Source organism: Nonomuraea ceibae, assembly GCF_019396325.1.
GTDB classification, from domain to species: Bacteria; Actinomycetota; Actinomycetes; order Streptosporangiales; family Streptosporangiaceae; genus Nonomuraea; species Nonomuraea ceibae.
In genome coordinates this window covers 1-43,277 of the sequence record NZ_JAHKRO010000083.1, presented here as the reverse complement: position 1 = coordinate 43,277, position 43,277 = coordinate 1, and the positions used below count along the sequence as shown (strand labels likewise).

The following is a 43,277-nucleotide window of genomic DNA, read 5'->3' as shown; positions in this document are numbered from 1 at the left end:
CGGCCGGCCGGTGCGCGGCCGGCCGGCGTACGCCTGCCGGGAGGGGCGGGCCGCCTCAACGGAGAGGCGGCCCGGCGGAACGAAGAGGCGGCCCGGCGGAACGGAGAGGCCGCGCGATGCTCAGCTGAGGCTGTCGAGCCAGGCGCGGTGCAGGCTCGCGAACCGGCCGGAGGCGGCCACGAGCTGGCCGGGCGCGCCGTCCTCGACGATCTCGCCCCGCTCCATGACCAGGACCCGGTCGGCGATCTCCACCGTCGACAGCCGGTGCGCGATGATCAGCGCCGTGCGGTCGGCCAGGATCGTGCGCAGCGCCCGCTGGACGAGCCGCTCGCTCGGCACGTCCAGGCTGGACGTCGCCTCGTCCAGGATCAGCACGGCCGGATCGGCCAGGAACGCCCGCGCGAACGCGACGAGCTGCCGCTGCCCGGCCGACATGCGCCCGCCGCGCTTGCCGACCTCGGTCTCGTACCCGTCGGGCAGCGCCGAGATGAACTCGTGCGCCCCGATCGCCATGGCGGCCTCGCGCGCCTCGCGGTCGGACGCGTCCGGCCTGCCGAACCTGATGTTCTCCATCACCGTGCCGCTGAACAGAAAGTTCTCCTGCGTCACCATGACCACGGCCCTGCGCAGCGTGGCCTCGTCCAGCGTGCGCAGGTCGACGCCGTCGAGCAGCACCCGCCCGGCCGTCGGGTCGTAGAAGCGGGAGATCAGCTTGGCCAGCGTGGTCTTGCCGGCCCCGGTCGAGCCGACCAGCGCCACGCTCTGCCCGGCGGGGATCGTCAGGTCGAGCCCCGGCAGGATCGGCATCTCCTCCACGTACGCGAACCGGACCCCCTCGAACCGCACCGCGCCCCGCGCCTCGGCCAGCGCGTGCGGCTCGCGCGGCTCGGGCACCGCGGGCTCCTCCTCCAGCACGCCGGACAGCTTCTCCAGCGCCGCGCTGGCCGACTGCAGCGTGTTGTAGAACTGGCTGATCTCCTGCATCGGCTCGTAGAAGCCGCGCAGGTAGAGCAGGAACGCGGTGAGCACGCCGACCGTCACCTCGCCGTGGAAGGCCAGGTAGCCGCCGTAGAACAGCACCACCGCCACGGTCACGTTGCCGATCAGCTTGATCCCCGGCATGAAGATCGCGATGAGCTTCATGGCCCGGACGTTGGCCTGCCGGTAGTCGTCGTTGAGCTGCTGGAAGATCTCCTGGTTGCGCGGCTCGCGGCGGAACGCCTGCACGGCGCGGATGCCGGTCATCGACTCCACGAAGTGCACGATGACCAGCGCTACCGTCTCGCGGGTGCGCCGGTAGACGAGCGCCGACTGCCGCCGGAACCAGCGCGTGAACAGCAGCAGCAGCGGCAGCGGCACCAGCGCCACCAGCCCGAGGTGCACGTCCAGGACCAGCAGCAGCGCCGCCGTGCCGAACATCGTCAGCACCGCCGTCACCAGCCCGTCGAAGCCCGACTGCAGCAGCTCGGCGATGGCCTCGATGTCGGAGGTGAGCCGGGAGATGACCCGCCCCGAGGTGTACTTCTCGTGGAAGCTCAGCGACAGCCGCTGGAAGTGGTCGAACACCCGGCGGCGCAGCTCCAGCAGGATGTCCTGGCCGATGCGGCCCGACAGCTTGAGGAACCACTGCCGGGTCACCGCCTGCGTGGCCGCCGCCGCCAGGATCACGCCGACGACGGTCAGCAGCGTGCCCGGCCCGGTGCCGCGCAGCATCGGCGGGATGCCAGCGTCGATGCCGACCTTCACCAGGTACGGGATCGCCAGCCCCGCCGCGTTCGAGACGACGATCACCGCGGTGAGCAGCGCGATCGCCTTGTGGTGGGGTTTCAGCAGGTCACCGAGGAGCTTGCGGGAGCGTGCCCGCAGCAGCCCGCTGACCTTGTCCGTCAGCTCGTCCTGGTCCTCCGAGGCGACCCCGCGCCAGGTCGTCGTCGCGGTCATCGCAGCGCTCCTTCGGACGGGTCGAGGTCGGCGTCCTGGGCCAGCAGCTCGCGGTAGGCCGGGACCTCGTTGAGCAGGTCCTGGTGACGGCCCACGTGCGTGATCGTGCCGCCGGACAGCAGCGCGACCTTGTCGGCCAGCAGCACCGTGGAGGCCCGGTGCGCGACCACGATGCCGGTCGCCTCGCGCAGCACCTCCCGCAGCGCCTCCTCCACCAGCGCCTCGGTCTCCACGTCGAGCGCGGACAGCGTGTCGTCCAGCACCAGGATGCGCGGCCTGCTCAGCACGGCCCGCGCCAGGGCCAGCCGCTGCCGCTGCCCGCCGGACAGCGACAGGCCCTGCTCGCCGATCCGCGTGTCGAGGCCCCACGGCAGGTCGTACACGAACATCGCCTGCGCGGTGCGGATCGCGGCGGCGAGCTCCTCCTCGGTGGCGTCGTGGCGGCCGAGCGTCAGGTTCTCGCGCACGCTCATCGAGAACAGCGTCGGCTCCTCGAACGCCGTGGCGACGATCGAGCGCAGCTCGGGCAGCGCCAGCTCGCGCACGTCGCGGCCGTCGATGGTGACCCGCCCGGCCGTGACGTCGAGCAGCCGCGGCACGAGCGCCGTCAGCGTCGTCTTGCCCGACCCGGTCGCGCCCACGATCGCGACGGTCTCGCCGGGCCGCACGTCCAGCCAGACGTCCCGCAGCACCGGCCGGTCCGCGCCGGGGAAGCGGAACTCCACGCCCTCCAGCCGCAGGTGGCCGCGCGGCCGTTCGATCGCCGCCTGCCCGCCCACGATGTCCGGGACGGTGTCCATGACCTCCAGCACGCGGTCGGCGGCGGTCATCGACTCCTGCGCCATCGCCAGGATGAAGCCGAGGCTCGCGATCGGCCACACGAGCTGCAGCACCAGCGTGGTGAACGCGAGCAGCGCGCCCAGCGTCAGCGCGCCCTGGCCGACCGCCAGCGCGCCCAGCAGCAGGACCAGCGCCAGCGTGAAGTTCGGGATCATCTCCAGGAACGTGAAGAACCGCGCCGACAGCCGCACCTTGCCCATCGAGGTGGCGTGCAGCTTGCGCGCGGACTCGTCGAACGTCTCGTACACGTGGTGGCGGCGGCCGAACGCCTTGATCGTCCGGACGCCGATCGCCGCCTCCTCGACGAACGTGGCCAGATCGCCCTGCTCGTCCTGCACCTGCCGGGAGATCTTGATGTAGCGCTTCTCGAACCGCAGCGACAGCAGCACGATCGGCACCGCCGAGCCGGCCACGAGCAGCCCCAGCGGCCAGTAGAGGTTGAGCAGCAGCACGGTCACGGTCACGAGCTGCAGGATGTTCATGACCAGGAACAGCATGCCGAAGCCGAGGAAGCGGCGGATCGTCGACAGGTCCGTGGTCACCCGTGACAGCAGCTGACCCGACTGCCACTCGCCGTGGAAGCTCATCGGCAGCCGCTGCAGGTGCGCGTACACGTCGTCGCGGATGCTCGTCTCCAGGCCGAGCACCGGCCCGGTCTGCGTCCACCGGCGCAGGAACGTGAGAAGCGCTTCGACGACGCCGAGCCCGAGCGCGATCAGCCCGAGCGTGAGCAGCGCGCCGGAGTCACCGGTGCGCACGGGTCCGTCGACGACCCGCTCGCCGACGAGGGGGAGCGTGATGCTGACGCCGATGCCGGCGATCGCGGTCAGCCAGATGAAGATCAGCTTGCCGACGTAGGGGCGGAGATAGTGCCTCATCCGCCAGAGGGAGATGGATTCGAGCAGGGGACGGCCAGGGGAGCTCGTATCTGGAGGCATTCCTCCAAGGCTAGTACGGCCGATCAACCCATTTTCGGGCGGTGAGGAGGTCGTGGCGGGCATGGCAGGGTGGCGTGGCAGGGTGGTTCCATGAACGAGACAGACCTTCGTCACCTGCGCCGATGCGCCGAGCTCGCCGCCGAGGCGCTGGCCGCCGGCGACGAGCCGTTCGGCTCCCTGCTCGTCTCGGCCGACGGCGTCGTCCTGCTGGAGGACCACAACCACGTGGTGGCCACCGGCGACCACACCCGCCACCCCGAGTTCGAGATCGCCCGCTGGGCGGCCGCCCACCTCACCCCCGCCGAACGCGCCGCCGCCACCGTCTACACCTCCGGCGAGCACTGCCCGATGTGCGCGGCCGCGCACGGCTGGGTGGGCCTGGGCCGGATCGTGTACGCGTCCTCGTCGGAGCAGCTCGGGCAGTGGCTCGCCGAGATGGGCGTCGCCGGGCCGCCGGTCCGGCCGCTCGGCATCCGGGAGGTCGTCCCGGACGCGGTGGTGGACGGCCCGGCCCCGGACCTGGCCGCCCAGATCCGCACCCTCCACCGCCGCTTCCACGGCCTGACTTGACCGGACAGTTTGCAGTAATCGGAGCGGGAAGTTCGAAATGTCCGGACGGGGAATGGGGGAGTGTCAATTATCCGCGAGCGCGCCGGATGATATCCGCGCGGTGAGGATACGGTTACGCGCCTGCCATCCTCGGTGAATTTCCTCTTTATGGTTAATGTCCTCATAGCGTAGAGACATGGAGTTGGTGGCGACGATCGCCGGTGTGATCGCTGCTCTGCTCGCGGTGCCCGCGGCGCTGATCGCGGTGCCGCCGATGGCGGGCCTGTGGCGGGACCGGCGCCGCAGGCGCGCCACCCTGGCCAGGGGAGTTTCCGGTCACCGCCCCACCGTGCGGGCCGACGCCCCCGACGTCCCGGGCGTGATCGGCTCGGTCGAGGCGCCCATCGGCCGCCTGCCGGGCTCCGTCCGCGGCCGCGAGGACCTGATGCGGCGGCTACGGCAGGCGGCCGCGGCGCCGGGCGCGCCGGTGCAGGTCCTCGGCGGCATGGGCGGCCTGGGCAAGACGACGATCGCGCTCAAGCTCGCCGAGGAGTTCCGCCAGCAGCAGCGGGTGGTCTGGTGGGTCGAGGCCACCAGCCGCGGCCAGGTGGAGACGCTGCTCCTGCAGGTGGCGCAGGACGACCTCGGGGTCCCGCCGGAGAACGTCCAGGACGCGCTGGCCGGCCGGCGCAACGCCGCCGACGTCTTCTGGGGCGCGGTCCGGCGCACCGGCAAGGTCGGCGGGTTCGCGCTGATCCTCGACAACGCCGACGACCCGCACGCCGTGCTGGCCCCGCCCGGAGGCGCCGCCGGCGAGGGCAACGGGTGGATCCGCACCAGCCGGATGTGCGTGACCGTGGTGACCTCCCGCGACCGTGACCCCCGGACGTGGGGGCCGCTGTGCGAGGTGCACGCGATCGAGCCGATCGACGAGGGGGCCGCGGCGCAGATGCTGCGCGACCTGGCCCCCGAAGCGCCCGACACGGACCGCGCCGCCGAGCTCGCCCGCAGGCTGCAGTGCCTGCCCCTGGCGCTGCACCTGGCCGGAACCCTCATCGCGTGGCCGCACAGCGCCTTCCGCACCTTCGCCGCCTACCAGCAGGCTCTCGAAGGGGACATGGTGGGCATCCTGGACCTGCGCCCCGACACCTCCCAGCCGCCGCCGGACCGGCAGGTGGTGGCCAGGACCTGGCAGCTGTCGTTGCGCACGCTCCGGGACCAGCAGGTGAAGGAGGCCTCCACCATCGCCCTGGTGATGGCCCAGCTCGCCGACGCGCACACCATCCCCTCCGGCCTGCTGCACCCGGGCCGGCTCGGCGCGCTCATCGGAGCCACCTCCAACCAGGTCGCCGTCGCGATCGAGGCCCTGGCCAGGGTCGGTCTCACCGACCCGACCTCCGACGGCGACATCCCCGGCTTCCGGCTGCACCCGCTGGTGGCCGAGACGCTGCGGGTGGCCAGGCCGCCGCGGCTGCGCATCCCGCCCCAGCGCAGCGATGTCCAGCAGCGGGCCTGGGCGATCGCCCTGCACCTGCTGCACGCCGAACTGGGCGAGCTCGACCCCGCGCAGCCGTACGACTGGCCGATGGGGGTCCTGCTGGAAGCCCATCTGCGCGCCCTCATCGGCCGCTGCCCCGGCAACCCTCCGCGCGACCTCCTGCGCGGGCTGGCCTCAAGCACGTCGACCGTCATCGACGTGCTGCGCGAGTACGGCTCCTATCCCGACGCCTCGCAGCTCGCCGACGAGGCCGTCCGCGTCACCGGGACGCTGTCGGCCCGTGACCCGGCCCTGCTCCAGCTCCGGCACAGCCTGGCCATCCTGCTGCACAAACGGGGCAGCTTCCGGCAGGCGGAGGACGAGCTGCGCAAGGTGCTGGCCGACCGGGAGCGGGTGCTCGGCCCCGACCATCCCGACACGCTGCTCACGCGGCACAACCTGGCCGCCAACCTGCACCGGCAGGGCAATCTCCGCGAGGCGGAGAAGTACTACCGCGAGGTCCTGGACGACCGCAGGCGCGTCCTCGGCGCCGACCATCCGGACACGCTGCTCACCGGGCACCACCTCGGCCGGGCGCTGCAGTCGCGCGAGGAGTTCCGCAAGGCGGCGGAGTCGTATCGGGACACGCTGGACAACCAGCGGCGCGTCCTCGGCCCGGACCACCCGCAGACCCTGAACACGCGGCACAACCTGGCCACCGTCCTGGCCGACCTGGAGCTGTACCAGGAGGCGGAGACGGACCTGCGGCAGGTGCTGGCCGATCGTAAGCGGGTCCTCGGCGAGGAGCACCCCGACACGCTGCTCACCCTGTACGACCTCGCCACCACCCTGCACAAGAGGGGCCGGTTCGAGGACGCGAAGGAGGCGTACGAGCGGGTGCTGGCCCACCGGGAACGGGTGCTGGGCGCCGACCACCCCGACACCTCGCTCGCCCGGCACGGCCTGGCCCTCGTGCTCATCGATTTCATGGAATTCCGCGACGATCCACCGTGATTAATGGCCGCGCTTTTATGGGCGTTAAGGCTGGTCTCCTCAATCGGCCGGGACTCGGCTAGCATTGCGGATTACACAAGTTCCCGGGGCAGGCACGGGGTGTTGCGCGGTGACATTCCAAGAACCAGCACGAGAGTGGCCCGCCACCCTCGATGTGCCCCAAATGCTGCAGGACGGCTGGGAGCCCCGGCCCTTCCGGCAATTTCTCCTGAAAGTGCACAGCCGGTGCAATCTGGCGTGCGACTACTGCTACGTCTACACCCTGGCCGACCAGAGCTGGCGATCACGCCCCAAGATCATGGCGCCCGAGCTCATCACCACCGCCGCCGCCCGCATCACCGAGCACGCCGAACGCCACCAGGTCGACTCCGTCCGGCTCATCCTGCACGGCGGCGAGCCGCTCCTGGTCGGCCACGCCTACCTGCGCGACGCCGTGGAGACCATCAGAGCCCACGCCGGTCCTGGCCTGCGCGTCGACGCGGCGGTGCAGACCAACGGCGTCCTCCTCGACGACGACGCGCTGCGCTGCTTCGCCGACCTCGACGTCAAGGTCGGCGTGAGCCTCGACGGCAGCCCGCGCGGCAACGACCGCAACCGCCGCTTCTCCGACGGCCGCGGCAGCTACGAGCCGGTCGCCAAGGCGCTCCGCCTGCTGACGAGCCCGCCCTTCGAGCACCTCTACAGCGGCCTGCTGTGCACGGTCGACCTGGCCAACCACCCCGTCGAGACCTACGAGGCGCTCCTGGAGTTCAGGCCGCCGATGATCGACTTCCTGCTGCCGCACGGCACCTGGGAGTCACCGCCGCCCGGCCGCTCTCCCGACCCCAAGAAGACGCCCTACGGTGACTGGCTCGTCGCCGTCTTCGACCGCTGGTACGGCTCCAGCGGCGAGACCGTCGTCCGCCTCTTCGAGGAGATCATCCACATGCTCCTGGGCGGCAAGTCCGCCAGCGAATCGGTGGGCCTGACCCCGACGAGCCTCGTGGTGATCGAGACCGACGGCACGATCGAGCAGACCGACGCGCTCAAGGTGGTGCAGCACGGCGCGCCCGCCACCGGCCTCAACATCGTCGACCATCCCTTCGACCTGGCCCTGGAGCATCCCGGCATGGTCGCCAGGCAACTCGGCTGGGAGGCGCTGAGCGACACCTGCAAATCGTGCCGGTTCGGCAGGGTGTGCGGCGCCGGCCTCTACCCGCACCGCTACCGGCCGGGCACCGGGTTCCGCAATCCCTCGGTCTACTGCTACGACCTCTACCGGCTGATCGGGCACATCCACTCGCGTCTCGTCAGAGACCTGCGGCGATCCTCCACGTGAAGGGAACTCCATGGAACCACGCTCCCACCGCTTGCCCGGCGAGGTGCTGTCCCGGCTGGCGGCCGGCGGGGGCGGGGCCGCGGCCATGCGCCACCTCGTCGCGGCCGAGCGCAGCAAGCACCGCCTGCTGGTGCTCGGCGTCGCGCGGCTGGCCGGGGCGAAGGAGGTGGAGCACGCGTACGACGTGCTCGCGGGCATCGAGAAGAAGCGCCCGGACGCGGTCGACGCCGTGCTCGGCCACCCCGCCGTCGGCGGCTGGGCCGCGCACACCGTACAAGCCCTGACCCGTGGGGACGGGGCACCGCCGGACGATCCCGCGTCCGGCCCGTACGGCGGGGCCGCGCAGCTCGGAGCGGTGGCCGCGGCGGCGGCCGTGCGGGCCGGGGTCGCGTGCCGGACGGAGGCGCCCGCGCCGCGGGGCCGGGTCACATTGCCCTCCCTCGGACAGCTCGTCCTCCCCGGCGCCGCCGACCTGGTCGAGCTGCGCGTGCACGCCGACGGCGTGGTCGAGGCCGGCGGGAGGCGCGTCCTGGCCGGAGAACGGGAGCAGCCCGGCTGGGAGCCGCTGGCCCGGATCCGGACCGGCGACGAGGGACTCAGCCTGCTCGTCGACGACCTCGACCCGCACCGGTGGACCAGCGAGACGGTCGTCGACGGCCGCCTGCCCGCAGCCGAGCTCCGTGCCTGGCAGGCGTGCCTGGACGCGTCATGGCGGATGCTCCTGCGGCACCACTGGACCATCGCCCAGGAGCTGGGCGCGATCATCACCGTGCTCACCCCGATCCGGCCCCCGGCCCAGGGCATGAACAGCGCCTCGGCGGCCGGCCGGTTCGGCGCGATCGCGATGTCCACCCCGCCCGACGGCCGCTGGCTGGCCTCCACCTTCGCCCACGAGGTGCAGCATGCCAAGCTCGGCGCCGTCCTGGACGTCATGGACCTGCTGGAACCGGACGACGGCCGCCGCTACTACGCCCCCTGGCGGCCCGACCCGCGCCCGCTGTCCGGCCTGATCCAGGGCGCGTACGCGTATCTGGGCGTGGCGGGGTTCTGGCGGCGGCAGCGGGCACACGAGACCGACCTGCGCCCGCACATCGAGTTCGGCCGGTGGCGCGAGTCGGCGCACGAGGTGACGGGGACCCTGCTCGACAGCGGACGGCTCAACGCGGCCGGCAAGCAGTTCGTCACCGCCATGCGCACCACTCTGTCGGCCTGGCTCACCGAGCCGGTGCCCGCCGAGGCCCTGGCCGCGGCCAGGGCGGAGGCCGGCGGGCACCGCGAGGCCTGGATCGCCAGGAACGGGCGCATCACAGCGTGAGCGGGTCGAAGTCCCAGTTGAAGCGCTCACCGGTCGTGGCGTGGAGCCGTTCGGGATGGTCCTTCGGGAACTCCCTGTAGCGCGCCAGGGTGGTCTCGTACAGGTCTTCGGCCTCGGCGACGCTGCCCGAGGCGCGCAGGTCCATGGCCAGGTTGACGGCCGCCGAGAGCGTCAGCGGATGCCGGTCGCCGAAGAAGTCGTGCACCTGCTGGTAGGTCCGCCTGCCCAGCTCGCGCGCCCCGGCGACGTCGCCGAGGGCGGCCAGGTCACTGGCCAGGTTGACGGAGCCCGCGAACGTGTAGCGGTGGCGCTCGCCGAGCACCTCCCGCAGCCCGTCGCGCGCCTCGCGGTCGAGCTCGCCGGCCCGTCGGACGTCGCCGCGCAGACGGTAGAGCAGGGCCAGGTTGATCTGGCAGCCGTAGGTGAAGGGGTGCTGCGGGCCGAAGACCTCCTGGTAGCGGGGGAGCACCGTCCGGGCCAGCGCCATCGCCTCCTCCTCGCGCCCGCTCTGGCGCAGCGTGTTGCTCAGGGCGACCATCGCGGCCATCGTCTCGGGATGCTGGGAGCCGAAGAGCTTGACCAGCCGCGCGTGCGTCTCCTCGATCAGCTCCAGCGCCCCGGCGACGTCGCCGATCCGCCGGCGGGCGATGGACAGGTCACGGGCCGTCATGAGCGTGAGCTGGTGCTCGACCTGCAGCTCGCGGCAGCCGTGTGCGTAGGCCTCCTCGCCGAAGTCGCACGCCTGCGCGTGGTCGCCGCAGGCCCGCACCACCCGGGCCAGGCCGTTCCAGTACATCTGCACGTCCCACTTGCTCACGTCCGCGCGCGTGCTCGACAGCTCCAGGAAGGCCAGCTGCTGGAGCCTGCGGGCGGTCTCGTACTCGCTGAGCAGGGCGTGGTCGAGCGCGAGATTGTTGATCACGCGCAGGGTGGCCGGATCGGTGGCGCCGAACACCCTCTCGTAGGCGTCCAGCGTGGCGGTGTCCTGCTGGAACGCCTCACGGAACTTGCCCTGCGCGCGCAGGTTGGCGCCGAAGGTGAGGGCGACGCCGAGCGTCTCCGGATGCTCCGGGCCGAACTCCTCCCGCATCAGCTCGAGCGTCTCCTCGTTCAGTCTGCGGGACTCGTCGTAGCGGCCGATCTGCCACAGCACGTTGCCCAGCTGCCTGCGGATGCGCAGCACGTTGTGGTCTCGCGGGCCGCCCCGCCGCGACCAGCTTTCGAGGAACTCCTCGGCGAACGCCTGCGCCGAGTTGTAGCTGGCCACCCGGTAGAGGTAGCGGACGATGTTGATCGCGAAGTCCTGCACGGCCTCGTGCGTGCTCGTGGCGATGCCGACCGGCCTCAGGTGCGGCACCAGGTCGTAGAAGGCCGGCCACTGCGTGGTGTCCTCGGGGTTCGTCGGCGCCCCGCCGGCCAGCAGCTGGTGCACCTCGTGCCGGATGGCCTCGCGCTCGTCCTCGGCGAGCGAGTCGCGCAGGAGCGCCTGGACGAGCCGGTGGACCTGGACGGTGCCGGCCTCCTGCTCGATCTTCACCAGGGCGAAGCGGTTGAGCTCGGCCAGAGCTTGGCTGAGCATGAGCGGGTTGGCCAGGATGGGGCCCATCCGCGGGGTGCCGGTCTTGTTGGCCCGCCGGAAGATGTCGCGCGGGATCGGATCGGGGCCGAAGAAGGCCAGGCAGCGCAGCACCTCGGCCGCCTCGGGCAGCCGGGCCTCGATCTCCTGGACCGACAGCTGCCAGGCCGCGGTCATGGAGAGCGGATACTCGGTGGACTTGCCGAGCCCGAGCACGGCCCGGGTCTGGCGGGCGAGCTGCTCGATGTACTCGTCGGTGGTCATGCCGGTCATGACCTGCAGGGCCGCCGCCTGCTCCAGCGCCAGCGGAAGGTCGCCCAGCTCGGTGGCCAGGTGCTCGGCCTCGTCCTGCTCGATGGCGCGCTGGAGGCGCTTGCGCAGGAAGTCGACGCTCTCGCCCTTGGTGAAGACGTCGACGGGCACCGTCTCGGCGACCCCGCTCCAGCGGCTGTTGCGCGAGGTGATCAGCACGTGGCCGGGCCCGCCCTCGGGGATCAGGTCCCTGATGCCCTCGGGGTCGTCGGCGTTGTCGAAGATCAGGAGCCACTTGTCGACCGGGTCGCCGCGCTGGAGGGCGTCGCGCACGGACGCGGCGGCCTCGTCGATGCCGACGCTGCTGGGGGAGCGCAGCTTGAGATCGTCGGTGAGCGCCGCCAGCGTGCTGGGGACCAGCATCGGCTGGTCGGCCGGCACCCACCACACGAGGTCGTAGTGGCCGCGGTAGCGCCAGGCGTACTCGATGGCGAGCTGGGTCTTGCCCACGCCGCCGAGCCCTTGCAGGGCCTGGGGGAGCGGGACGACGGCGGCCTTGGTGGAGGTGGTGATGCTCTCCCGCAACTGGGCGAGCAGGCTTTCGCGCCCGGTGAAATTCTTGTTGCGACCCGGGATCTTCTTGCCCCAGATTGCGGGCATCCGTGCCGGTTCCGGCGTGCTGACCTGCTCGTCCACGGCGCCTCAGCCCCTCTCGTCTTCCCCTTATTTTCGCTCCTGAGATTGATTCTGGCGAGAAGCGGTCACAGAATCACATAGAGGAAACCAGGGGTGCGCTCAGGGTGCAATTCACCGCATTTGCGGGCGGCCGTAACCAGGCTCAGGGAGGGCCGTATGGAGGATGCGAACGGGTCCGGGCTCATCGATGTCAGCGACATCGACCTGGAAGATCTCAAGAGCTTGGCGATACCCGCCCTGGACCGGGCGTGGCGCAGGTGCGCGGGCCAGGAAGGCGGGACGGTGGCCGGCTTCTCGTCGGCGCTGTGAACATCAGGACCGACCGGCGTGGCGTGAGACGGTCCCGCGGCGACCGCGCACCATGACGAGATGACGGCCACGTACGTTCCGCGGTGAGCGTACGTGGGCGTGCGCCTGTTCCGCCCAGCTGGCGATGCCGGGCGCACGGATGTGCGATGACATCGCATTTGCTCGAAATCGGGCTTTATCGGATTAAATCCGGAGTCGCGTGAATTGCCGTCCTATCCTGTGGGCTGGCGTATACCCTCTATGATGCGACAGGCGCGGCATTGTTGCCTGCCGAAAAGGTCTCTCGTTTGACGTGATTTGACCGAGTATGAGCGCATTGTCGCTGTGTGGCGTGTTGTCTTGCTGATCTCCGGAGAATGTGTCGCGACTGATGTCATACGCCTCAGAGATGCTCTAATCTCCCGTCGTGTCGTTCTCCTCAGTGTGGAGAGCCGGGCATCGATCGCGACATTTCCATTCAAGGAAGCTGGGCGGAAGCGTGCTTAAGTTTGTTCACATCATGCCGTTTTTGGCAGATTCGCCTGGATTTAAGGGTGTTTTATGGGCGTCGGGCAGCTCTCTCCTCAGCACGCGCACGCTGAACGTCACCTATCCGCTGCTGGCCGTCGCGCTGACCGACTCCCCGGCGTGGATCGGGTGGGTCATGTTCGCCTCGACGGTGCCCGGGCTGCTCTGCTACATCCCGGCGGGCGCGCTCGTCGACCGGCTGGGCGCCCGCAGGGTGCTGGCGTGGAGTGAGACGGCCCGCGCCATCCTCATCGGCTGCCTGTGCGTCGCCATGGCCTCCGGCGTGCTCGGACTGTGGCATCTCGTGGTCGTCGCCCTGGTCGAAGGCGTGCTGTGCGTCATCTCCAATGTGGCCGAGACGACGCTGGTCCCCACCACGGTGAGCTTGGACCGGGTGGACACCGCGCTGTCCACGCACGAGGCCATGACGCATGCCACCGTTCTGCTGGGGCGGCCGCTCGGCGGACTGCTGCACGGCATCGGCGTCCTGGTGCCCTTCCTGGCGAACGCCGCCATGTTCGCCGTGGCCGCGATCATGCTCCATCGGCTGCCCGACCGGCACCATGAGCGCACGCGGAAGTCCCCGGCGCAGCTCGGCGCCGGGCTGGCCGAGCTCTGGCGGAACCGGTTCCTGAGGTCGGCGACCCTCGTGACCGCCTGCACGAACCTCATGGTCCAGTGCCTGATCGTGGTGCTCCTGATCACCGCGTCGAGAGAGCGCCTTCCTCCGCTGTACGTCGGCGCGGTCCTCGCCTGCCCGGGGCTCGGCGGCATCGTCGGCGCGTTCATGGCGCCGAGGCGGCACGCCATCTCGCAGTGCATCGGCGCGTGGACGGGCGAGGGCCGCATGTCGCGGCTGTTCGCCCGGGCCGGGCTGCTGGGGGACGGCCGGTCCACGATGCTGCTGCTCGTCTGGGCGTGCGCGGCCGGGGTCCTGCTCACCCTCGTGTTCCGGCAGAGCTTCCTCTCCTTCGCCGGAGCGCTGGTCGTCGTCGGACTGGCGGGCGGGCTCAGCAACGTCACCGTGCGGACCGCGCTCAGCCGGGAGCCCGCCCGCGTGACCGCCGCCTCCCGGCTGGGCAGCTACGGCGCCGTCGTGCTCGGGCCGGTCCTGGGCAGCCTTCTCCTCATGCACGTCGAGCCGGCCGTCGTCCTGGCGATCCTCGCCGGCGGCATGCTCACCCTCGCCGGCCTGTTCACGGTGGTGCCCACGTTCAGGAGAAGCCTTTCCCCCCGGGAGGCCGGGCGCTGAACGACGCCCCGGCCCACGGGCGTATCCCTTCGCTCAGTCGTGAGAGCCGAGGGTGATGGTGTCGGCGACCTCGGCGTGGCGTTCGGCCTCCTCCTCGGCGAAGCGGGCCGCGTCCAGCTTCTCGGCGATCTCCTCGTCCTGCCGCATCAGCGCCTCCAGCGACTGGCCGGCCATCTCCAGCACGCCCATGTCCGCGTACGCCTGCTGCAGCCGGGGGCTCCACAGGCCGATGTCCTTGACGCACGGCACGATGCGGCTGAACAGCAGTGAGCGGAACAGCCGCAGGTACTCCGACTCGTCGACCGCCCGCATGGCCTCGTCCACCTCGGCCTTCGTCAGGCCGAGGTTCTCCCACGTCTCGCGTCCGCGCAGCCGGTCGCGCATGAGGTAGCAGCCCTCGATGACGAAGTCCTCGCGCTCGCGCAGCTCCGGCTCCGAGAGCTGGCGGTAGTAGTCGCGCAGCGCCATCCGGCCGAAGGCGACGTGCCGGGCCTCGTCCTGCATGACGTAGGCGAGGATCTGCTTGGGCAGCGGCTTGGTGGTGATGTCGCGCATGACGCCGAACGCCGCCAGCGCCAGGCCCTCGATGAGCACCTGCATGCCCAGGTACGGCATGTCCCAGCGGGAGTCGGTCAGCGTGCTGTCGAGCAGCTCCTTGAGGTGTTCGTTGATCGGGTAGGCGAGGCCGACCTTCTCCTGGAGGAAGCGGGCGTAGGTCTCGGCGTGGCGGGCCTCGTCCATCGTCTGGGTGGCGGCGTAGAACTTGGAGTCGAGGTCGGGCACCGATTCGACGATCCGCGCCGAGCAGATCATCGCGCCCTGCTCACCGTGCAGGAACTGGGAGAACTGCCAGGCGGCGCCGTGCAGCCTGACCTCCTGCCGCTGGCGTTCGTCCATCCGGTCCCACAGCGGGGTGCCGTGGATGGCGATGGTGTGGTCGGGGATGCCGAGCACGTCGTACGGGTCCACTTCCAGGCCCCAGTCGATGCGCTTGACGGAGTCCCACTGCTTGTCCTTGCCCTTCTGGTAGAGGGCCAGCATCCTGTCCCGGCCGTCGTCGTACTCCCAGGTGAACTTGCTGGTTCCGGCCATGTCCACGTTCCACGTGGAGAGCCCGGCGGGGATGGTGTAGAGATCGTGGGTCGACATGGGGACCTCCGGGGGGCCACGTACACCGTACGTCCGTAATCGGAGCTTGCACGTACGGTGTACGTACGTCAATAGAATGAGCTATGAGCACCGAGCCCCTGTCGAGGGCGCGCATCGTGGCCGCGGCCATCGAGCTGATCGAGCGGGAGGGCGCCGACGCGGTCTCCATGCGGCGCATCGCGGCCGAGCTGGGCGTCGGCGTGATGTCCCTCTACAACCACGTGCCCAACAAGGACGCGCTGCTCAGCGGCGTGGCCGAGGCCGTGCTGAGCGAGATCGAGTTCACCGACGACCCGGGCGCCGACTGGACCGACCGGGTGCGCGTGCAGGCCCGCGCCTTCCGGCAGATCGCCCACCACTATCCCCGCTGCACGATGCTCGTCGTCAGCCGGCAGGTCCACTCGCCGGCCGGGATGCTGCCGGTGGAGCGGGCGCTGGCGACGCTGCGCAGCGCGGGGTTCGACGGGGCCGACGCGGTGCGGGTGCTGCGGGTGTTCATCGCGTTCGTCGTCGGGTCGCTGCTGCGGGAGGTCGGGGTGACGCCCGCGTTCGCGCCGCCGCGTGAGGACGCGGCCGATCCCGGCGTGGTCGACCCGGCGCTGTTCCCCGAGGTGCACGCGCTGTCGGCGCTGCTGGACGGCTGCGACCACGAGGGCGACTTCGAGTTCGGCGTCGAGCTGATGATCCGGGCGATCGCCGTGCACCCGGCACGGCGGGAGGGCACCCGCACAGCCGCGGATGCCCTCGGGAAAGCCGACGTCGACACCTGACGTCAATACCAGTTGTGCGACCGGAAGTGCCCCCAGGCGCCGCACGGCTTGCCGTACCTCCCCTTGATGTAGGCCAGGCCCCACCGGATCTGCGTCTCCGGATTGTGACGCCAGTCCCTGCCCGCTCCCCGCATCTTTCCTCCGGGGAGCGCCTGCGGGATGCCGTAGGCGCCTGACGATCTGTTGTATGCGCGGTGGTTCCAGTTGCTCTCCCTGGTCCACAGGTTGTCCAGGCAGTGGAACTCGCGCAGCGGCCACGACCGCTGCACCACCTGGTTCAGGGCGAAACCCTTGCTCCTGCTCTTCGCGTTCCCGGCGACGACCTTCGGCTCGGCGGAGGTCCGCCAGACCCCGGTCCTGACGACCGGGGCGTCCCCGGTCTCGGCCCAGGCGACCGTCGGCGTACCGCTGAACGCGGTGAGGCCGGCGACGGCGGCGAGAGTGATCTGTAGCGTGCGCTTGCTGTCCAATTCAGTCCTCGCGGTCGGGTCGCGTGCGGACGGGCGCTCTCGCTTCCCCGGCGCCCCTGCAGGTCCGCGTCCGTGGCTCGCACGCGGAGGGTCCGCGCGGCCCTCCGGGATCCTTGGTTCCGTCCGATCACGCTGGACGGCCCGGAGGGCGCCACGACATGTCCTCTTAGCCGGTTGTAGTACGCGGCCCGACCGGGCTCCGGGACCTGGGACACGCCCCGGACAGGTGTTTGCCGGACGGTGGCCGACAATCGGCGCTCCCGTTGGGCCGGGTTGGCGCGGCCCGGGGCGCGGATGGCCCGCCCTTGCCGCGAAACGGGCGCGCACCTGGGGTTTGAACCGCTCTCGAAGGTGGGATGGCGAGTAGGGTCGGGCGCATGAGTGTTCGAGAGATCCCGGTCCGCACCCTGGCGGACGTGCCCACCACCCTTGCGGACCTGGCGGGCGACGCCGCCCTCCTCATCGTGAACGTGGCCTCCCGCTGCGGGCTGACCCCGCAGTACGCCGGCCTCGTCGAGCTGCACAAGCAGTACGGGCCGCGCGGGTTCAGCGTGGTCGGCGTGCCGTGCAACCAGTTCATGGGGCAGGAGCCGGGCAGCGCCGAGGAGATCCAGGAGTTCTGCTCGGCCACCTACGGCGTCGACTTCCCGCTGCTGGAGAAGGCCGAGGTCAACGGCCCCGGCAGGCACCCGCTGTACGAGAGCCTGACGGGCGTCCCGGACGCCGACGGCGAGGCCGGCGACGTGCAGTGGAACTTCGAGAAGTTCCTCGTGGCCCGCGACGGCACGGTGGCGGCGCGTTTCCGTCCCGGCACCGCGCCGGACGACCCGGCGATCGCCGCGGCCATCGAGAAGGTGCTGTAGGGCCGCGGGAAGCCGGCCTCAGCGGTGCGGACCGCAGCTGCCCCGGACGATGAGCTCGGTCGGCAGCACGACCGTGCGCGGGCGCCGGGCGGCGCCGGTGCGCAGGACCAGCTCGGCCGCGCGATAGCCGATGTCGCGGCCGGGCTGGGCGATCACGGTCAGCGGCGGCGCGCACAGCTCGGCCCACGGCACGTCGTCGTACATGACCAGCGACACGTCGCGGGGCACCCGCAGGTCGAGCTCGCGGGCGGCCAGCACGGCCGCCTCGCCCAGCACGTTGCCCGCCGCGACCACCGCCGACAGGTCCGGGCGACTCTGGAACAGCCCGGAGGCGGCGGCGTAGGCGGCGTCGCGGCTGCCCGTGGCGAAGACGACCAGCTCCTCGTCCACCGGGTCGCCGACCGCCTCGCGGAAGGCGGCCACCCGCCGGTCGTGCCCCGGGCCGCCGAGGAAGGCGATGCGCCGGTGGCCCAGCCCGCGCAGGTAGCGGACCGCCGTACGGATGCCGGACCGGTCGTCGGCCAGGACGGCGGGCACGTCGACGGGGCGGGCGGGCGGCGCGGCCGGGGCGGGCACGCCGTCCAGGAGCATGAGGTCGCTGACGGCGGAGGAGCCGGCCTGCTCGGCGGCGTCGGCCGGCAGCCGGTCGGCGAACACGACCGCCATGCCCGCGCGGATCGCCGGCCGCCAGGTGTCGGCGCCGCCCGACGGCACCGCGATCACCCGGTCGACGCCCTGCTCCAGCAGCATGCCGATCATCTCGGCCTCCTGCTCGGGGTCGTCGGCGGTGGAGGCGAGCACGACCGGTTCGCCCGCCGAGCGGCCGCAGGCGAGCACGCCCTCGGCCAGCCGGCCGAAGAACGGGTCGGTGAGGTCGGGCACGAGCAGCCCCATGCCGCCGGTGCGGCGCTGGCGCAGGTTGCGGCCCAGCGCGCTGGGCCGGTAGTCGAGCTGGGCGGCGACGGCGAGCACCCGCTCACGGGTGCGCGGGCTGGCCGAGCCGCCGGACAGCACCCTCGACACGGTGGCCACGCCCACGCCGGCCGCCTCGGCCACGTCCTTGATGGTCGCCCGCTTTTCCATGGAAACGATTCCATCATGCTTTCCGGAATCCGGGAAGTCCCCCAGGAACAGCAGGGCTGGTCACGCCCAAACCCTTGACACCGATGTCCGTTTCGGGTGAGATGCTTGAAAACGTATCCACGAAAGTGGAAACTCCGCACAACATCGGGGTCAAGCCCTGGAGCGCGAAGGACAGTCATGGCATCCATCGTTCTGACCAACGTCGACAAGATCTACGCCGGTGGCGTGAAGGCCGTGAACGGGCTCAACCTTGAGATCAAGGATGGCGAGTTCATGGTGCTGGTCGGCCCCTCCGGTTGCGGCAAGTCGACCGCGCTCCGGATGATCGCCGGCCTCGAGGACATCAGCGGCGGCGAGATCGCCATCGGCGACAAGGTGGTCAACCACCTGCCGCCGAAGGACCGCGACATCGCGATGGTGTTCCAGAACTACGCGCTCTACCCCCACATGACGGTCGAGGAGAACCTCGCCTTCGGCCTCAAGCTCCGCAAGATGCCCAAGGCCGAGATCCAGCAGCGCGTCAACGACGCCGCCAAGATGCTGGGCCTGGAGACCTACCTCAAGCGCAAGCCGGCCGCCCTGTCCGGTGGTCAGCGCCAGCGTGTCGCCATGGGCCGCGCCATCGTCCGCGAGCCGCAGGCCTTCCTCATGGACGAGCCGCTGTCCAACCTGGACGCCAAGCTCCGCGTCTCCATGCGCGCCTCGCTCAACCAGATGCACGAGCGCCTCGGCGTCACCACCGTCTACGTCACGCACGACCAGGTCGAGGCCATGACCCTCGGCGACCGCGTCTGCGTGCTCCGCGACGGCCTTCTCCAGCAGGTCGACACGCCGCAGAACCTGTTCGACAAGCCGGTCAACCTGTTCGTCGCCGGGTTCATGGGCTCGCCGTCGATGAACTTCGTCACCGCCGAGCTGGTCCGTGACGGCGGCGCCGCCGTCACCTTCGCCGGCATCAAGCTGCCGATCCCCGACTCCACCTTCACCGAGAAGCCGGGCCTCGACCAGTACATCGGCAAGAAGATCATCCTCGGCATCCGCCCGTCGGACTTCGAGGACGCCGCCTCCGCCGGCAACCACGCCAACGGCTGGGCCACGCTGCCCGTCAAGGCGGAGGTCACCGAGGAGCTCGGCTCCGAGATCAACGTCCTGTTCCTCATCGACGCCCCGCCCGTCGAGCACAAGGACACCGTCGCCGCCGCCGACAAGGGCGACGAGGAAGAGGCCACGCTGCCGCTGGCCGGCGACAAGTCGCTGTGGACCGCCCGCGTCAACGCCCGCAGCCACGCGCGCCCCGGCCAGAACATCGACCTGGTCCTCGACACGCACAACCTGCACTTCTTCGACACCAACTCCGGCCTGGCGATCGGGCACCCGGCCAACGTCGGCCGCTAGTCACCGACCGCCGATTCCCGGCCGCGAGCCCGCTCGCGGCCGTCCCGGGCCCTCACCGCGACCCCCTCCCGCGGCGAGGGCCCACCTCTTTTCCGGGGTACGGGCTGCCGCGTCGCGGTGTGCCGTGCCTGGAGCGTCGTGCGGTGTCGTGCCGCGCCGTCAGCGGCCGATGCGGGCGGAGATCCGGGCCGCGATGCCGTGGGGGACGAGCCGGCCGGCGTTGAGGATGACCTTGTAGCGCAGCGACGGCACCGAGACCCGCTTGCCCAGCGCCAGGTCGCGCATCGCCGTACGGGCCACGTCGTCGGCCTTCAGCCACAGGATGTCGGGCATTCCCGACATGTCCATCGAGGCCCGCTGGTGGAACTCCGTCCGCACGAACCCCGGGCACAACGCCATCACCCGGACCCGCGCGCTGCCCGCCTCGGCCGCCACCGACTCACTGAAGTTGACCACCCACGCCTTGCTCGCGCTGTAGGTGCCCCGGGTGAAGAACGCCGCCACCGACGCCACGTTGATCACGCCGCCCCGGTCGCGCTCCCGCATCCCCGGCAGCGCCGCCAGCGTCAGCCGCAGCACCGCCTCACAGTGGACCTTGAGCATCACCAGCTCGTCCTCCACCGGCGTCTGCAGGAAAGCGCCCTTGTGGCCGAACCCGGCGTTGTTCACCAGCAGGTCGATGCCCTCCCGGCAGCGGGCCTCGGCACGCGCCAGGCCCTCCTCGGTCGCCAGGTCGGCGGACAGCACCTCCACCGGGACGCCATAGCGCAGGCGCAGCCGCCCCGCCTCCTCGGCCAGGCGGCCCTCGTCGCGCGCCACCAGGACCAGCGAGAAACCGTCGGCGGCCAGCCGCCGTGCGAAAGCGGCGCCGATGCCGGCGGTGGCGCCCGTGATCAGTGCGGTAGGCATGCCAGAACCCTAACGCCCCCACCCCACCCCTCCGCGAACCCCCGGCCCCACCGGAAAGGCCCGCCGCGTGCCGGGGCGGGCGCCCGCTTCGGGAGGGGGCCGCCGCCCGCGTGGTGCGGTGCTCTCCGGAGGGAACGGGTGCGGTGTGCGTGTCCGCCCCAGCCCTCGCCCTCGCACCCGTGTGCGGGGGTTCGTTCCGAAAAGGGGGCCGCCTGCTCCCTGGGGGTGGGGCGGGGTGGGGGTGGGCGTGGCAGGATGGCGGGGTGGGTCTTGTGCGGGCTGTGCCGGTCGCCTTACTGGGCGTCGTTCTGGTCGCTTGTTCGGCGGGTGTGCCGGAGCGTACGCCCGAGAAGGCCGTGACGACGGCGGAGGCCGGGCCGTCCGGCACCGGCGGTGAGGCGGCGGCGGGGAAGGTGCGGCTGACGCGGGTCGCCGAGCTGGAGCGGCCCGTGGCCTTCGCCGTGCGCGAAGGGGACGACCGGCTGTACGTGGCCGAGCAGGGCGGGAAGCTGCGCACCACCGACGGCGCGACGGTCGTGGACCTGTCGGGCGAGGTGAGCGACGGCAACGAGCAGGGCCTGCTGGGCGTGGCGTTCCATCCGTCGGGCCGCTGGCTCTACCTCGACTGGACCGACGCCGACGGCACCACGCACGTGACCGAGTGGGCCTACGACGGCACCAAGGCCACGGCCCGGCGCGACGTGCTGACGCAGAAGCAGCCGTACGCCAATCACAATGGCGGCCAGCTCGCCTTCGGCCCCGACGGCCACCTCTACGTCGCGCTGGGCGACGGCGGCAGCGGCGGCGACCCGGAGGGCAACGGCCAGGATCTCGGCACCCTGCTCGGCAAGATCCTGCGCATCGACCCGCGCGGCAACCCGTACAAGATCCCCGAAGGCAACCCGTTCGCGGACCGGGAGGGGGCGCGGCCGGAGATCTGGGCGTACGGGCTGCGTAATCCGTGGCGGTTCGGGTTCGACCGGGAGAGCGGCGATCTGTGGATCGGCGACGTGGGCCAGAACGCCTGGGAGGAGGTCGACCGCCAGCCGGCCGGCTCGGGCGGCGGCGAGAACTACGGCTGGAACCTGCGCGAGGGCAAGGCCGGGTTCGGCGCGGGCGGGCAGGCGAAGGACCTGGTCGACCCGGTGATCGTCTACCCGCTGGGCGAGGGCGGCGCCTGTTCGGTCATCGCCGGCTTCGTCTACCGCGGCTCGAAGATCGACTGGTTGCGCGGCCGGTTCCTGTACGGCGACTTCTGCGCGGGCTGGATCAGGGCGACCCCGGCGGACAGGCCGGGCGAGGGTGAGGAGATCGGGCGGGTGGATCAGCTGTCGTCGTTCGGCCAGGGCCACGACGGCGAGCTGTACGCGCTCAGCCTCCAGGGCCCGGTCTATCGGATCGATCCCGCCTGACCCGGTCGATCAGGTCCTCGACCTGGCCGTTGAGCCGGGCGCCGCGTGACCAGCCGGCGTAGTGGGTGAGCAGGACGACGACCTCGCGCAGTTCGCTCTCGTTCAGGTCGCCGGTGCGCAGGGCGGCGTCGAGCTGTTCGGCCACCTGGTCGTCGAGGCCCTGCCCGACGAGGAGCCCGAGCAGGACGAGGCGGCGCTCCCGGTCGGAGAGCGCGTCGCGCGACCACACCTCGGCGAAGGCGCGCTCGGCGGCCATGCCGTAGGAGTCGACGGCCGGTTCTGTCATGGCTGGCTCCGGTCGTGCGTGAGGGGAACCTCCATCTTCGGCTACTTCTCGCCGCGCACCAATGCAGGCGCGCCAAAGCCGCGGTTTCCTGTTGATCTGTAACAAGTAAGGCCGGTGTACGGCCAAGATTTGGTCAAGATTTCTCATCGTGCATCGGGCTCACCGGATCCGAAAACGGGCACAACAACGTCGGTGCCTCGTCATTGGAGGTAGGACCCCAGTGAAGATCCGGTGAGGAAGACACGGGCGTGGGTCGCGCTGACGGCCGCGATCCTGTTGCCGGTTGCGTGCGGGCAGCCGGAGTTCACCTACGTGCGCGACAGGGACGGCACCACCTACTTCAAGGTGCCCGCCTCGTTCGCCAGGATCGACGCCTACCCGCTGGAGCTCGTGTTCAGCGGCGACAGGCCGGGCTCGCAGGCGGCGCTGGAGCGCAGGCGGCGGGTCTGGTCGGCGGCCTTCGACCAGGCGCGGGAGCCGGACGTGGACCACCTGTTCGGCTCGCGGGAGCCGTTCGTGTACGCGGCCGTGCACCGGCTGACCGGGCCGCAGCGCGACGTGGTGTCGCTCGACCGGCTGCGCGACTTCGTCCTGCCGGTGACCGAGGAGTCGCGCACCGCCTACCTGGGCCGGGTGCTGGAGTCGGGGCGGCCGCCGCTGTTCAGCGGGTTCGAGCGCCTTAGCGACGAGCCCGTCCGGCTGGACGACGGCGCCCGGGGCGTACGGGTCCGCTACAGCTACCGGATCGGCGCCGGACACCAGACCTTCGACCAGACCGCCATCCTCGACGGCTCCGGCTCCACCGTCTCGGTCATGCTCATCGCCTGCCGGCCGGACTGCCACGTGGCCCGCCGGGCGGAGTTCGACGAGATCGCGCGTTCGTTCAAGCTGCTGCGGCTGCCCGGATGAGGGAGCACCCTGTGAAGAGCACACGCCAGGCAGGGCTGCGCGCGCCCGGCAGCGGGCCCGCCGTGCCCGCCACCGCCACGCGGCCGAGGATGCGCCTGTGGGACCGCAGCAGGCTCCTGCTCGGCCTCGCGGTCGCGTACGCCGTCCTGACATGGAAGGTGATGGCCGACTTCCCCGGCATCGTCCCGTACGGCGAGGCCATGCTGGTGATCGCGCGGCAGCATCAGTGGATCTTCTGGCTGCTCGGCGCTGAGGCGGTCCGGCAGGCGCACTTCCTGGTCAGCGAGGTGTCGCCGGGCTATCACCGGTTCTGGGCCGGGCGGGTGTCCGGCGGGGTCGAGCGGTGGTCGCACCGGCGCTTCGACGACTGGGCCCGGTTCCGGTTCGCCCGGCTGCTGATGGCGGCGTTCTGGGTCGCGCTGGCGGCGCTGGTGCTGGGCGCGGTGCTCGGCACCAGCCCGTTCCTGGCGGTGTTCCAGGCGGCGGCGCTGGTCCTCGCGGCGCTGCCGTCGGTGCTGCGGGCCGTGCTGGTGGCCTGCGCGGTCGTCGTGCCGGTCGCGGGGGCGCTCTGGCTGCTGTCCAGGGGCGGCGTGGAGACGTACTTCCCGGGCGACGTCGAGACGCGCCTGGCCGACGTGTGGGGGCAGGACCACGTCGTCGAGCGGGTCCGCGAGGCCGTCGTCTTCCTGGAGCGGCCCGGCGAGATCGAGGAGCGCGGCGGCTACGTGCCCGGCGGCCTGCTGCTGTGGGGGCCGCCGGGCACCGGCAAGACGCTGCTGGCCGAGGCCGTCGCGGGGGAGACCGGCAAGCCGTACGTGCTCGTCGAGCCGGGCGCGTTCGCGAACCTGCTCCCGGGCGTCGGCGTCCTCAAGATGAAGGCGCTCTTCCGGAGGCTGCGCAGGCTCGCGCTCCGCCACGGCGGGGTGGTCGTCCACTTCGACGAGGCCGACGCGCTCGGCAGGCGCGGCAGGCCCGCCCACCAGGGCGCGGGCGGCCCGGCCCCCTGCCACGGCATGACGTACCTGTCCGAGGAGAGCCGGATGGCCCTGGCCTTCCGCGACCCCGGCAACGGGCTGCTCGCCACGGGCCGCGCGGCCCACGGCGAACCTGGCACCCTCCAGGCCCTGCTCGCCGAGCTGTCCGGGCTGAAGAAGCCGCGCGGCCTGTTCAACCGGCTGGTCCGGCGGGCGCTCGGCATGCGGCCCAAACCGCCGCCCGGCTACCGCGTCCTCGTCATGATGGCCACCAGCCGCCCCGACGCCGTCGACGAGGCGCTGCTGCGGCCCGGCCGCATCGACCGCGTCTACAAGGTCGGCCACCCGACCAGGGCCGGACGGGTGGCCACCTACCAGGGCTACTTCGGCAAGGTCGCGCACCGGCTCACCGCTGAGCAGATCGACAGGCTCGCCACCCTCACCCCGTACGCGACCGGCGCCACCATCAAGGACCTGGTCAACGAGTCGCTCATCGCCGCCGTCCGAGCCGGGCGCGACGTCATCACCTGGGCGGACGTGCTGCACGCCAAGCGGCTCAAGCAGCTCGGCCCGCCCGGCGGCGCCGAGTACGCCGGCCGGGAGCGGCACGCCGTGGCCGTGCACGAGGCCTGCCACGCGGTCGTCGCGTACGTGGCCCGCTTCCACCTGGAGATCGACGTCGCCACCATCGAGAAGGGGGCCGACCACCTCGGGCTGGTGGCCTCCATCGAGCCGGGCGACCAGTTCACCCGGTGGAAGTCGGAGTACGAGGCGGACATCATGGTCGCGCTCGCCTCGCTGGCCGGGGAGCGGATGTTCTTCGGCGAGGACAGCTCTTCCGGCGTCGCCGGCGACCTGCACGCGGCGACCTTCCTGGCGGCGCTCATGGAGTCGCACTGGGGGATGGGCTCCGGCGTCACCTCGCTGCCCGCGCTGCGGGAGCTGGAGATCACGGGCGGCAAGGCGCACCGCCGCGGGTCGCGCCGCTCCGCCCGGGCGCGGCCCGGACCGGCGCCGGACGTGCTGGGGGAGCGGATCGAGGACCACCTCGTGCGGCTGCTGGAGAAGACCGAGCGGCTGCTGGAGGAGCGCCGCAGGGACGTGCTGTCGCTGGCGCACGCCCTGGAGGCGCACCGCACGCTCAACGGGGACGACGTGGTCGCGGTCATCGAACGGGCCGCGGGGCCGCTGGTCGACGGCGCCGTGTACGCCTCGGACGACTTCTACCGGGAGCTGGAGGACTACCACCGGGAGGCGGTCCGCGCCCACCGCGAGCACGGCCGCATCGGGCGCGACCTGCCCGGCGCGAGCGCCCCTCCCGAGGAGGTGATCGAGCCCCGCACGATCGTCCCACCGGCGGCGGCGGTCCCGCCGGACGACGGGCCCGGGGTGGTGGCCGTGGCCGGGGCGCAGGGGTCCCGGCCGGAGTTCGTGCCGTGGGCCGCCGAGCCGGCGCCGGCGTACGAGCCGGTCCCCGCGCGTGGCGCCGCGCCCTTCTCCGCTCCCGTCCCCGCGTCTGGTGTGGGGCGGCGCTGGTGGCTGGCCGGGGGGAGCCTGCTCGCGCTGGTGACGGTGGCCGTCGTCTGCGGGCTGGCCGTGAGCGGCGCGCTCGCCGGCTCGGCCGGGGCGGAGCCCGGCGGCGGGATCGTCTCGCCGGGCCTGCTGGCGGTGTTGTTCCTCGTCGTGGTCGCCGCCGTCGTGGGCGCCGGGCTGGCCGCCGTCGCGGTCAGGGGCCTGCGCGCCGCCCAGGCCAAGGCCGAACGCGAACGCGACCAGGCGCATGCCCGCGCCCAGCTCCTGGCCGCGGCGCTCGACCCGGACACCGCCATGCGCCTGCTCGGCTACGACGGACAGGCCAGGCGGGAGGGCGCCTGATCCGGCACCGGCTTAACACGCCGTTCACATTCGGGCAAAAACGTGGAAACGGCTGTCCTTAAGACTCGGCGTGGCTGAGAGAAACCGTGAAAGGACCGCCGTGAGCTACAAGGCTGAGTACATCTGGATCGACGGCACCGAGCCCACGGCGCTGATGCGCTCCAAGACCAGGATCCTCGCCGACGGGGCAGAGCCGCCGCTGTGGGGCTTCGACGGTTCCAGCACCAACCAGGCCGAAGGCCACTCGTCGGACCGCGTGCTCCGCCCCGTGTTCACCTGCCCGGACCCGATCCGCGGCGGCGACAGCGTGCTGGTCCTGTGCGAGGTGGAGGAGACCGACGGCACCTCGCACAAGAGCAACACCCGTGCGCTGCTGCGCCCGATCGCCGAGCGTTACGCGGCTCAGGAGTCGTGGTTCGGCATCGAGCAGGAGTACACGTTCTTCAAGGGCAGCCGCCCGCTCGGCTTCCCCGAGGGCGGCTTCCCCGCCCCGCAGGGCCACTACTACTGCGGCGTGGGCGCCGAGGCCGTGTTCGGCCGCGAGATCGTCGAGCTGCACCTGGACCGCTGCCTGGCCGCCGGCCTGGCCATCTCCGGCATCAACGCCGAGGTCATGCCCGGCCAGTGGGAGTTCCAGGTAGGCCCAGCGGGCCCCCTCGAGGTCGCCGACCACCTGTGGATCGCCCGCTGGCTGCTCTACCGCACCGCCGAGGAGTTCGGCGTGGAGGCGACGCTCGACGCCAAGCCCGCCCGTGGCGACTGGAACGGCGCCGGCGCGCACACGAACTTCTCCACCAAGGCCATGCGCGAGGGCTACGACGCCATCATCACCGCCTGCGAGGCGCTCGGCGAGGGCGACAAGCCGATGGAGCACGTCTCCCAGTACGGCGCCGACATCGAGAGCCGCCTGACCGGCGCGCACGAGACCGCCCCGTGGAACCGCTACACCTACGGCGTCTCCGACCGCGGCGCCTCCGTGCGCATCCCGTGGCAGGTCGAGGTGGACAAGAAGGGCTACATCGAGGACCGGCGCCCCAACGCCAACGTCGACCCGTACGTGGTCACCCGCCTGCTCGTGAACACCTGCTGCGCCGCGCTGGAGAAGGCCGGCCAGGTCTGACCCGGCGGACGGCGGGACGCGGACGCCGCGTCCCGCCGCCGTGCGCTCAGAGCCGGAAGTCGCGGTCCGGCGTGATGTCGGCGACGTCCATCTGGGCCTTCTGCAGCCGTCCGGAGTGGTCCCAGTTCATCGCCTGCCAGCGGGTGAACTGGTCGAGCACCCACATCCCCGACTGCCGGCTGCCGTTGCCCGACTTGCCGTTGCCGCCGAACGGCAGGTGCGCCTCGGCCCCCGAGGTGGAGTTGTTGACGCTGACCATGCCCGCCGAGACGCCCTCGCGGAAGCGGAAGGCGTGCTTGGCGTCAGTGGTGTAGATGGAGCTGGACAGCCCGTAGCCGGGCCGGTTGGCGAGCTCGACGGCCTCCTCCAGCGTGGCGAACGAGGTGACGCCGACGATCGGCCCGAACGTCTCCTCCAGGAACAGCCGGTCGTCCGGCCGCACGCCGTCGACGACGACCGGATGGTAGTAGAGGCCGCCCTCGCCGGTGAAGCCGCCGTGCGGGCTCTCGGCGGTGATGCGGCCGGTCGCGCCGGTGACGACCCGGTGGTGGGGCTGGATCCAGGTCAGGTATTCCTCGTAGCGGTCGGCGAACTTGCGGTCCAGCAGCGGCCCGGCCAGCACGTCCTGCTCGGGGTCGCCGATCCTGGCCTCCCGTACGGCGCGGGCGAAGCGGTCGGTGAACTCGCGGTGGATCGACTCGTGCACGATGACCGTGCCCAGGCTGGTGCAGCGCTGCCCGGCGGTGCCGAACCCGGAGAACAGCGCGCCCTCCACTGCCAGGTCCAGGTCGGCGTCCGGCATGATGACCATCGGGTTCTTGCCGCCGAGCTCCAGGCAGGCCGACTGCAGATGCCGGCCGGCCAGCTCGCCGATCTTCCGGCCGACCTCGCTGGAGCCGGTGAAGCCGACCTTGTCGACGTTCCCGGCGTCCAGGGCGCGCTCCAGCCCGGCGAACGTCTGCTCGCCGTCGGCGAAGACGATGTTGAGCACGCCGTCGGGCAGCCCCGCCGCCGCGAACAGCCGGTAGAGGGCGTGCGCGGAGGCGGCGGCGTACTCGGCGGGCTTCCACACGACCGCGTTGCCGCACAGCAGCGCCGGCACCAGGTACCAGGACGGGACGGCCACCGGGAAGTTGCCCGCGGTGATCACCGCCGCGACGCCGACCGGGTTGCGGAAGGTGAACAGGTTCTTGTCGGGCATCTCCGACGGCACCGTCTGCCCGTAGAGCCTGCGGCCCTCGCCGAGGAAGAAGTCGCACGTGTCGACGATCTCCCGCACCTCGCCCAGCGCCTCACCGTAGGGCTTGCCGATCTCCTGGGTGACGATCCTGGCCAGCGTCTCGGTGTTGGCCTCGACGAGCCGCCCGATGGAGGCGATCACCCGTCCCCGCACGGGAGCGGGCACCCTGGCCCACTCCCGCTGCGCCTCCTTCGCCGTCGCCGCGGCGACGGCGAAGGTCTCGGCGTCGGCCAGCCCCACCTCGGCGACGACCTCGGCGGTGCGGGCGGGGTTCGTCGATGCGTACGTCTCGATCGCGGCGGCGTCCTTGCCTCCGACGACGGAGGAAATCTTGCGGCTCACAGGTGCCCTCCTCACAGGTTCTCCGGACACACAATCATCCCTCCGGATGCTTGGCCAGCCAGCGGGTGATGCCGAGCGTCTCCAGGAACGGCAGGTCGTGGCTGACCACGAGCAGCGCGCCCCGGTAGGCCGACAGCGCCTCGGACAGCCGGCGGACGCTGGCCATGTCCAGGTTGTTCGTCGGCTCGTCCAGGAGCAGCAGCTGGGGCGGCGGCTCGGCGGAGAGCAGGGCGGCCAGGACGGCGCGGAACCGCTCGCCGCCCGACAGCGTCGCGGCAGGCTGCTCGGCCCGCGCCCCCCGGAACAGGAAGCGGGCCAGCCGCGCCCGCAGCTCGCCCACGGGGACGGCCGGGGCGAACCGCCGGACGTTGTCGAGCACGCTGAGCGAGCCGTCCAGCAGGTCGAGCCGCTGCGGCAGGTAGCGCACGGGCACCCCGGGGCAGGCTCCGGGAGCGCCTGAGACGATCGCGCGCAGCAGCGTCGTCTTGCCCGACCCGTTGGGACCGGTCAGCGCGACCCGCTCGGGGCCGCGCAGCACCAGCTCCGTCACGGGCTCGCCGCCGGCGTCGGGGCCGCCGCGCAGCTCGCTCAGCCCCGGCACGCCCGTCAGCGTCAGGACCGTGCGCCCGGCCGGGACCTCGGTGCGCGGCAGCGACACGCGGATCTCGGCGTCCTCGCGGACGGCCTGCTCGGCCTCGGTGAGGCGGTCGCGGGCCTGCTCCAGCTTCTCGGCGTGCATGGTGCGGTGCTTGCCCGCCGCCACCTGGGCCTGCCGTTTGCGCGCGTTCATGATGATCTTCGGCTCGCGCTTGGTCGCGTACATCTTGTCTCCGTAACGGGTCCGGCGGCTCAGCTTGACCAGGGCGTCGGCCAGCTCCTGCTTCTGCTTCCTGAGGTCGCCCTCGGCGACCCGGACCATGCGCTCGGCCGCCTCCCGCTCGGCCGCGAGCGCCTGCTCGTAGGCCGTCAGGTTGCCGCCGAACACGCGCACCGCCCCGTCGCGCAGGTCGGCGATCTGGTCCACCAGGTCGAGCAGGACGCGGTCGTGGCTGACCACCACCAGCACCCCCGTCCAGGAGCGCACGGCCGCGTACAGGCGGCGGCGGGCGTCCAGGTCGAGGTTGTTGGTGGGCTCGTCGAGCAGCAGCACGCCGGGCCTGCGCATGAGCAGCGCCGCCAGGCCGGTCATCACGACCTCGCCGCCGGACAGGGTGCCGGCGGGCCGGTCCAGGCCGAGGTGGCCGAGGCCGAGCCGGTCCAGCTCGGCGTGCGCCCGCTCCTCGACGTCCCAGTCGTCGCCGATGGCCGTGAAGTGCTCGGGGGAGGCGTCGCCGCCCTCGATGGCGTGCAGCGCGGCCCGCTGCCGTTCGATGCCGAGCAGCCCGGCGACGGTGGCGCCGGTGGCCAGGGGCAGGTCCTGCGGCAGGTAGCCGACGTCGCCGGCGACGCTGACCGAGCCGGCCGTCGGCCGCAGCTCACCGGCGACGAGCTTGAGCAGCGTGGACTTGCCGGAGCCGTTGACGCCCATGAGCCCGGTGCGCCCGGCGCCGAAGGCGACGTCGAGGCCGTCGAGGACGGGGGTGCCGTCGGCGTGCTCGTAGGAGAGGCCGTCACAGACGATGGAGAATGACATAAGGGGTGGCTCCTCACCGTGTCAGGAAATTTCGGGACACGTGGAGACACCGCGGAAAGGCCGCCCGGAAACGCGGAACAGAGGCGTCGAAGGATCACCTGAGGTCGGGCGGGCGCACACCACGGACGTGGGCGCGGCGTCTCGGCCTCAGAGCTTCAACAGATCACCTCGGATGTCGGCGGCAGGACCCGCACACTGTACGCGACCGAAAAGGTGGGGGCAAGGGGATGCAGGCGGTGCATCTTCCTCCACCCCGGCTGTGCAGCTGGCCTCCTGTCCGCCTCCCGCCCCCGCCCGTAGCGTCGGAGCCGCAGAGCAACGCGCAGGCCATCCGACGAGAGGACGATCATGAGCGAGGTCACGCGCAGGGGCTTCATCGGCGGCACGGCGGCGCTCGGCGGCGGGCTCGCCGCGGGCGGCGGATTACCCGGCGAGCCCGCCGGGCCCGGCGCCCCGCCGCTCGGGCCGGTCGTGGTGCGCCCGTCCGACCCCCGCTACGAGGACCTGGCGGTCCGGCGCACCAACCAGCGCTTCCGCGCCGAGCCCGACTACTTCTACCTGGCCGGGACGACCGAGCAGGTGGTCCAGGCCGTCGGCCGGGCGGTGCGCGAGAACCGGCGGCTGACCGTGCGCAGCGGCGGCCACTGCTACGAGAACTTCGTCGGCGAAGGCGCCGAGGTGGTGCTCGACCTGTGCGAGATGTCGGAGGTCTACTTCGACGAGGAGCGCCGCGCGTTCGCGATCGAGGCGGGGGCCACGCTCATGCAGGCCTACCGGCGGCTCTACCTCGGCTGGGGCGTCACGATCCCCGGCGGCCAGTGCGGGGGCGTGGCCGCCGGAGGGCACATCGCGGGCGGCGGCTACGGGCCGCTGTCACGGCGCGACGGCCTGACCGTCGACCACCTGCACGCCGTCGAGGTCGTGGTCGTCGACCGGCACGGCCGCGCCCGCGCCGTCGTGGCCACCCGTGACCCGCGCGATCCCAACCACGACCTGTGGTGGGCCCACACCGGAGGCGGCGGCGGCAACTTCGGCGTCGTCACCCGCTACTGGATGCGCGATCCGCGGGCGCGCGGCGACGACCCCGGCACCCTGCTGCCCAGGCCGCCCGCCTCCGTCGTGTCGGGCATCGCGATCTGGTCGTGGAAGGACATGACGCGCGAGTCGTTCCAGCGGCTGCTGCGCAACCACGGCGAGTGGCACGAGCGCAACAGCGAGCCCGGCACCCCGTACGCCTCGCTGTGGGGGTCGCTGCTGATCCCCGGCCGCCAGGGCGACGACGCGCCGGGCGACATGATCCTGCCGGCGCAGATCGACGCGGGCGTGCCCGGCGCCGAGAAGCTGCTGGCCGGCTTCCTCGCCGCCGTCGGCGAGGGCGTCACGCCGCCGGCGACGGTGCCGCCGTTCCTGCGCCAGCCGTGGTTCCAGGCCGTGCGGTCGCTCTCGCTCGGCGAGGCGACCGAGGCGGGCCACTACAAGGGCAAGTCCGCCTACCTGCGCAGCCGCTTCACCGACGAGCAGGCGGGCATCGCCTACGACAGCCTGACCGCGGGCGGCCCCGCGCGGACCGGCGTGCTGTGGCTGCTGTCGTACGGGGGCCGCGTCAACACGGTCGCGCCGGAGGCGACCGCCACCGTCGAGCGCCGGTCGATCCTCAAGGTGCTCCACCTGGCCACCTGGGACCCGGCCGGCGACGGCGCGGCCGAGCTGGCCTGGGTGCGCGACCTGCACCGCAGGACGTTCGCGGCGACCGGGGGCGTGCCGGTGCCGGGCGGCAACCTCGGCGGCGCCTACATCAACTACCCCGACACCGACCACGCCGACCCGGCCTGGAACACCTCCGGGGTGCCCTGGCCGGCGCTCTACTACGGGGACAACTACGCGCGCCTGCAGCGGGTCAAGGCGCGCTGGGACCCGCGCGGCGTCTTCGGCCACGCCCTGTCGATCAGGCCGTGACCAGGCCGCTCACCTGGGCCAGCAGCTCCAGCGAGCGCAGCCAGGCCGCCCGCTCCGGCGCCGCAGACACCACGATCAGCTCGTCGGCGCGGGCGTGCCCGGCGAACCTGTCGAGCTCGGCGGCGACGTCTCCCGGCGTGCCGACGGCCGAGTAGCGCGTCATCTGCAGGATCTGCTGCCCGGCGGGGGATTCGAGGACCGCGTCGGCCTCCTCCGGCGTGAACGCGCGGCCCCGGCCGAGCAGCAGGCTCACCCGCTTGCGCTTGGCCGACAGGAACTGCGCCTGCGCCTCCTCGGCCGTGTCGGCGGCGATCACGTTCACCCCCGCGATCACGTACGGCTCCGCGAGCTGGGCCGACGGCCGGAAGTCACGCCGGTAGAGCTCGACCGCCTCCTCCAGCGCGGCCGGCGCGAAGTGGGAGGCGAACGCGTACGGCAGCCCGAGCATGGCGGCGAGCTGAGCGCCGAACAGGGACGAGCCGAGGATGTACAGCGGCACGTCGGTGCCCTTGCCCGGCGTCGCCTCCACGCCGGGGATGCGCGACTCGCCGGTCAGATAGCCCTGCAGCTCCAGCACGTCCTGCGGGAACTCGTCGGCGGCGGCCGGGTTGCGGCGCATCGCCCGCATCGTCTGCTGGTCGCTGCCCGGCGCCCGGCCCAGCCCCAGGTCGATGCGGCCCGGGTGGAGCGTGGCCAGCGTGCCGTACTGCTCGGCAATCGTCAGCGGGGCGTGGTTGGGCAGCATGACGCCGCCCGCGCCGAGGCGGATCGTGCGGGTGTGCGCGGCCACGTGGGCGATCAGCACGCTCGTGGCGGACGAGGCGATCGTGGGCATGTTGTGGTGCTCGGCGTACCAGATACGCCGGTAACCCCACTCCTCGGCGCGCTGGGCCATCGTGACGCTGGCGGCCAGGCTGTCGGCGGCCGTCTCCCCTTCGCCGATGTGCGCCAGATCGAGTATGGAGAGCGGGAGAGCCATGGAGAACATGCCTTTCGCTGTGAAAGATCCGGGAGCACGTGGTGTAACCACCGGGACCGCCGGGTTATTTCACAGGGCCGGTTAACCGTGGGTTCACCGGTGGTGTCTACGTTGACGGGCCATGAGCTGGAAGTACACGGTCAACGCGACGCTCGAAGGACTCACCGGCTACACGCTGACCCGGGCCCGCGCGGTCAGGCCGGCGCCCGCGCCGAAGCCCGTCCCCAAGCCGCCGCTCGAACTGCAGCGGCTGCCCGGCGACGAGGTGCGCCCGCCGGCCGACCCGGCGCACGACCGGCTGCTGCGGGCCCCGGTCTTCTTGCTCTCCTCGGTGCGCTCCGGCTCGACGCTCATGCGCGTCATGCTCAACAGCCACTCCCAGGTGCACTCGCCCATCGAGACGCACTTCCGGCGGATCACCGTCGGGCTGACGACCGAGCCGGTCCGGCAGGCGATGGAGCTGCTCGGCCACACCCACAGCGACATCGAGCACATCGTGTGGGACCGGATGCTCCACCGCGAGCTGGCCCGCAGCGGCAAGCCGGTCCTGGTGGAGAAGACGCCCTCCAACGTGTTCGCCTGGCGGCGGATCGCGGCGTGCTGGCCGGACGCGCGGTTCCTGTTCCTGCTACGGCACCCGATGTCGATCGTGCAGTCCTGGCACGAGGCCGACCCGGTCAAGCGGCCCATGGAGGAGGCGGTGCCGCGCACGCTCAGCTACATGACCTACCTCCAGGAGGCCCGCACCCACCTGGAGGGGCTGACCGTCCGCTACGAGGACGTGGTCGCCGATCCGGAGGCCGAGCTGCGGCGGGTGTGCGCCTTCCTCGGGGTGGAGTGGGAGCCGTCGATGCTGAACTACGGCGAGCGCGACCACGGCGGTTTCGTGAAAGGCGTCGGCGACTGGCGCGACAAGATCCGTAGCGGTACGGTCGTCGCTGGCCGCCCGTTGCCGACAGACGACGAGCTGCCGCCCGAGCTCAGGGAGATCTGCGGGCTGTGGGACTACTGCTGAGCTCGGCGCTTGCGAACCAAGGCTCCGGCAGAGTTCGCCTGCCGTTCTCCGGTGGTTCTCCTGCCGATCTTTCGTTGCCTTGAAGGTGTCCTGCATGATCGCCGCGCCGTCGCGCCGCACCCTGCTCACGGGTGCCCTGGCCAGCTTGACCGTCTCCGCCTCGGCGTCCCCGGCGCGGGCCGCGTTCCCCCGGCGGCCCAACTTCGTCGTCATCCTGGCCGACGACCTGGGCTGGGGGGAGATCGGCAGCCAGGGGCAGCGGCTGATCGCGACACCGCACCTGGACCGGATGGCGCGTGAGGGGGTGCGGTTCGAGACCGCCTACTCGGGGGCGCCGCTGTGCGCCCCGTCGAGGTGCTCGCTGCTGACCGGCATGCACGCGGGGCACGGCACCGTACGGGAGAACCCGGAGGGCGGGCCGCAGCGGTCGCTGAGCGAGGCCGACCTGACCTTCGGCGAGTTACTCCAGCTCGCGGGCTATCGCACGGCGTGCATCGGCAAGTGGGGGTTCGGCCCCGAGCAGGCCGGTCAGCCGTCGCACCCGAACGAGCGCGGGTTCGGCGAGTTCTTCGGCTACATCGGCCACCGCCACGCCCACCAGTACTACCCGGAGTATCTGTGGCACAACGGCGGCCGGGTGGCGCTCGGCCGCAAGGCGTACGCGCCCGACCTGCTCCTGCGGCGGGCCGTCGACTTCGTCCGGCAGCCGTCGGACGACCCGTTCCTGCTGTACTTCGCCACGAACCTGCCGCACGCCCCCAGCGTCGTCCCGGGCGACGCCGGCCGCTACGAGGACAAGCCCTGGACCAGGGCGAACCGGCGGCACGCCGCGCAGGTCGGGCGGCTGGACGCGCACGTGGCCACGCTGCTGCGCGCGCTGCGCGAGGCGGGTGTGGCCGACGACACGGTGGTGCTGTTCACCAGCGACAACGGGCCGCACCGGGAGAAGGGCGTGACGCCCTGGCTGTTCGACTCCAACGGCCCCTACCGGGCCGACAAGCGCGACCTGTACGAGGGTGGCATCCGGGTGCCGCTGATCGCCTGGTCGCCGAAGATGCGCGGCCGGGTGGTGCGCGAGCCGGTCACGCTCTACGACGTGCTGCCGACGCTGGCCGACCTGGCCGAGGTGCCCGCGCCGGCCGCGCTCGACGGCAAGTCGTTCAGGAAGCTGCTCAACGGCGGCCGCCGCGAGGGCCACAGCCACCTGGTCTGGAACCGGCCGCGCAAGGCGCAGGCGATCCGCCGGGGCCGCTGGAAGGCCATCAGGTTCGAGCCCGGCATCGCGGGCGCGGGCCCCGAAGGGCGCGTCGAACTGTACGACCTGGCCACGGACCTCGGGGAGACCCGCGACCTGGCGTCACGCAGGCCGGAGCTGGCGGCCGAGCTGATGGAGCTGCTCGACCAGTCGATCGGCCCCGACCCGCGCACCCCGTACGGGCTGCGCGTGCGGAGCGCGGGCGAGCAGGTCACGGTGGCGCTGGTGAACGGCTCGAAGGTGCCGTGGCGGCGGGTCACGCTGGCGCTGACGACGGCCGGGGGCAGGCGGATGGCCGGGCGGCGGGAGGTGACGCTGCTGCCGGGCGAGGAGGTCTCCGAGGTGTTCACGGTCGGGGGCCGGGGTCCGGTCACCGCCTCGGCGGGCTTCGGCGCGGGCGGCAGGCGGCACACCTTCCGGCGCGCGCACCGGCTCCGTACACTGACGTGAGGCTTTCTCGGAAACCGGGTCGTGTATGTCAGAGTGCCACGACGATCTCTCGGCGGCCGTCTCGGCCGTGCTGACCGGGACGCGGCTGCTCGCCGGCATCGCGGCCCGCTCCCTGGGCTCGGTCAAGGACCGGGTGACGCTGCCGCAGTTCCGGATGCTCGTGGCGCTGGCCGGGCACGGCGAGACCAAGCTCGTCACGCTGGCCGTGATGCTCGGCGTCAACTCCTCCACCGCGCTGCGGATGGCCGACCGGCTGGCGGCGGCGGAGCTGATCGTGCGCGAGGTCAACCCGCACAACCGCAGGGAGAGCCTGATCCGCCTGACCGGCGAGGGACGCCGGATCGTCGAGGAGGTCTCCGCGCGCCGCCGCGCGGAGATCGGCGCGATCGTCGAGCGGCTGTCGCCGGCGCAGCGTCACGCGCTGGTCGAGGCGATGACCGCCTTCACCGAGGCGGGCGGCGAGCCGCCGCCGGAGCACGCCGCGCACCCGCTCGGCTGGCCCGGGGCCTGACCGTCAGGAGGCCACCGTGCGGGGCAGCGCCGCCACCGCCTCGGTCACCGTGTCGTAGGTCTGGAAGCGCCGGTGCAGCCCGGTGACGTTGAGCACCCGCTTGAGCCGCTGGTGCAGCTCGCAGAGCACGAGCACACCGCCCGCCGCCTCGGCCTCGCTCAGCCCGGACAGCAGGACGCTCAGCCCCGAGGAGTCGCAGAAGTTCACGCCCTTGAGGTCGACCACCACCCGGGGCGGCTCCGCGCTCGCGATCGCCTCCGCCATGCACTGCCGCAGCTCGGCCGCCACGGCGATGTCGAGCTCGCCGGACAGGCTGAGGACCGCTGCGCCGTTGTGCGGGGTGATGATCCAGGAGAAGCCCGCCTGCACGTTTCCGCCCTCCAGCGGTGAAAGTGTGCCATTTCACCTATGACCATCATTGCATAGTGCAATGAACTGGTGCAGTACCCAGCAATCAGCTGATACATGCGCCGAGTTCCGCGAATCTCTCCACCGCGCGGCACCCGTACTACTGTCGTGAACCTGTTCCCCCGGCCGGTGCTCGACGCCCTGGCCGCCGACCCCGGCCGGACCGCCATCCAGCACGGCACGCGGGCCGTCAGCGCGGACGAGCTGCTCGGCCTCACCGGCCGCGTCGAGCGGCGCCTGCGCGAGGCCGGGCTCGGCCCCGGCAGCGGCGTGGCCGTCGCCGCAGCCACCTCGCCCGAGACGTACGCCGCCCACCTCGCCGCGCACGCGCTCGGCTGCCGGGTGGCGGCGCTGCGGCCCGGCTGGAGCGCCGCCCAGCTCGCGCACGTGCTGCGCGAGCCCGTGGACGCGCTGATCGCCGACGCCGCGACGATGACGCCCGAGCTCGCCGGGGCGGGCGTCCGGCTGCTGTCGCTCGGGCCGCTGCCCGGCGCGGCCGACCTGCTGCGCCCCGGCCCCGCCGCGCCGCCCGAGGTGCTGGCCCGGCCGGACGACGTCGCCAGGCTCACCTTCACCAGCGGCAGCACCGGCCTGCCGAAGGCGTGCGCGCAGACCTACCGCGCCCACAGCCTCGCCTACCAGGACTGGCCGCCGGTCCTAGCCGAGCTGATGACCCGCTTCGAACGCTGCCTCGTGCACGGGACCCTGGCCAGCCCGGTGATGATGACGTACGCGGGCCGCTGCCTGGTGGCGGGCGGCACCGTCGTCGTGCCGGGGCCCGGCGAGGACCTGGCCGCCGCGCTCGGCCGCCACGCCGTCACCGCGGCCATGATGCCGCCGCCCCGGCTGGGCGCCCTGCTCTCCGCCCTGGCCGATGGCGGGCCGCCCGGGCTGCGGGCGCTCGTTCTCGGCGGCGCCCCGGCGGGCCCGAGCCTGCTCGCCGCCGCCGCGGAACGCCTCGGCCCGGTGATCTGGCAGGGGTACGGCCAGGCCGAGGCGGGCGTGATCACCATGCTCACGCCCGCCGACGTGGCCGCCGGGCGGCTGACGTCCGTCGGCAGGCCGCTGCCGGGCGTCCGGCTCAGCCTGCGCGACCGCGACGAGCGCCCCGTGGGCCCGGGCGAGGTCGGCGAGGTGTGGGTACGCAGCCCGCACCGGATGGCCGGCTACTGGCGCGACCCCGAAGGCACCCGCGAGGTGCTGCGCGACGACGGCTGGCTGCGCACCCGCGACCTGGGCCGGCTGGACGGCGACGGGATGCTGCACCTGACCGGCCGCACCCGGGACGTGATCATCGTCAACGCCGAGGTCTGCTACGCCGGGGCCGTGGAGGCCGTGCTCGCCGGGCATCCGGCCGTCGAGCAGGCGTTCGTCGTCGGCGCGCCCGACCTGGTGACCGGCGAGGCCGTGCACGCCTACGTCGTCCCCGCCGGGCGCGCCCGGGTCTCCCGCGACGACCTGGCCGCGCTCGTACGTGACGCGCTGGGCGAGGCGGCCGTCCCCAGGACGGTCACCACGCTGGCCGAGGCGCCGGTCAACGAGGCCGGCAAACCGGACAAGTCCCGGCTCAAGCCCGGTTGAAGTGGTTCTCGCACAGGCGCAGGCGGCGGGCCTGCCACACCATGTAGGTGCCGAGCACGAGCTGCACCAGGCTGCGCCACACGTCCTCCCACAGGTCCCGCACCCGCAGGAACGCCAGCACCGCCCCCGGCAGGCGCGGCTCGCGCCCGCGCGGCGTCATCAGGCAGGGGCCCCGGTTCGGCAGCGCCCGCTCGTGCCCGGCAGAGGTGCGGAACGTGTAGCCCGCGTCCAGCTCCCCGACCACGGCCCGGATGGTGACCGGGGCCAGCCGCCAGGCCGGGCACGGCCGGTTCGCGGCCACCCCGAACGGGATCCGCCCCCCGGACCGGTGGAATTCCGGATAGCTGAAGCAGAGCACCGACCCCGCCGGGATCGTCGCCCCGCTCCGCAGCTCGATCTCGCCGGAGGTGATCCGGTGCGCGATCCCGAACAGCGGATAGCGGCGCAACGTCTCCGCGATCACCTCGTCCAGCGGCCCCCGCGCGCCCTCGGCGAGCGCCATGAGCACGTGCGCGGTCGCCTCCGAGCTCTGCACGATCGCCGTGTTGAAGAACGCCCCCTGAAGATAGAGCGCCCGCTCCCGCGGCCCCAGCGACTCCGGCAGCGGATGCGCCACCCGGTCCTGCACGCTCTCCAGGTACGCGGTCAGCCGCAGCCGCCGGTCCAGGTGCCGCAGCCCGCAGCACTTCAGCGCCGTCACCACGTCGTCGGCGCTGGCCACGATCAGCTCCCGCACCCCCGGCGGGCACGGCGTCCCGAACACCAGCCGGTGGTAGAACTCCGCCCACACCGGCATCACCAGATCGCGCAGCCGCACCAGCCCCCGCCCGGCCGGCAGCGCGTCACGCAGGCTCTCCACCGCCAGCCGCTCCGCCTCCCGCGTGCTCGTCGTCAGCACGCGCCGGGTGCACCGGGCCACCTCCGTGTAGAGCGGCCCCGGCTCCAGATGCTCCTGGTGCAGCTCCGGGCCGGGGGACAGCCAGTACCAGAACAGGTCCGACAGCGCCGCGCCCCGGCTGCGCCCGTCGGCCGCCGGATGCCCGTACACCTCCAGGAACTCGGGGACGCCGACCAGCTCGCCCGGCACCGCGACGCCCTCCGCGCCGTTGATCCGCGCGAACAGCCACATCCGCAGCCCCGTCACCGCCCGGGGCAGCCAGAACGGCAGCGAGAGCACCAGCACCAGCAACAGGACAGTCATGACGGTTGTACGAAATTGAACACACCTCTGGATTCACCGGAATCCATGAGAGAGATTCGGTTCGTACGACCTCGTGATCGTTGCCCGCCCGCCGACAGCCCGGGGAGACGTCGTGAACCTCTTCAACGTGCGTGACTTCGAGGACGTGGCCAGGGAGAAGCTCGACCCGGTCTACTACGACTACTTCGCCGGCGGCGCCCAGGACGAGGTCACCGTCCGCGCCAACGAGGCGGCCTTCCGGCGGCTCTGCCTGGTGCCCCGGGTGCTGCGGGGCGTCGAACGGCCCACGCTCGAGGTGAACCTGCTCGGCCAGCCCGCCTCCATGCCCGTGCTGCTCGCCCCCACCGCCTTCCACCGGCTGGCGCACCCCGCCGGGGAGGCCGAGACCGGGCGGGCCGCCGCCCAGGCCGGCGTGATCATGATGGCGGCCATGCTGTCCACCGTGCCCGTCGAGGAGGTCGCCGCCACCGGGGCCACGCTCTGGTTCCAGCTCTACATCCAGCCCGACCTGGGGTTCACCGCCTCGCTCGTGCGCCGGGCCGAGGCGGCCGGGTGCAAGGCCATCGTCGTCACCGTCGACTCGCCCGCGCTGGGCAGGGGCGAGCGCGGCGACCGCAACAACTTCCACGACCTGCCGCCCGGCCTCCACTGCGCGAACCTGCGCGGCGACGGCAACGTCCGCCAGGTCGTGCTGTCCCCCGAGATCTCCTGGAAGCACGTCGACTGGTTACGGTCGATCACCTCGCTGCCGATCGTCCTCAAGGGCATCCTGCACCCCGCCGACGCCGTGCTCGCCGTCGAGCACGGCGCCGCCGCGATCATCGTGTCCAACCACGGCGGCCGCCAGCTCGACACCAGCCCGGCCAGCATCGACCGCCTCCCGCTGATCGCCGACGCCGTCGACGGCAGGGTGCCGCTGCTGCTCGACGGCGGTGTACGGCGCGGCACCGACGTGATCAAAGCCCTGGCGCTCGGCGCGCGGGCGGTGGCGATCGGCCGGCCCGTCATGTGGGGCCTGTCCGTGGCCGGGGCCGAAGGCGTCGCCAAGGTGCTGACGCTGCTGCGCACCGAGCTGCTCAACGCGCTCACCCTGTGCGGCGTCGCCGGGCCCGGCGAGCTGACCAGGGAACTGGTGGTCGCGTGAAGGTCATCGGAGCGGGCGTCGGCCGCACCGGCACGCTGTCGCTCAAGGCCGCGCTCGAACGGCTCGGCTACGGGCCGTGCTTCCACGGCCGCCACGTGCTCGACCACCCCGACCGGCTGCCGCTGTGGCGCGACGCCGCCGCCGGGCGGCCCGTCCCCTGGGAGACCGTCTTCGACGGCTACGCCGCCAGCGTCGACTGGCCCGGCGCGGCCTTCTGGCGCGACCTGCTCGCCGCCTTCCCGTCCGCCCGGGTGATCCTCACCGTCCGCGACCCCGATTCCTGGTACGAGAGCGTGCGCGCCACCGTCTACCGCATGTTCGGCGACGGGCCCGCCGAGCCCCGGGTGGCCGAGGCGCGGCGGATCGTGCCCGGGCTGGACGTGTTCACCGCCTTCCACCGGCAGATGATCTGGGACGGCTTCTTCGGCGGGCGCTTCGCCGACCGCGACCACGCCATCGCCGTCTACCGGGAGCACAACGACGCCGTCCGCCGCGAGGTCCCGACCGACAGGCTCCTCGTCGTCGAGCCGGGCGCCGGATGGGGGCCGCTCTGCGCCTTCCTGGGGGTGCCGGAGCCGGAGGAGCCGTACCCGCACCTGAACGACCCGGCCAGGTTCTGGGCGCGGGTGGCGGCCCGGGTGGCGGAGTCCTGATCGTGGGCTGACCTCGGCTATGGGACGGCGGCGGCCTGCCGCAGCCGGGCCAGGCCGCGCCGGATCCGCGTCTTGACCGTGCCCAGCGGCAGGCCCTCCCGGCTGGCGATCTCCGCGGCCGTCAGCCCGTAGCAGACCGACAGCAGGATCGGCCGGCTCAGCTCGGCGGGCAGCACCCGCAGCTCGTCGCGGACCCGCTCCACCTCGCCCAGCGCCTCCCGGCCGTCGTCCCCGCCGTCGCCCCGGCCGTCGCGCGGGCTCGGCAGCCAGGCGGGGTCCACCGGCTGGTCACGGCGCAGCCGCAGCGCGTCCACGGCCAGGTTGCGGGTGATCGTCAGCAGCCAGCTCGAGACCCTGCCGCGCCCGGGATCGTAGCGGGCGGCGTGGCGCCAGGCCCGGACGAAGGCGTCCTGCGCCACCTCCTCGGCCAGCCCCGGGTCACCCACCACGCTGAGCGCCAGGCCGTACACCCTCGCCTGGTAGCGCCGTACGAACGCGACCGTCGCCTCGGCCTCGCCGGCGGCGATGGCGGCCATGAGCGACTCGTCCGAGAGAGACCACACCGTCCATCACACGCGCAACCCGGCCCCCACTTCAACAAACCGCGCATTTCGGTCATTTGCGACGGGCATCCGGGCCGGGCCGCTTCCCTCTACGGCGGGCCAGCTCCCGTTTCTACGGTGGGCCCGCTCCCGGCGGGGCGGCTCCGATCAGGCGGTGAAGTCGGCGAAGTCGAACCCCGGCGAGACGACGCAACTCACCAGCACCTCCCGATCCCCGGCAGGACGCGCCGACTGCCACACCCCGCCCGGCACGACCGCCTGGGGCACCTGCCCCTCCTCCACCAGCGGGCCCAGCACCACGGTCGCGTCGCCGATCGTCAGCTCCAGCGGGCCGCCCCGATGCCACAGCCACACCTCGTCCGAGCGCACCCGGTGCGGCACCGACTCCTCGCCCGGCTGCAGCAGGAAGTAGATGCCGGTCGCGCTGGCCCGCGTCCCGCCGTAGCCCTCCGGCCGGAACTCCACCCCCGACCGCCACGTCTCACGGAACCAGCCACCCTCGGGATGCGGCAGCAGGTCGAGCGCCCGGGCGATCGGCGGGCGCGCCACGAACCCCACGGGCGCGCCGGTGACGTCACGCCGCAGGAACCGCTCACCGTCGAGCACCAGCTGCCCGTCCAGGCCGCTTGCCAGCGCCTCGGCCTCGTCGGCGACCTCGACGACCGGGCCATCGGGATAGATCTTCAATTCCACCCGCCCGATCTTACGTACCCCGCTCTGCCGGCCGCCCGGGACCACCCTCACCACCGGAGTGGATCACGTCCCCGACCGGGGCGGAAATGTCGGTGCGAGTGGCTAGTGTGCTTCAGGTGATCGAACGGTGGAGCCGTGATCAGGTGCTCGCCCTCGCCCCCGACGCGCCCTCCCGCAAGGCCGCCCAAGAGGTCGCCGCACCCGGCTCGTGGACGTCCTGCGGCGTGGCGGGCGACGTGCTGTTCGGGGCCTGCGAGGGCAGCGACCCCACACCCTACGAGGCGCGCGTCGACCTTGCCGAGCCCGCCTACCGCTGCACCTGCCCCAGCCGCAAGCTCCCCTGTAAGCACGTGCTCGGGCTCCTCCTCCTCTGGTCCGCCGGCCACGCCCCCGCGACCCCCACCCTCCCCTCCTGGGCAGCCGACCGGCTGGCCCACCACCCCACACCCCCCAC

Annotated in this window: 36 protein-coding genes; 21 read left to right on the top strand and 15 right to left on the bottom strand. The window is 72.4% G+C overall.

Annotated elements, in window-relative coordinates; translation table 11 throughout:
- Positions 1-120: 120 nt before the first annotated feature.
- Together KME80_RS35685 and KME80_RS35680 are read right to left on the bottom strand one after the other, a co-directional pair.
- Complete coding sequence (locus KME80_RS35685) at positions 121-1,941, bottom strand: ABC transporter ATP-binding protein (RefSeq protein WP_219511381.1); 1,821 nt, start codon at positions 1,939-1,941, stop codon at positions 121-123.
- Entirely contained in the window at positions 1,938-3,659 is a 1,722-nt protein-coding gene (locus KME80_RS35680; protein WP_219511378.1) for an ABC transporter ATP-binding protein, read from the bottom strand. Before KME80_RS35680 ends, KME80_RS35685 begins: the two co-directional genes overlap by 4 nt.
- A 150-nt stretch (positions 3,660-3,809) precedes the next feature.
- Here KME80_RS35680 and KME80_RS35675 point away from each other — a divergent pair, with 150 nt between their 5' ends.
- The 4 genes from KME80_RS35675 (at position 3,810) to KME80_RS35660 (ending at position 9,392) form a co-directional block, all read left to right on the top strand.
- The gene (locus KME80_RS35675; RefSeq protein WP_219511375.1) at positions 3,810-4,289 is read left to right on the top strand and encodes a nucleoside deaminase; all 480 of its coding nucleotides are present in this window, start codon (positions 3,810-3,812) and stop codon (positions 4,287-4,289) included.
- A 175-nt stretch (positions 4,290-4,464) separates the two neighbouring features.
- Entirely contained in the window at positions 4,465-6,759 is a 2,295-nt protein-coding gene (locus tag KME80_RS35670) for a tetratricopeptide repeat protein (protein ID WP_219511373.1), read from the top strand.
- 163 nt (positions 6,760-6,922) lie between these two features.
- Entirely contained in the window at positions 6,923-8,077 is a 1,155-nt protein-coding gene (locus KME80_RS35665; RefSeq protein ID WP_219511371.1) for an FxsB family cyclophane-forming radical SAM/SPASM peptide maturase, read from the top strand.
- 10 nt (positions 8,078-8,087) lie between these two features.
- Positions 8,088-9,392: an HEXXH motif domain-containing protein gene (locus KME80_RS35660; RefSeq protein WP_219511370.1), complete on the top strand. Its 1,305-nt coding sequence runs from the start codon at positions 8,088-8,090 to the stop codon at positions 9,390-9,392.
- Here the strand turns inward: KME80_RS35660 and fxsT are convergent.
- Complete coding sequence (fxsT, locus tag KME80_RS35655) at positions 9,382-11,880, bottom strand: FxSxx-COOH system tetratricopeptide repeat protein (protein ID WP_219511368.1); 2,499 nt, start codon at positions 11,878-11,880, stop codon at positions 9,382-9,384. The genes KME80_RS35660 and fxsT overlap by 11 nt on opposite strands.
- A gap of 192 nt (positions 11,881-12,072) precedes the next feature.
- Here fxsT and KME80_RS35650 point away from each other — a divergent pair, with 192 nt between their 5' ends.
- The gene (locus KME80_RS35650) at positions 12,073-12,225 is read left to right on the top strand and encodes an FxSxx-COOH-like cyclophane-containing RiPP peptide (protein ID WP_219511366.1); all 153 of its coding nucleotides are present in this window, start codon (positions 12,073-12,075) and stop codon (positions 12,223-12,225) included.
- A 508-nt stretch (positions 12,226-12,733) separates the two neighbouring features.
- Positions 12,734-13,984, top strand: coding sequence for an MFS transporter (locus KME80_RS35645; protein ID WP_219511364.1), 1,251 nt, complete (start codon positions 12,734-12,736; stop codon positions 13,982-13,984).
- A 33-nt stretch (positions 13,985-14,017) separates the two neighbouring features.
- Here KME80_RS35645 and KME80_RS35640 read toward each other — a convergent pair whose 3' ends face one another.
- Positions 14,018-15,133 carry a ferritin-like domain-containing protein gene (locus tag KME80_RS35640; RefSeq protein WP_219511361.1) on the bottom strand — a complete coding sequence of 372 codons (1,116 nt, stop codon included), beginning with the start codon at positions 15,131-15,133 and terminating at the stop codon, positions 14,018-14,020.
- Positions 15,134-15,216: 83 nt separating this feature from the next.
- On the opposite strand from KME80_RS35640, the gene KME80_RS35635 reads away from it, so the two are divergent.
- Entirely contained in the window at positions 15,217-15,903 is a 687-nt protein-coding gene (locus tag KME80_RS35635; RefSeq protein WP_219511359.1) for a TetR/AcrR family transcriptional regulator, read from the top strand.
- A gap of 2 nt (positions 15,904-15,905) precedes the next feature.
- Here the strand turns inward: KME80_RS35635 and KME80_RS52965 are convergent, their stop codons facing one another.
- Positions 15,906-16,373: an aggregation-promoting factor C-terminal-like domain-containing protein gene (locus tag KME80_RS52965; protein ID WP_219511356.1), complete on the bottom strand. Its 468-nt coding sequence runs from the start codon at positions 16,371-16,373 to the stop codon at positions 15,906-15,908.
- A gap of 377 nt (positions 16,374-16,750) precedes the next feature.
- Here KME80_RS52965 and KME80_RS35625 point away from each other — a divergent pair, with 377 nt between their 5' ends.
- Positions 16,751-17,236, top strand: a complete 486-nt coding sequence (locus tag KME80_RS35625) for a glutathione peroxidase (RefSeq protein ID WP_219511354.1) — start codon at positions 16,751-16,753, stop codon at positions 17,234-17,236.
- An 18-nt stretch (positions 17,237-17,254) separates the two neighbouring features.
- Here KME80_RS35625 and KME80_RS35620 read toward each other — a convergent pair whose 3' ends face one another.
- Positions 17,255-18,319, bottom strand: coding sequence for a LacI family DNA-binding transcriptional regulator (locus tag KME80_RS35620; protein WP_219511352.1), 1,065 nt, complete (start codon positions 18,317-18,319; stop codon positions 17,255-17,257).
- A gap of 177 nt (positions 18,320-18,496) precedes the next feature.
- Here KME80_RS35620 and KME80_RS35615 point away from each other — a divergent pair, with 177 nt between their 5' ends.
- A complete protein-coding gene (locus KME80_RS35615; protein ID WP_219511350.1) occupies positions 18,497-19,714 on the top strand; it encodes an ABC transporter ATP-binding protein in 1,218 nt (405 codons plus the stop codon).
- 159 nt (positions 19,715-19,873) lie between these two features.
- On the opposite strand, the gene KME80_RS35610 is transcribed toward KME80_RS35615, so the two are convergent.
- Entirely contained in the window at positions 19,874-20,623 is a 750-nt protein-coding gene (locus tag KME80_RS35610) for an SDR family NAD(P)-dependent oxidoreductase (protein WP_219511348.1), read from the bottom strand.
- Positions 20,624-20,952: 329 nt separating this feature from the next.
- Between KME80_RS35610 and KME80_RS35605 the strand changes: the two genes are divergently transcribed.
- Positions 20,953-22,035: a PQQ-dependent sugar dehydrogenase gene (locus tag KME80_RS35605; protein WP_308126061.1), complete on the top strand. Its 1,083-nt coding sequence runs from the start codon at positions 20,953-20,955 to the stop codon at positions 22,033-22,035.
- Here the strand turns inward: KME80_RS35605 and KME80_RS35600 are convergent.
- Complete coding sequence (locus KME80_RS35600) at positions 21,995-22,321, bottom strand: carboxymuconolactone decarboxylase family protein (protein ID WP_219511344.1); 327 nt, start codon at positions 22,319-22,321, stop codon at positions 21,995-21,997. The two genes, KME80_RS35605 and KME80_RS35600, sit on opposite strands and share 41 nt — an antisense overlap.
- Before the next feature lie 231 nt (positions 22,322-22,552).
- Here KME80_RS35600 and KME80_RS35595 point away from each other — a divergent pair, with 231 nt between their 5' ends.
- The 3 genes from KME80_RS35595 (at position 22,553) to glnII (ending at position 27,199) form a co-directional block, all read left to right on the top strand.
- Positions 22,553-23,230 (top strand): hypothetical protein, encoded by a 678-nt coding sequence (locus KME80_RS35595; protein ID WP_219511342.1) that lies wholly within the window; start codon positions 22,553-22,555, stop codon positions 23,228-23,230.
- An 11-nt stretch (positions 23,231-23,241) separates the two neighbouring features.
- Positions 23,242-26,079 carry an AAA family ATPase gene (locus KME80_RS35590; RefSeq protein WP_308126060.1) on the top strand — a complete coding sequence of 946 codons (2,838 nt, stop codon included), beginning with the start codon at positions 23,242-23,244 and terminating at the stop codon, positions 26,077-26,079.
- A 100-nt stretch (positions 26,080-26,179) separates the two neighbouring features.
- Positions 26,180-27,199 (top strand): glutamine synthetase, encoded by a 1,020-nt coding sequence (gene glnII, locus KME80_RS35585; protein ID WP_219511337.1) that lies wholly within the window; start codon positions 26,180-26,182, stop codon positions 27,197-27,199.
- A 46-nt stretch (positions 27,200-27,245) separates the two neighbouring features.
- On the opposite strand, the gene KME80_RS35580 is transcribed toward glnII, so the two are convergent.
- Positions 27,246-28,781 carry an aldehyde dehydrogenase family protein gene (locus KME80_RS35580; protein ID WP_219511335.1) on the bottom strand — a complete coding sequence of 512 codons (1,536 nt, stop codon included), beginning with the start codon at positions 28,779-28,781 and terminating at the stop codon, positions 27,246-27,248.
- 34 nt (positions 28,782-28,815) lie between these two features.
- On the bottom strand, positions 28,816-30,414 hold the full coding sequence (locus KME80_RS35575) for an ABC-F family ATP-binding cassette domain-containing protein (RefSeq protein WP_219511333.1): 1,599 nt from the start codon (positions 30,412-30,414) through the stop codon (positions 28,816-28,818).
- Between the two features lie 348 nt (positions 30,415-30,762).
- On the opposite strand from KME80_RS35575, the gene KME80_RS35570 reads away from it, so the two are divergent.
- Positions 30,763-32,370: an FAD-binding oxidoreductase gene (locus KME80_RS35570; RefSeq protein WP_219511331.1), complete on the top strand. Its 1,608-nt coding sequence runs from the start codon at positions 30,763-30,765 to the stop codon at positions 32,368-32,370.
- Here KME80_RS35570 and KME80_RS35565 read toward each other — a convergent pair.
- Positions 32,360-33,349 carry an LLM class flavin-dependent oxidoreductase gene (locus KME80_RS35565; RefSeq protein ID WP_219511328.1) on the bottom strand — a complete coding sequence of 330 codons (990 nt, stop codon included), beginning with the start codon at positions 33,347-33,349 and terminating at the stop codon, positions 32,360-32,362. The genes KME80_RS35570 and KME80_RS35565 overlap by 11 nt on opposite strands.
- A gap of 121 nt (positions 33,350-33,470) precedes the next feature.
- Between KME80_RS35565 and KME80_RS35560 the strand changes: the two genes are divergently transcribed.
- The 3 genes from KME80_RS35560 (at position 33,471) to KME80_RS35550 (ending at position 36,580) form a co-directional block, all read left to right on the top strand.
- Positions 33,471-34,364: a sulfotransferase family protein gene (locus KME80_RS35560; protein WP_219511327.1), complete on the top strand. Its 894-nt coding sequence runs from the start codon at positions 33,471-33,473 to the stop codon at positions 34,362-34,364.
- Between the two features lie 94 nt (positions 34,365-34,458).
- Positions 34,459-36,069, top strand: coding sequence for an arylsulfatase (locus KME80_RS35555; protein ID WP_219511325.1), 1,611 nt, complete (start codon positions 34,459-34,461; stop codon positions 36,067-36,069).
- 25 nt (positions 36,070-36,094) lie between these two features.
- On the top strand, positions 36,095-36,580 hold the full coding sequence (locus KME80_RS35550; RefSeq protein ID WP_219511322.1) for a MarR family winged helix-turn-helix transcriptional regulator: 486 nt from the start codon (positions 36,095-36,097) through the stop codon (positions 36,578-36,580).
- Between the two features lie 3 nt (positions 36,581-36,583).
- On the opposite strand, the gene KME80_RS35545 is transcribed toward KME80_RS35550, so the two are convergent.
- On the bottom strand, positions 36,584-36,949 hold the full coding sequence (locus tag KME80_RS35545) for an STAS domain-containing protein (RefSeq protein ID WP_219511320.1): 366 nt from the start codon (positions 36,947-36,949) through the stop codon (positions 36,584-36,586).
- A 147-nt stretch (positions 36,950-37,096) separates the two neighbouring features.
- Here KME80_RS35545 and KME80_RS35540 point away from each other — a divergent pair, with 147 nt between their 5' ends.
- A complete protein-coding gene (locus KME80_RS35540; protein ID WP_219511317.1) occupies positions 37,097-38,569 on the top strand; it encodes a class I adenylate-forming enzyme family protein in 1,473 nt (490 codons plus the stop codon).
- On the opposite strand, the gene KME80_RS35535 is transcribed toward KME80_RS35540, so the two are convergent.
- Positions 38,556-39,770: a cytochrome P450 family protein gene (locus KME80_RS35535; RefSeq protein ID WP_219511315.1), complete on the bottom strand. Its 1,215-nt coding sequence runs from the start codon at positions 39,768-39,770 to the stop codon at positions 38,556-38,558. The two genes, KME80_RS35540 and KME80_RS35535, sit on opposite strands and share 14 nt — an antisense overlap.
- A gap of 112 nt (positions 39,771-39,882) precedes the next feature.
- Here KME80_RS35535 and KME80_RS35530 point away from each other — a divergent pair, with 112 nt between their 5' ends.
- Complete coding sequence (locus KME80_RS35530; RefSeq protein ID WP_219511314.1) at positions 39,883-40,914, top strand: alpha-hydroxy acid oxidase; 1,032 nt, start codon at positions 39,883-39,885, stop codon at positions 40,912-40,914.
- A complete protein-coding gene (locus KME80_RS35525) occupies positions 40,911-41,567 on the top strand; it encodes a sulfotransferase family protein (protein WP_219511312.1) in 657 nt (218 codons plus the stop codon). Before KME80_RS35530 ends, KME80_RS35525 begins: the two co-directional genes overlap by 4 nt.
- Before the next feature lie 17 nt (positions 41,568-41,584).
- Here KME80_RS35525 and KME80_RS35520 read toward each other — a convergent pair whose 3' ends face one another.
- A complete protein-coding gene (locus tag KME80_RS35520) occupies positions 41,585-42,130 on the bottom strand; it encodes an RNA polymerase sigma factor (protein WP_219511310.1) in 546 nt (181 codons plus the stop codon).
- A 147-nt stretch (positions 42,131-42,277) separates the two neighbouring features.
- Positions 42,278-42,823 carry a cupin domain-containing protein gene (locus tag KME80_RS35515; protein WP_308126059.1) on the bottom strand — a complete coding sequence of 182 codons (546 nt, stop codon included), beginning with the start codon at positions 42,821-42,823 and terminating at the stop codon, positions 42,278-42,280.
- A 116-nt stretch (positions 42,824-42,939) separates the two neighbouring features.
- Here KME80_RS35515 and KME80_RS35510 point away from each other — a divergent pair.
- Positions 42,940-43,277, top strand: a 338-nt coding sequence (locus KME80_RS35510) for an SWIM zinc finger family protein (RefSeq protein WP_308126058.1), incomplete at its 3' end; no start/stop codon positions are given.

Bases quoted from the DNA above. Each gene is read 5' to 3' on its own strand.
- KME80_RS35685 (WP_219511381.1), bottom strand. From the start codon at position 1,941: ATGACCGCGACGACGACCTGGCGCGGGGTCGCCTCGGAGGACCAGGAC.
- KME80_RS35680 (WP_219511378.1), bottom strand. From the start codon at position 3,659: ATGAGGCACTATCTCCGCCCCTACGTCGGCAAGCTGATCTTCATCTGG.
- KME80_RS35675 (WP_219511375.1), top strand. From the start codon at position 3,810: ATGAACGAGACAGACCTTCGTCACCTGCGCCGATGCGCCGAGCTCGCC.
- KME80_RS35670 (WP_219511373.1), top strand. From the start codon at position 4,465: ATGGAGTTGGTGGCGACGATCGCCGGTGTGATCGCTGCTCTGCTCGCG.
- KME80_RS35665 (WP_219511371.1), top strand. From the start codon at position 6,923: ATGCTGCAGGACGGCTGGGAGCCCCGGCCCTTCCGGCAATTTCTCCTG.
- KME80_RS35660 (WP_219511370.1), top strand. From the start codon at position 8,088: ATGGAACCACGCTCCCACCGCTTGCCCGGCGAGGTGCTGTCCCGGCTG.
- fxsT (WP_219511368.1), bottom strand. From the start codon at position 11,880: ATGCCCGCAATCTGGGGCAAGAAGATCCCGGGTCGCAACAAGAATTTC.
- KME80_RS35650 (WP_219511366.1), top strand. From the start codon at position 12,073: ATGGAGGATGCGAACGGGTCCGGGCTCATCGATGTCAGCGACATCGAC.
- KME80_RS35640 (WP_219511361.1), bottom strand. From the start codon at position 15,133: ATGTCGACCCACGATCTCTACACCATCCCCGCCGGGCTCTCCACGTGG.
- KME80_RS35635 (WP_219511359.1), top strand. From the start codon at position 15,217: ATGAGCACCGAGCCCCTGTCGAGGGCGCGCATCGTGGCCGCGGCCATC.
- KME80_RS35625 (WP_219511354.1), top strand. From the start codon at position 16,751: ATGAGTGTTCGAGAGATCCCGGTCCGCACCCTGGCGGACGTGCCCACC.
- KME80_RS35620 (WP_219511352.1), bottom strand. From the start codon at position 18,319: ATGGAAAAGCGGGCGACCATCAAGGACGTGGCCGAGGCGGCCGGCGTG.
- KME80_RS35615 (WP_219511350.1), top strand. From the start codon at position 18,497: ATGGCATCCATCGTTCTGACCAACGTCGACAAGATCTACGCCGGTGGC.
- KME80_RS35610 (WP_219511348.1), bottom strand. From the start codon at position 20,623: ATGCCTACCGCACTGATCACGGGCGCCACCGCCGGCATCGGCGCCGCT.
- KME80_RS35600 (WP_219511344.1), bottom strand. From the start codon at position 22,321: ATGACAGAACCGGCCGTCGACTCCTACGGCATGGCCGCCGAGCGCGCC.
- KME80_RS35575 (WP_219511333.1), bottom strand. From the start codon at position 30,414: ATGTCATTCTCCATCGTCTGTGACGGCCTCTCCTACGAGCACGCCGAC.
- KME80_RS35570 (WP_219511331.1), top strand. From the start codon at position 30,763: ATGAGCGAGGTCACGCGCAGGGGCTTCATCGGCGGCACGGCGGCGCTC.
- KME80_RS35565 (WP_219511328.1), bottom strand. From the start codon at position 33,349: ATGGCTCTCCCGCTCTCCATACTCGATCTGGCGCACATCGGCGAAGGG.
- KME80_RS35560 (WP_219511327.1), top strand. From the start codon at position 33,471: ATGAGCTGGAAGTACACGGTCAACGCGACGCTCGAAGGACTCACCGGC.
- KME80_RS35555 (WP_219511325.1), top strand. From the start codon at position 34,459: ATGATCGCCGCGCCGTCGCGCCGCACCCTGCTCACGGGTGCCCTGGCC.
- KME80_RS35550 (WP_219511322.1), top strand. From the start codon at position 36,095: ATGTCAGAGTGCCACGACGATCTCTCGGCGGCCGTCTCGGCCGTGCTG.
- KME80_RS35535 (WP_219511315.1), bottom strand. From the start codon at position 39,770: ATGACTGTCCTGTTGCTGGTGCTGGTGCTCTCGCTGCCGTTCTGGCTG.